This window comes from Acaryochloris sp. 'Moss Beach' (genome assembly GCF_021497025.1).
Taxonomy (GTDB): domain Bacteria; phylum Cyanobacteriota; class Cyanobacteriia; order Thermosynechococcales; family Thermosynechococcaceae; genus Acaryochloris; species Acaryochloris marina_A.
In genome coordinates this window covers 1-57,671 of record NZ_CP071718.1, presented here as the reverse complement: position 1 = coordinate 57,671, position 57,671 = coordinate 1, and the positions used below count along the sequence as shown (strand labels likewise).

Below are 57,671 nucleotides of genomic sequence, written 5' to 3'. Positions count from 1 at the left end.
AGATAGAAGAGTCTGTCATACAGACAATTTCCATACTCAAAATTGACAACACAGTCTTTAATGTTGATCTCCGATTTGATGGTAATCAGACGACGATTATTGAAGTAAACCCACGTCTTGGTGGCGCAACAATACGACAGACTATTTTGGAGTTAACGGGGCTAGATGCAGTTGAACTACATGTTCAGCTAGCTCTAGGTGAACATGTAAATTGGCCAGTAAGTAATTCGTCAAAAACAAATTGCCTCTATAGGATACCAATAACTAAGTCTGGTTTAGTGTCAAATATTGGGGGGATTGATATCAGTAAGAAGGATCTTGATGTCTGCGGATTTGTTCTCAACTACCAAGTGGGGGATTATATAAAGTTTGATAAAAAGAAAGCTGACAATCATTTTGGATATGCACATGTAGTAAGTGATACACCTCAGCATGCACTTCAAGCTATGAAAAATCTCATAACAAACTTAAAGATAGAAATTTCTGGCAACTGATTTCAGATTCTATCTCATGGGCAAACTTGTCTGAAACTATTTCCCTACATAGTATTTTATCGATACAAACTAAAATGGCTCCAGTTATTAAGTGCGACTTTGAAATTTGGAGTTTTATGGGATATAGCTGTCGTCTCTTCATCCCTTTAATTTATTGTTTTACGAAGTGTTGTCGTATCACTAGTGATATCTAAATAAGATGAAGACAGAAGCTAAGTTGTAAATCCTATAGTATGAGGGGCCAGCTCAAGACTAGGGGAATAAATTATAACTTAGTTTCTGTCTGAAGATGTTTATCTTCACTGTTATCTATTACCAAGAACTCAATGAAAACATCTACAATTTAAGGTTCCCAACTATCCAAGAAATTTAACTCACTTAAAAAAAATCATGGGAAAATAATTATTTGATCTTTCAAAGTTTTTATAGGGATGTCAATAAGCTGATTATGTGGATGGCACATGAGATGGTGAATGTGTGCGGTGAAAATTTTATGAATCTGTATATGATTCACTATTATGGGGGCGACAATTGGGGATCATGCCGAGATAGAGCAAATTTTTCTCGCAGGATCGGCAGAAAGCATATATGGCAAGGCTTTTGGCAACTCAAAACACTGAATATATACTTTGCAACAACACGATCCTAAATATAATTACGCTGAAAGCTTTTCGCAGTAATACTTCCAGGCCATAAGCCAACCAAAGTTGCGCTTAAAAATTGCTTTTCTTGAGTACATATACTTGCTTAAAAAATATCAATCCTCAGTTTACTGACCCAGAGTATTCGCTATACTCTAAGGCTTACCCAATTACGTTACTACAGCTAGCAAAATATCTATATATAATTAATGCACAAAATAGTGATTTAGGTAATATGCAAAAAGCACTATTTGCTAAACTATTTAGCAATACTTTACTGAGCCTATATATAATTAAATTGCTACAAGTTAATTATAATTTTACCCTAAGTTCACTTAGACATATAGTGCTAAAAGCTATATAATATAGCCTTTTTAGGACTGACTCATGAGAATGAATGAGACAGTCGTTCAAATAGTAATTCATGAATCCTTGGGTCAAAAAATACCTAAAGACTAGATAAAAAATAGTTGAGTAAGAAAGCATACTAGAATTACTTTTAAACGCTTTATAGTAAGCATATTAAAAAAATAAAGTATATTCTATACAGCAGCATATAAACTATACTTTTAAGCATATTATTTTGGTGTAATTTCGCTCCAATACCTGTTGAATGCTAGAAATGTAATCTTCAATAACTATGGATGGCGCGTGATTGAAGAATTTCGAGTCTTGAAATGCCAAAATCATTGCTATATATAGCCTTTAGCGATTCTGTGAGAAAAATTTGCTCTATCTCGGCATGATCCCTGATTGTCTCGAAACCCATTTTTAAAGTGAATTCGGAGATAGGGTGAATCACTGAATTCAGTATCCCCTAAGGTATATATGACTTGCCCTCATATGTGGATCTTTGCAATAAGCTCTATAACACCCCCTTCGCTGTAAGCCCGAAGTACGCATATAGATACACACAAATCAAAACTTCAAAGCAGCGGGCTTAGAAATTGAGTACCCTTGAATATAATCCACACCTATATTTTGAAGCTTCTCTCGTATCGGTACACTGCTTACATATTCAGCAATAGTTTGCATTCCCATAACATGTCCAATGTGGTTAATAGATTCCACAATTGCCTGAGTAGCGGGGTCGTTAACCATATCTTCAATGAAATGACCATCTATTTTTAAGTAGTCTACTGGCAAGGTCTTGAGATAGGCAAAGGATGACATCCCTGTACCAAAGTCATCTAATGCAAACTGACAGCCCAGCCGCTTAATGTCTTGCATGAAACAAACTGCCTGGCTCAGATTCGAGATTGCAGCTGTTTCGGTAATCTCAAAACAAATCTGCTTGGCAGAGTTTGGATGTTTCTTCAATTGTGTCTTTAAGAATTGCAGAAACTGTTCATCACCCACGCTCCCCCCAGAAAGATTAATCATAAATTGAGGAGGGCTATTGACCTGCTCCTCAGAAGGTTGAAACTTTGTGCGATTCTCTCTGAGAAATTTGCGTATCACCCATCGGTCAATATCTGTATTCAAGTGATAGTGCTCAGCAGCTGGAATAAATTCAGATGCCGAAATCACTTCACCCTGTTCATTAACCATCCGTAGCAAAATTTCGCAAGCTGTCGTCTTATGTTCAGAGGAGCTAATAGTCGGGATAATGGTTTGACCATATAAACAGAACCGATCTTCTTCTATGGCCTGTTTAATGCGAACACTCCACCACTGTTCTCCACGTTGCTGGAGCAATACTGAATCATTCGGTTCATAGACTTGGATCCGATTACGACCTCTTGCCTTGGCCGTGTAACAAGCAGCATCAGCAGCCCCTAAAATATCTTCTATATCTGAATCTTGACTGTTTATTTGGGCTAGACCGATGCTGACACCAATGCCAAAAACTTTGTTCTCCCACTGAAAACGGAACGTTTGAATTGTTCGCCTGAGTTGTTCTGCAATAATCTTGGCCCGGTCTAGAGGGCACTGATGTAATAAAATGCCAAATTCATCACCACCCAAACGAGCAAGGGTATCAGCAGCTCGAATCGGCTTTTGCATTAACTTTGCAACTTGGCACAATAACTCATCACCAGCAGCATGACCGCAAGTATCATTAATAACTTTAAACTGATCTAGATCAAGGAAACACAGAACATGTTGAGCCCCACTTGATAAGCTATCATCGAGCGCTTCATGTAGAACCTGATCAAATTTTCGGCGGTTGACGAGATTCGTTAAAGGATCATGGCTGGCCTGCCATGATAGTTGATGAGTAAGATTGCGTGATTGTGTTACATCATGAAAAACTAAGACGGTTCCAATCACATGACCCTGACGATCTCGGATCGGTGCGGCTGAATCCTCAATTGCATACTCAGTTCCATCACGGGAAATCAAAATTATGTGATTTTCTAAACCCACAATTCGTCCTTCTTGCAAAGCTCGATGGACTGGATTCGGGGCAGGGTTGCGAGTATCTTCATGGATAATTTGGAAAACTTCAGTTAAGAAACGTCCTTTTGCTTCAATCGGACTCCAGCCAGTCAGGTGTTCCGCGATCACATTGAATTTATTGATATTGCCATGTATGTCTGTGGTGATCACGGCATCCCCAATAGACTGCAAAGTCACCTGTGCAAGTTCTTTTTCCTGAAATAAAGCTTTTTCTGCACGCCTACGCTCTGTGATGTCCTGGATTTGAGAAATGAAATAAAGAGGCTGATTCTGTTTGTCTCGCACTAAAGAAACGCTCAACAAGACCCAGACAGAATATCCTTTTTTGTGAATATATCGTTTTTCTAGCTGACAGGTATCAGTTTCTCCAGACAACATTTGTTGTACATAACTGAGATCCTGCTCTAAGGTGTCGGGATGAGTAATCGTTTGAAAATCCATCTTGAGTAGCTCTGATTTAGAGTAGCCAACAATATTACATATTGCTCGGTTGACTCTTAGCCACCGGCCATCAGGAGCTATTAGAGCCATGCCAATAGCAGCTTCTTCAAAGGCAAGACGAAATCGATTCTCACTCGATTGCAAGGCAGTTGTGCTATGAACGACACGACTTTCTAAGTCTTGATTGAGGTTTAAGAGAGCGGCTTCTACTCGTTTGCGTTCACTAATATCCTCAAGTACCACAATTAAATAGTCAGATTCTCCTGATGATAAATACGCCAAAGAGACTGTGAAACTACCCCATAAAATAGAACCTGCTCCACGAGCATATCGATTCTCTTGCGTAAATGAAGATATTTCACCGTGAATCAACCGTTGAATCTGCCTCTCGTCAAGTTCGCGGTTCTCCGAGTGGTTAATATCAAAAAATGTTTTTCCCTTCAGTTCAGATTCAGAATAGCCCACCAAATCGCAAAAGCGTTGATTGACACAGAGAAACTGACCTTGCAGATCAACATGGGCCATGCCAACAGCAGCTTGCTCAAAGGTCGATTGAAATCGTTCTTTATAAGTTTGAATCGCCACAGCATCTGCTTGAACTTGATGTTCTAGATTCGCATTGAGCGTTTCCAGTAAGTTGATTTTTTCCGATTGCAGCCGCTCAACTTGCTGCTGAAGAATCTCAACAGTGCTGTACATTTCAGATGAATTCAGCACTGCCAGCATATTTATTTGGGTCAGAATACCAGCTAATTTCCCTTGGGCATCAGCTATCACCAAGCGTCTTACGTGAAGCTGCTGCATGGTTTGATACGCTTTCAGTAGTGGATCTTCTGGGGCTAGGCACACCAGCGGACTACTCATCACTGATTGGGCCTGAAGTGATGTCAAATCCAGTTCAAGGGTTTGAAATTGTACTATATCCCGTTCTGTAATGATGCCAATGGGAGACAACATTGATGGAGAGAGTTGACCCTCGGATTGCACAATCACCACACAACTAATTTGATGAGTCGTCATGAGCTGTGCAACTTCGACAATAGAACTATTGGGAGATGCTGTAATGGCATCTGCACTCATCACCTCATTAATTGAGCGCATCTTTAGCAAACTGCTTGGGTCTAAAGCCTCTCGTATACTTTCAGCGGTGATTACACCCACCACTTCTGAATGAGCATCAAGAATAGGTAAGTGACGAATATGATATTGGCGAAATAAATCTAGAACTGTAAAGGTATCCTGAAATTCAGATTCGTTCAGGGTAATCAACTGCCGTGTCATGACATCGGCAATTTTAACTTCGGCAAAGTCCACGCCTTGAGCACTCAACCTCACCACATCCCGCTCAGTAAAAATCCCTAACAATTGCTGATGAGCCATCACGAGTGCATAGTCAACTCGCGGATTAGAGATATTAATTTGCTCTGAGTGTGGAGATGCAACAGCACAATGGTTTGTGCCTTGATTCATCTGCAAAATAACGGCTCTAAGTGGTGTCTCAGGACCAACAACTAGAGAATGATTATCGATAATGTGTTGGAGAGTACCTGCCCCGGATAGAAGTGATGAGAAATTCCCTAAATGGTGGAGTTCAGTGCCAGAAAAATTCATCATCACCGGCCTAACCTTACAGTGTATTATTTTCAGCTTTGATCTGCTCTCATACCGCTATGAGGTCTGAATAATCGGTGGAATTCTCATTGGATTAACTCGTAACGTACCCAACTCATATTTATATTATGACAAGCAATTTATAGAACTTAATGCTTTGAGTATTATCCAAATTTGAAGGAAAAATGCCTAACAGGGATATTTATGCACCATGATTGACATCCTCTCCCACTGACCTTTCAGGTACAGAGGGAGATTCCCCGGATCGCTCCGAAGATTTCCTGCTTCAGTGCCAGTTGACTAGAATTCATGACTGAACTCCCCGTCACCTCGACTCCACAGGCATTTTCTATTCTCCGTTGCCCATGGGTACAAATCACTTGAGCTGCAGCAATATCTCTGGGCTTGATTGACCCACATTCCTCGTTCTTTCAGATTTTGTGAAGCGGCCTGAAAGTCATTGCCTGTAACCATTCATTGATCCTACAATCAGGAGATTCTGCAGCCAGTTGTCGTGGTATTGAAACCCATTGAGATCTTTGAAGGGAGAATACCGCTCTGGATCTTTTGATGTCGTTCTCTTTCCGTAGGGATGGAAATTCCAGATCAATGCCATGGACCCTTAGTGGTGCAGAAAACTTCAAGTGAGCTGCAAGCGTTAGAAGACAGTTACCTTAGCGAATTCAATACGAGTAATCATGGCCTCTTGTTTTTTTCGGGAGGCATAAGCAGGCGGCGGATTACTACGTGGCAACATAGCTAAAGGTGGCAAGGGTAACCTTTGGTAGCAAAGCTGATTAATCTGACGTAGCCCTATTTGCAGAAAGCTTACCCCTCTCTGAGTATGCCAATCAATTGTTTTGAGTTCATCTTGAGCAATCACCTGAATCGCAATAGAGATAGCAATGAGGGTGGCAGCAGCGAGTAACATCAACAGCCGTCCCAAGGCTTCAGCATCTCTGATTCAAGAGCGAGGTATCTCAAACGCCGCAGACTTATAATCCTTGAAATGGGGTTCAATTCCCCCAAAGCGTTGGCCATAGACCGCAAAGGTTTGCAACGAAGGAGGTATATCCGTAATCACAGCCCAAGCCTCTTGTGCAGCAGAGACTTTAGCTGTGGCCAAGTGACATTGAATGTTCTCAAGAATCGTGACATCCCGAAAGAGTGACGCTTGTTCACAATCGGGTAGCAGCTTTGATACTGCTCTGTTTCGACCACTGCCCAAGGTAATCTTCAAATCTGATTTTGCTCGAATAGCCCAAGACCATTGACATGCCTGTAGCCACCGAATCAACTCACCATGCTCAAAACCTCGATCTGCTAAGAGCGTGATGTGACAATGAGCTGGCAAAACAGTCTGAACCATGGATAATACAGGGCAATAGTCTACAAAAGCGACAGTGGCACTGCCATGTTCCATCACCTTCTGAGCCAAAGGAAAAGAACGTCCTCCCCAAGCCAAACAGACCTCTATCAAGCAATACTCATCCCACAACATGCTGGTATCCAGAGTCAGTATCATAGACTCTCCTTCCCATGCTTTGAGGAACTGTTGGAGTACGGGAATGTAGAACGTTTCTGCGGTGATTCTGGAATTATGAACAAAATAGCTTAGACGTTCCATCTGGCTACGGGCATGACAAGAACGATGACTCAAGTACGTTATCCAGTGGCTTAAACAGCCACTTTGTGATTGAAGAATGGCAGCAATATTTTCAGAAAACACAGTCAGATGGCGTTGATCTTTTGGGGTGATCCATTGACTCAGTTGAGTTTGCAGTTGTTCCTATGATGAGTTTGGTCTAGGGGAGAGACAATACTCGTAAACGTGAAAATAGCCATAGGGACTATTATTATGAAAAATTCATCTGCAGATAATCAATACGTTGGGAAGAAAGTTTTTATCGGTATTGATGTTCATAAGAGAACCTATTCTGTTGTGAGCGTAATGGAAGGAGTAGTTATAAAAAAATGGCAGACTTCAGCTTCTCCTGAGAAACTAGCAACCCAACTCAAATCTTACTATTTAGGAGCTGAAATTTATACTGCTTACGAAGCAGGCTTCTCCGGATTTGTCCTCCATAGAACATTAGAATTGGCGGGTATAAACAGTATTGTCGTTAATCCAGGCAGTATTGAAGTCGCAGTGCATAACCGAGTAAAAACAGATAAGCGAGATGCTTTAAAAATTGCAACCCTTCTTGAAGCAAAACGTTTGCGAGCAATTCGTATTCCATCTGAGGAAAATGAACAAGAAAGAATATTATCTAGAACCCGAGAGCAACTCATCGGTGAACGAAGTACGATGCAAAATATGATTCGGATGAAAGGTCATCAATTTGGCTTAATAGCACCAGAAGACCGCAGAACCATGAGTCATCTGTTTGTTGCAGAATTGATTGAAGCTTCACCCAGTCCTGAATTTAGCTTGGCGATTAATGCTTACTGGAAAATTTGGAAGAGTCTTGATGCAGAAATCAAAATTATTGAACAAGAATTGAAGAAACAGGCAAAGAGTGATCCAAACGAAAAAATTTATCGCTCAGCACCAGGAATTGGTCCTATTTCAGCAAGAGTCCTCTCTAACGAATTAGGAGATATGAGTCAGTTTGCTAATGAGCGACAATTATTTAGCTATACAGGTTTAACGCCTTCCGAACATTCAAGCGGGGATAACATTCGCAGAGGACATATTACACGACAAGGAAATAGACGAGTGAGAAGGATCTTGTGTGAATCTGCATGGACAGCAATTAAAAAGGATAAAGAGTTAAGGGAATTTTTTGAAAGACTCTGTTCTAGAACTGGAAAGAAAAAAGCAATCGTAGCAGTAGCCCATAAGTTAATAGGTCGAATACGTGCTGCTTTCCGTCAGGGATCTATTTACCAAATGAATATTATTAGCTAATTTAGAAAGTATAAATCAAGAAAAGATTGAGAGAAAATAGAAAGATTTATCAACAAATTCTGGCTTTGTAACCACGGTGTACCGTCGGTGCGTATTGAATAAATATCCACGTGTATGTTGTTTGCGGTGCAAAGTATTAGGGCGAATAAGGAAAGGGTGGCACAGCTAAGGCAGTGACTACGGATGACTGACTGTTGCAAATCTTGCGACTAATCTCTCAGTACTTAGAGTTCAGTAAAGGCTACGCCAATAAAAAAAGGAGGAAACCTTTCCGGGAAATTTATTATGACTCTCCTGAGAAGTTAAAGGAGAAAAATTCTGCTGGAGACTCTTGACAACTCATCATGACTGACGGTACAGCAGAGGAGTTGACATGTGCTTGAAGGGAAGTAAGGTATGTAAGCCTCACATTGTACGTTTCACTCCATTCCTCAAACAGATTAGTAATCCTTGCCTAGCGAGGTTTTTACGACTTTTCTGCATCAATAAGGCCATGGACCTCAAGTACAATCGAGCCACATCTGTAGCCCCGTGAAAGTACTGCATAGTTCTGAGTAGGCGGTCTTGATAATTCATTAATCTGTCAACCATGTTGCTGGTTCTAGCTGCATCCGGATAATCGTAAGCAACCTGAAACTGCTTTGATTTGACCTTCATACCTGCCAGTCGTTTGTGGATACTTTCCTGTTTGGTATGGCGTTTGGCCCATTCCCGTAATCGACGCAATCGTTGAGCAAAGTGGCGTTTCGTTGGACTTTTGTAGGTGTGCCAAAGTCTTCCTGTGAGCTTCTTCTTTCTACAGCGTTTCTGAATATCCAAAACCGAATGCAGATAGCACAGAATAATTGCAACACCTGAAAAGATGATCTTCCAAGCACAATGGGACTGCTCCCAGCCATCCAAAGTCACTGTTTCAGGCTGATAGCCTGGATTCAAGTTGAGGGCTTCATCTCTAAAAGTGCCGTATCCTTTCACCAAGTCAGGGGTTTCAGCACTCTCGACAATATCCACTCCTAGAAAGCAGCCAGTGCCTACTGTCGTCGGGATGTAGACGCGATCACCTAACAGCCAGCTGTGTTTTTCATCTGCCGTTAAGTTGATGGGAATGGCTTCTGGATCTTTAACGGTAGTCCCCACAAGGGAGAAACGGCCAAGCCCTTGGTGGAGTCGATACCAGAAGTTCGGATCGTGACCGAAGACATAGGCCAGTGCTTCAAAGGGAACGCCAAAGCGTCTGAGGTACATGGCCTTTTCAACCTCATCCGTCATGCCCACCATGTAGGGCAACACAAAAGCGGGACGGATTTGATACACTGCTTGGTTGGCGACCAATTTAATTCTACGAGTGGTGATGTCAAGCTTCTTGGAATGGATAGAATCATGAAGCCAATAGCCTTCAGAAATGCTGGAGGGAAAGAGTTCAGGGTGTTTAGCAATCAGTTCGTCTAGTTTTGCCCGGAAAGGACTTCCCTTGGTGATCAGTTTCCGGTATTCCGCTTCAGATTGAAAGGGAAGGCAAATGGTTTTGTGTCCGGGACTGGTGATTTCCATGATGACCAAGAGTGAGGGCATCATGGATGCTATATCCTACAGAACATTGTTGGGAAAAGGGATTGAGCAGTTCACTCCACAAAATCCGAAAGAACGAGAAACAGACTGAAAAATCGAAATGGCTTCTGAAATCTTACTTTTGGCAGATACGAACTGCAACAACAGCCTTGTAAACTAAAAAACTCTTTCTTAAAAAGAGTTTCATTAGAACAAAAATAATTACTTCAAGGTGATTCAGAAGGAGATGAAAGAGAAAGTTCTCAACATTTTGTTGGTAGAAGACGATGAAGTTGACGTGATGAACGTCAAGCGAGCATTCAAGAAAGGCAACATCTTGAACCCCCTATATATTGCCCAAAATGGCCTAGAAGCCCTAGCTCTTTTGCGAGGAGAATCTAATAGCTCTCCATCTATACCAGCCTATAGGCGTTTGATCTTGCTTGATTTGAATATGCCTAGAATGAACGGCTTGGAATTCTTAGAAGCTCTGCGAAATGACCCAGACTTGAAAAGCATTCCTGTGGTGGTATTAACTACTTCAGACGAAGATCGAGATCGTGTTGAAGCCTATAACTACAATGTGGCGGGCTATATCCTCAAACCCGTGAACTTCTCCAAATTCAAGGAGACAATGATCACTCTCAATCATTATTGGACTCTCAGTGAAATATTGTGATGCTGGCATACAGCCGAACTCTGGCAAAACTGTCAATACATTCTTCAAATTTTCTTAAGAAATAAAAATATTTCATTCCCTTTTACGACATTTTGGGGTATCTCTCTAGCAACGATGTTTGCAAGGTGCAGTGATGGTCACTCATACGGACAGCACGGGTACTTATCTTAAAGAAATCGGTCGCTATCCTCTCCTTTCCCATGAAGAAGAAATCCAATTAGCACGACAAGCTAAAGCAGGTAGTCTTCGGGCTAAGCAACGGATGATCGAGTGCAACCTGCGCCTGGTCGTCTCCATTGCTAAAAAACACCAGAATCGGGGCTTGCCATTCATAGACTTGATCCAGGAAGGCAGCATCGGATTGAGTAGAGCCGTTGATAAGTTTGAGCCAGAGCAGGGGTATCGATTCAGTACCTATGCCTATTGGTGGATTCGACAGGGAATTACCCGGTCCATACAGAGTAATAGCCGTGTGATTCGTCTACCTGCATGCCACTGGCAGACAGGCAACAAAATCAAACAGACTCGACGACAACTCTCTCAGGAATTTGGTCGTGAACCGACACTTGTAGAAATTGCTAAGGCAATGGAAATTGACCTCGACAAACTGAAGAAGAACATGCATCATCTTCAAGATGTTCTCTCTTTAGATATGTGGGTCGGGCATCAACAAGACACAACATTGGGGGAGCTGATTGAAGCAGAACATTCGACACCAACCTATCTTGAACTGCTCAATCAGAGCGATGAGGTATCGAGCTATTTATCACTGCTTGATGAACGGCAACGCTATGTGATTATCCAGCGGTATGGATTAGAAGATGGTGAACCTAAGACAATGAATGAGATTGGTCAACAGCTTGGCGTCAGCCGGGAACGGATTCGACAAATCATCAACAAAGCCATGAAGAAATTACAGAAAAACTGTGACCAAGCTACAAAGGCCAAGACTGCTTAGCTATTGCCAGAACCAAACCAACAGAGAACCTCCTAAAGCACGGCTTCTCCAGGAGGTATATAATCCAGTCATCAATTACATTCTGCAATAGAGACTTCAAACGAGCCTCTACCCAAAATCTATCAATCAAACCTGATGAAATTTGGGGGGCACGGAATCTCGATTATCGCTCCCACAAATGGAAAAGCAAACCTCAAAGGGTCACTCTGATATACCCCCTAAGCGAGTTAACTAAAGCATAGTTTTAGGGCATTTTTATCAACTTAAGATATTCAAGTGATTACAGTGAGAGGACTTGGAGACTCCGAAACCTCATATAGGGCCAAAAGAAACCCCTCAAAGCATAGCGGTATCTTCAAGGGGCAACCCTGTATTTATGGATATCAACAGGGTTCTGAGGGAATGACACTCAAAACCTACCAAGGAAATCTGGGGGCACGGACTCATCTTTACAGCTAGGATTCCTCTAAAGACTCGCCCTCTAGAAGAATCCTAGGCTCAGCCTTCCCCAAAGGCCCAACTTTTTAGGGGTTCTGGCTGAAAATCTATCCTTGACTCAATTCAGATCTACCAATCAAATCTGACGAAAACATGAGGGTATACTTCTAGTATCACACCTGTAATAATTCAAGGTTGACTCCCACCAAAACCTTCTACAACGGCACCCCCCATCGCCTCTCCCTCAAATCAACTGACGAAGGAACAGAAGCTGGATCTGCTGGACTGGCATCCGATTTTCACAGGACGATGCCCCAACTGCGAGAGGCCGATCAGGGAGACAGTGCCACCGAGAGGTCACTAGGATTGTGGGGAGTGTGGGTGGGCTATTTGGGGTTAAGCCGACATACGCCTAATTTTTTCTCACAGGATCGCCAAAAGCCAATATTAAAGAGAGTTTCAAGACTTCAAATTTTCAATAAACTGACAATCCGTTTACCTGGATAAATGATCACAAATCAGACTGTCATGGTCTCCATAATCATTATGGGGAGTGAGAGTGCCAGCTCCAATGGTTGTGGAATATCGTTTACATCGACAACATAATCGCCATAGAGCCTAAGATGGCGGGTGATGTAGGGACTTATGGTTGCCAGATCTTCTTGTTTGATCACATAACCTTCATCATCCAACTTCCAGACTGCAATGGAAAGGAAGCGTACAATCTCTCAAAAGTGCGTGTATTGATATCTCAACCAGAAATAAGATTTTGATAGCTATCAAAATCCCCGGTCTGTATAGTTTCTCCCATCTTTAATTACTCTCCTATTACAAGTTGCTACGTAGCTGCTCTGCCAAAGTAATAAAGGTCTGCTGACTCTCTATATTGATTCCATTTGTCATACGGTATAAAACTCGATTCTCGACAGAATTCATGGATTTCAGAGCAATTTCGCCTTTGTCAGACAAGTGCAATAGTTGACTGCGTTTGTCAGCCGGATTCTGCTTTCTCTCAATCATCCCTTGTGCCACAAGTTCTTGAACAACCCTGTTCACCTGTGCTTTGTCTCTATTGATGGATTGGGCGATTCGCTGCGCCGTGCACTCATCCATTGCGGCAATCATTTTTAATGTCTTCATATGCATTGGGGCAATACTCAAGCCCTCCGCTTCTAATTCGGCTGACAGGCAAGATTTAAATGAACGCATAAGCCGAAACATTGATGCGATCAGAGGTGACGTAGTCAATTCTTAAAGCCTCCAAATATATAGTTGACACTATCATCTAGTGTCAACTATAGTTAAGTCAACAAGATAGATGATACTATCATCCATTTCTGATTCAACAAAAGCAACCAAGGACTAATTTTCATGAAACCCAAATTAAGGCTGACACAGGTTCACGCAGTCCAGGATTTAGGCCCACATATGCGACGTATTGTACTCAGAGGTAACGACCTACAAGATTTTCCAGTTGGTCAGGAGAGTGCTCACGTTAAAGTTATCGTTCCACAGCCCGGTGAGACAAAGCCCAAATTGGAGTTTAACTCTGGAGCTAAAAAGTGGATTCGTTCTTACACAGTGCGTGCATTTGATACCGAACAACATCGACTAACGATTGATTTTTCGGTCAACAACCACAGCGGCATTGTCGCCGATTGGGCAGTGCAAGCAAGACCCGGTGACTATCTTGGCATCGGTGGCCCTGGCCCGGTGAAACACACGGATTTTTCAGCAGATTGGCATCTGATCGTTGGCGACTTCTCTGCTCTACCCGCCCTGGCCGCGACGGTCGAAAAACTGCCAACTAGTTCTAAAGGCTATGTATTGGCGCAAGTACCTACCGTCCAAGACCAACAACATATAGACGTCCCACCTAATATGAATTTTCAGTGGATTGTGAACCCGGATGTATCGTGTAACGAACTGCTGAAGCATATTCAGAAAATCGATTGGATGGACGGGCAACCCGCCATATTTATTGCTGGTGAGGAATCGCAGATGAAAGCAATGCACGGTTATGTAAAGACACAGCCTGGCTATACAAAAACCAAGACCTATGCCTCTGGCTATTGGAAGGCATGATGCCGAAAAATACCTTCTCTACACTGCATTCGTACACATCGTATCAAAGGAAAATTACTATGTACAAAATCGTAGATGCTACAGTATTGAACACGCTAGATTTGCTCTATGAGGACGCGTCTTCAGATAAGCGTAGACTGCTCACTGCCTTTCCTAAACTAATATTTAGGGACCTTAAACCCAGCGATGTCCGGAAAGCCTATTTGCCTATTAATCGGGACCAAGGTGAGTTTATCTATGATCTGTTAATTTCAGAAGGCTCAAAACACATTGTTGAATTTGGGACATCATTCGGTATCTCTACCCTGTTTCTAGCGGCTGCGGCTCGTCAAACAGGGGGACATATCGTAACCAGTGAACTTTTACCCGAGAAGTGCGCGATCGCACAGAAAAACTTTGAATGCGCTGGCATCGCAGACTTAGTGGATCTGCGCGAAGGAAACGCAATGGACACGCTTGCCAGTATCGATGACGGTATCGACTTTTTACTGCTCGACGGATGGAATGATCTCTACCTACCAGTGCTACAAATGGTGGAACACAAACTCAACAAAGGTGCGTATATCTACACTGATAATGCATCATTCCCAGGGACGGAGCCATTGCTATCCTATTTGCGAGAAAATTCGAGAAAATTCGAATCTGAACACATGAAAACGGGAAAGGGAGGAATCGAATTAACAAAGTATTTGGGTAGAGCGTGAAAAATCTGTGAGAACCCAACTCGTTTCCAATAGAAAGCGTAAATAATCTATAGATTATCTCGCTGCCCAGTCAAAGCTGATTGATCCTGGCTATGAAAGTTGCCCTCAGTGTGGCCAGAAGCTTAATAAACGAGGATTTTCTAAATCTGCATTTCATACCGTCTTTATGGACCATAAAGTCGACATCCAAAAACACAAGTGTCGTAACCCAGAGTATCCTTGGCAAAGTGGGCCGACAACGACCTCCCTAGTGGTCATAAGTCGGTGTAAAGATCAGCCTATCTCAAGCAGCTTCTTCAAACGGTTCAAGCTTCCAGTCGGGAAGAGTTCTGGTTTTTCTTCATGCCTCAAGATCTCCATTTCGACTCAGAGCTTCCAAAGAAGCTAAGGCAGCCACCCCTTGAGCAGTCCACTTCATACCTTTGTGTTTCCAATGCCATCAAATATTGCCAAGACGACGTTCCCACCGTGCGAATTTGGGCCACTGAGACTGATGAGATGTGGACTATTTTTGTTCAAGATAATGGTATTGGTATCGACCCTCAATTTGCAGATCGCATTTTTGAGATTTTTCAACGATTACATAATCGGGATCTCTATTCTGGTACAGGGATTGGTTTGGCTATCTGCAAGAAAATTGTGGAACGTCACGGGGGACAGATTTGGGTGGGCTCTCAAGAGGGGCAAGGAGCAACTTTTTCATTCACGCTACCTAATCGCTGTGATACTATACCCCAAGCTGCTTCTTAAGGTTAACTGGATTGAGAGACAATAACCCGATCAACCACCGAAAGTAGCTCTTGGAGGTCTATGGGTTTTTGGAGATATTCATCAGCTCCTACACTCTTGGCGACTTCCAATACAGAGAGACTCGAATCATGGGAGCGACCGCTAACGGCAATCAGCCAGGGTTTTTGCGCTAAGCCGAGCATGTAGATTTTGGAAATGAGCATCAACCCACCTTGGGGAATCAGCCGATTGTCCTGTTGAATAAAAATATCAATGAGGGCAATATCGACACTGCCTGCATAGATCTTTTCCATAGCTGCTTCTAGATTGGTAGTGTACTCGACCTGATGACCATAGGCTTCAAGTACCTCTTGCCAGGATGTAGCTAGGGTAAAATTGTCTTCAAAGATGAGGATATTAGCCAAAGATACAGTTCCGATTACGCTAAAAGTACTTGAATAGCAACGTTTAATTGCTCCTTTTCAATAGGCTTCTTAAGCATCGGCACCTGAGACAAATGCTCTGGCATTACGAATTTAGAATCATAACCCGTTGCAAATAAAAACGGGATTTGCCGATCTAGGAGTTGTTCAGCAACGATAAAACTATTCTCTTCCTTGAGGTTAACGTCTAATACCCCTAAGATGTAATCTTTCTGGTGTAAGAGTTTGATCGCTTGCCTTACCCGAGGAGCAGTATCTATCTGAACAAAGCCCAAAGACTCCAAAGTATTTTCCATCTCAAGGGCAAGTAACAGATTGTCTTCAACAATCAGGACACGACCGGAGACTGGGTCTGAATTCTCTTTCTCTTGAGGGGGGAGACTTGAGGGGGTAGATAGATCGTGCTCACCTGTCTGGAGAAGGATGAGCTGCTCAGGTAACCAGAAATAGACTTGAACCCCTGAGATAGGGAAACGGATGCTGGCTTCCCCTTCAAATTCAAAGGGAATGGCACGTTCGATCAAGGTTCTACCAAATCCTCTACGTTTGGGAGGAAAGACCCCAGGCCCACCAGATTCTCGCCAATAGAATGCCAGCCCCCCATCCTGTTCCATCCAGCGAATATCAACTTTGCCTGTGGAGGCGGATAAAGCACCATACTTGGCTGAGTTGGTCACCAGTTCATGAATGACCAGAGCAAACATGGGCACAAAATTGGCTTTAAGACCCACTTCTTTACCAACCAGGCTGACCTGCTGTTCCTTTTCTGCGAGGTAAGGCCGAAACTCTATGCTAAGTAAGGTGTTAAGACTGGGCCATTCTAAGCCTTCTCCCGCCACTAGATCATGGGCATAGGCTAAAGCCGCAATTCTCCGATCCAAAAGTACCGTGTATTCTTCAATCGTAGCGGCGGACTCGCGGGTTTGACGCGAGATGGAACGGATTAAGGCCAGAATATTTTTGACACGGTGATTGAGTTCTGCAATGAGCAAATCCTGCTGTCGCTGTTGTTTCAACCAATCGTGTTGCTGGACTGCTCCTTGACGAATGGCCAACTGCATCAAACTCATCCTTAGTTCTAAGGCAACTTCTGAATCTGCGGAAGACCAAGGTTGACACTGACCGACAATCGTTTCTCGATACTCAGCAAAGGAAGCACGAGGCTGCAATCGAGGTCCATAGGCACCTTCCACAATCTCTTTTTTTGGCGAACCTGCCCAACACACGTCATAGATTATTTCATTGCGAAAAAAGATGACAAAGACCTGATCTGTTGGTGAAATCCCGAGCACTAGCGCCCCTGCTGACTTACCCAATTGAGCAAAATTAATCTGGTCCAACTGTCTCAGATTCTCAAAAGGGACTAAATCGGGGGTAGGAGTGGATAGTACTTGTTTGACCAGCTCCAATATAATTTTCGGCGAAGGGACCTCTTGGTAAGTTTCAACACTTTGCTGAGAGACGACTGCCATCCCCTGAGCAGAGAGCATGGTACAAAGTTTGCTACCAAGTGCCATAACCGTTTGAGCAAAACTGCTGCTAGTTTCAAGCTCATTGGCAACTTGGGCAAGGGCAGAACTGGTTCGCTTACGGGTATTGAACCGCTCTTCCTCTAAAACCTGTTGCAGCTTCAGGGAAAATAGCTGACCAAAAAGCTCGCAAGTGGTCCGATAATCTGGAGAAAGAAGCTTGGAGCTGTTGTGGTGGAAAGCGAACAGTCCCCAAAGTTGCCTGCGGACAATAATGGCAAGATTCATCGCGGATTGAACCCCCATATTGGCTAGATATTCCACGTGAATAGGGGAAACTGCTCGGACATGGGTCAGAGATAAATCTAGCGGTTCGCTATTAGGATCAGCGGTTAATAGGTCGGCGGGCTGATCCTGGATGTCTGCAATCGCCCGAATCGGCATTTTCAGCGCAATCGCCCGCACTTGCTCAGGAATATCAGAGGCAGGATATCTTAGACCCAGATAAGGATCCAGATCATCATCTTTAGCTTCAGCCACAACTTCTCCAGGCCCATCCGGTAAGAACTGATAAGCCATGACCCGATCGAATCCCGTCACCCGTTGCAAATCTTTGACGGCTAATTGGAGAAGTGACGAAGTCCCGGTCGTTTCCTGAAGACGAGCCAACAGCAATCTAGTCTGAACAAATGCCGATTGGTTTTGAGTATTTTCAGCAAGGATTGGCTCCAGTTCAATCAGATAGTGGTTGTCGCTGCGGTGAAGACTGACATCAAAATTTCTGTTACCAATGACATAAGATCCGATGCGTTCCCGTTGTGAAGTAATGGTAGGGTGCCCCGCTGCATTTCTGAGATTATGAGTGGCCTGCTCATTGAGAATGGCAGGCACAGCTTGTCCCAGAGCATCTTGACCGGATATCCCCAAGAAGGCTTCTAAATTATTGGAAGCATAGGTAATGTACTCAAGCTTCTGGTCGGTAGCAATGAGTGCTCCAAAGAGTTGGATACAACCTGGAATGTGGATCGGTTCGCGATTGCAATTAGAAATCGCCAGTTCTCTAGTATCCATAGCCGACCGTTATAAGCCACTTAAAAGAAGGAAATAGCAATGCTTATGCCCTACCCAAAGTGGGCTAACTGTAAAGTGCCCTATTTACCTATGATTACACAAGTCGTTTCTGAGCTAGTTTTCTCCAGAGAGTATAGACTCAAATCGTTTTCGGCCATGTGTTAGTGTCGCTGTACCTGGAGATCTTTGAAGCTGGATAAAGATGATCTGCTATTTTCTCGATGTTCAATGATGTGGGACTGGATGAGTGAATCTGGCTTTAGTACTCTTCTCATCTAAGCTGTATTAATTGTGCCTTAAATTGACCAGTAGAGATATAAGCTGAAAGTATCTGCGAAGAAATTTATCATGCTCAAGCTAGCTCTATTTTTCTTCTTTGGAGACTTATAATGATTGAAATTCTCTTAGTCGAAGATGATGCAGCCGACATTGAGCTAACCCAAGAAGCAATCGCACGTCTCAATCTCGAACTCAAGCTAAATGTGGTGCGTGATGGAACTCGTTCTAACGGATTCTGGGGTCTCTCAAAAATCACCTTCTCTACGCCCATTCATAGACATGCTGATGGACAAGTTGTGAAGCCAGTTTTCGTGATAACTGAACCCATTGAAATCATGAAATGGGGAGAAACGTCCTGTTTCCTCATCTCTCGTTTTGGTTCCATAGGGATGGAAATTCCATACCAAGGCCATTGAGCGCATCGATTGACAGGCTGAGTCCATTGTCCCGTGGAAGTTCTGCATAGAGTAAAGCATTCGATTTTGATGATTCATCAACCGATCTACAGCGTTACTGGTGCGATAGGATTCCGGAAAAGCATAGGCCAAATTTAGGAGCATTGCGACAGACCTTAAACACCTTCTGGCGTAGCTCTGGTGAAGTGACATTCTTTTTGGTCCACTTGCGTAACTTCCGTAAACTCTTCTGAAAGCGGGTCTTATTCGGTTGCTTGTAAGCAGCCCAAAGCATCCCTGTAAGGTTTTTCAAGATCTCTGGAGTACGACGACAACTTTTCTGAATCTTCAAGACAGCATGCAAAAAGCACAGAATTAAATTGACGGTGGGAAACAAAACTTTCATCGCTATCTGTATTGCCAGCCAACCATCATGGTTGGCAGTAATTGGCGCATAGCTTGGGTCGAGCTGTAGCGCTTCTTGTTGAAATGTTTGGTAGCCTTCTCTGAGGGCTTCTGGACTCGCTGAATCTGTGACGCTGACACCCAAGATACAGCCGTTGGCTACTGTCGTAGGAAGATAGACTCGCTTCCCCTTCAACCAACTATGCTTCAATGTCACTGACTTAAGAAAGCAGAAAAGGGCTGCAAGTCTTGATAGATATAGAATCAAGACTTGCAATCCATCAATAATCTGCCTTCTACTATGTCTCAGTCAGCCGAAATTCTCAAGCATCAGTTTTCCCAAAGCCTGGGATTGCCCTGGACGGATATTCTTCCCGCTTCAAGGCTGACCGACATCCTAGCAGAGGAATCAATCTCCTATCGCAACCGTGTGTATACGCCCATCGTTACGTTGTGGGCCATGCTCTACCAAGCATTATCTGCAGACAAAAGCTTGCGCAACACAGTCAAATGCATCACCACCTGGCTCACTGCCGCAGGACTCCAACCCCCATCATCAGATACAGGAGCCTACAGTAAAGCCCGAGGAAGATTACCTGAGTCCCTGCTGCAACGGTTAATTCCCGAAACTGCTAATCACATAGAGCAAAGCATTCCCCAAGAACACCACTGGTGTAATCGAACAGTGAAAGTCTATGACGGCACGACAGTGCTGATGGCTGATAGTGCGGCGAACCAAGGGGAGTATCCTCAACATGGCAATCAGGCTCCTGGCTGTGGATTCCCCATTGCCCGTTTAGTGGTGTTTTTTTTGCTTAATCACAGGGGGCAGTGGTCTCAGCCTGCATTGCCCCCCTGGAGCATGAGTGAAATCGTCATCAGTCGGCTGCTTTATGAGGATCTGGAGGTTGATGATGTGGCCATAGCAGATCAAGCCTATGGCAGCTATGTTGCTCTAGCCCTGATTCAACAACAAGGAGCCGATGGGGTTTTACGTAAACATCATGCCCGTCATACAGACTTCCGTAAAGGACGTAAGAACGGGATAGGAGACCACCAAGTTCAATGGCAAAAGCCCACACGGTGTCCCGCCCACATGAGTGCAATGGAGTTTGCAGAGATTCCCAAAACGTTGACAGTCAGGGAGGTATCGCTACGTCTATCGCGTCGAGGCTTTCGAGACCAGTTCATTATCGTCGTCACAACCTTACTGGATGCTCAGCGCTATAGTGCTAAACAATTGACTCGCTTGTACGGATGGCGATGGCAGGCGGCTGAAGTCAATTTGAGACACCTCAAAACCACCTTAAAGATGGAAATGCTCACGGCAAAGACACCTGAAATGGTGCGCAAGGATATTTGGTCTCATTTGCTAGGCTACAACTTATTGAGAAGTCTCATGGAACAGGCTGCCCCATGGGCAGAATATGACCGCTCTCGACTCTCTTTACAAGGGGCTCGACAACACTTTAATCAGATGCTGGTTTTGTTAGCCACGGCCACACAAGCGATACGTCAACGGTTGTATGCTCATCTGCTTGAAAATATTGCTACTGACCTTCTGCCTGTTCGACCCCATCGGCTCGAACCCAGGGTCGTTAAACGAAGACCTAAGCCCTTCCCCAGAATGCGACAACCGCGCTGTGTCCTCAAAGCCAATCTGGCTGCTTGATTAAGCTTATCTCAGTGCCATTGAACTATGCTTTTCATCCACCACTAGATGCTTTGGCAATAGTTGAGGATCTTTGATAGTTGTTCCAACGATAGAAGCTCGACTCAGTGAAGCATAGGCCCAATACCAGTACATTGCATTTCGACCAAACACATAAGCAATAGCATCGAAGGGGACAGCAAAACGGCATAGGTAAAGAGCTTTCTCCATCTCATGAGTCTTGCCCACCATATACGTTAGTGTCCCGATTTATTCGCCATGGTTTTTGAGCCGATCATGCTTGGCATGATCCCTGCGTGAGACGAGGAAGAAAATCGCTAAACAGCTCTCCTCATTGGGGAAAGCACCAATTTCATCAGCTTTGGTTCGGAATTCCCGGAACAGCCTTTCTAGGGCATTGGAAGTACGAATCAGCGAATGAAGGGATTCATCAAAATCATAGAAACTCAAGGTCAGGGCAAAATCTTTGATAAAGGGGTCCGACAACGATTCGTGTAAAAACTGATCATAGGGCTGAAAGGTAATAGCAGTAGATATCCTGGCCTATGCTTATACCAAACTCAGAATATTGCGAGGTCAAAATAATATAAAAATGAGGTCTGATGAGGGCAAATCTTTCATTTTTGGGTTTTTAGAAAATTTTGGCCTTATCGTCATCCCTGTTGCTTTTGTAAATGCTCAGAAAGCCCCAAATCACTAGCTGGCCTACCTTTCAGTAAATCTAATATGTGCTTTATATTGATTAGGCTTACCTTGACCTAAAGTTCCAAAATGCAAATATTAGAGCAATTATGACTTCTCATGTGTGATCCCAAGAAAATTCTCTTTACTACAACGATTGCCTAGTAAAGATTTAAGGTCTTATGACTACTTTTTACACGAATCGTTGCCATACCCCTAATAGACTTCCTGAAGTCTATTATCTAAGCACTTCTACACGAAAAAGGTGTCACATCCTCTCGTGTGCAGAACTTAAATATGTTGATGTTCTTGTACAGTGAGAAGTTTCTCAAGACAAGTCATTCCTATCCATGAGAGACAAAGCTAATAACGTAGAATAATCCTTAGAACCTTTTACCTAAAGCTTATACAGCGTCTGGCTCTTGACAGTATCACCTGCTGAGCAGATGGTGAGTAGTGTTGATACCTAGCTTTCTGGGTACTGATGAGGTAGCTTATTTGGTCGAAGAATATCTTTGCTGTCATAGCACTATAGGTCGATTCTGTACTTAAAATATGTGACCCAAGAGATTGTAAAAATATACCTTGATAATGTTGCTTACTAAGACGCTATGGTAGTTAGGTGAGATTATCTCAGCCCCTCTAGCTAAGGGAGGCTCGAAAAAGGTATTGCTGAAGGGAGTTATTGAGCCAAGATACTCCCATGGAAGAGAAAAAAAGGCCATTACTTTCAGAGCTAGCTTGCGTGAACTCTAACTGTGAAAGCTATGGTCAAGCGGGCCTTGAGAATTTAACAGTACGTAAAGTATACGGACAAGATCGAATACGGTATCTGCGCTGTCATAGCTGTGGAGCAGAGTTCAGTGAACGCAAGAACACTGCCTTTTGGAATACAAAAATCCCTGAATCTCGAGCAATAGAAGTAGGTCGTCAAATTGCAGAAGGAACGTCTATCAAAGGAACATCACGTCTGACCTACACCCATCCGGATACGGTGAAACGTTTGACCCTCAAGTTTGGTCAGCATGCCCAGGACTTTCATGAGCAGGAAGCTCAGCAACTGGATATCGACATACTAGAGATGGACGAACGTCATGGATACGTCGCCAGCAAAAAGCAGCAGTGTTGGGATGCGGTATCCATTGATGCCGCCAGTAAATTCATTGTCCACGTGGCAATTGGTCCCCGTAACACAGACCTGATAGAAAGGCTGATGCAAGGCAGTCACAGACGACTAGCTCATCCCCAAGACCTGGTGCTGATGACCGATGGAGAAGCGAGTTATCGCACTCTCTTTCCGGTCATCTTCGGGGTGTCTTACCTCCCCCCCGTCAAAGCACGATGGGTCGACCTCCCAACTCCAAGTATCGGATTCCTCGAACCCTTGCCCACGTCCAAGTCATCAAGCATCGTCAGGGACAAAAGTTAGAAGCTGTAGAGGTGAGCAAAGCTCATGGGAGCTGGCAACGGATCAATCAAGCGCTAGATGAAATAGGGTACAACATTCCCAACACCTCAACTGTGGAGCGTTTCAATGGCACTGCACGACGGATGAATGCTCATCAAGTCAGACGCTCACTTGCTTTCGCTCATCGCAGTAATACTCGTCAGGCCGTTGCTTGGTGGAGTGCTACAGTTTACAACTGGGTGAGAGTGCATCGCAGTTTACGAACTCCTCTAGAAGTAACCGAGGGTAAAAAGCGCTTTCAACAGAGAACTCCTGCCATGGCAGTTGGATTAACTGAACACATTTGGACCGAAGCTCAGATCCTCAGAGCACCGGTTTATATAGCTTCTCAAGAATAGGGGGCTGAGATAATCTCACCTAACTACCGACGCTATCTATAGCGAAGAAAGTCGGAACTTCTATGAATCACCATTTGAATCCCCTACAGAGAGGTTAGCTGCATTTTAGATAAAAGGTTACTGCCCAGGCTGAAGCATTGGTACCTCAGGAGTTCCAACAAAAATACTTCTAAGTGAATCAAGTACAGGGATATCTTGCTTTCTCAAAGTCGAAATATAACCGCGAATACGGCAGAACTGCTGGGCACCCGCCAACGAGCGGAAGCAACCTGAGATCTTCTGCTTCAATTTCATCATGCGAATATCCCGTTCAGCCTGATTGTTATCAAAGGGAACCTGGAAATCATACATAAAGGCCAGGACAGCAGATTGGTACTTCTCAAATCGGTCGAGAAGGTTTTTCGGTGTACTTTGTTTTTTCTTGCCTCGTTTCTTAGGTGCGTTTTCATCAACTGGCAGGCTTGGATTACTCTTGAATCCATCGGCTAATACTTTTCGGTAACGCTGCTCAAACATCTCGATTTGTTCTGTGCTGAGAGCTTTTAAGCCTTCAGCATGAGCACTCTCTACCTGAGTTTTGATGTCCACCAACAACGTCATCATCTCTTCAGCCCAAGGTTGCTGATAGTGCTCAACGATAAAGCGTAACTCCCGCAAATGATGAGCATTGCAGAGACCATGAGCACAATCATAGGTGGCGTAACTCTGCCAACCATCATGAATGCTGGTGCCCGTAAAGTTCGGCAGAATATCCATTTCGTCCATCGCTGCTTTTCCGCGTTTGGCATGAACAAAGTAGTAGGTCAACCCACTCGTACAGGCGACATGTAGCCACCATAGCTTGCTGTTCACCCGCAGGCCTGTCTCGTCAAAATGCCCTATTGCTGCTTGCTCAATACCGTCTTTGATCTGTACCTCAATCGGTTCTAATTTCTGAGCACAGGTTGTACGGGCATTGCAGAGGGTTCCTTCAGAAACCTGGCAGCCAAAAACTTCTTTCAACAGCTCACTCGTTCGTTCAAACGGCAACAGTTGAGCGTCCATCAAGTACACCATCAAGCCTTTAAGGCTGCTGCCATACTGAACTACATTGGTGACATCTGCAGGGAATACACCCCGACTCAAGGTTTGACAGTGCTCACAATATTTGACTTCTGCTTGATGCTCAATCACCTGTAATGACAAAGGGGGGTAATTCATGAACCTGCCTAAGGTCATAGTTGTGGGCTGCTACTTCGGTTAAAGAGGCACCACATTCTTGACACTGAGTCACCGGATGTAACACCACGGCATCGATGGTATCACGCCATTCCAATGTGCGACCAGGATGACCTTTTTGCCCGCCACTTTTGCGTTTACTCTTACCCCGTAGACTTTTTGTCCGCTTCCCAAAGCCATCGCCTGAGGGTGGTTTACTACTGTTACGACTATCCTTGTCAAGACGTTCTTCTAGTCGCTCTATCCGCTCGATAAGACGGGTGACTAGCTCAACAACCGCATCCTCACCTTGATGGTAGATTGCTCGAATATCAGATTCACTAATTGTCTGATCAGAGACTTTCTTGTTCAACGGAAGATCATGGATTGACTGCTGTTGTGCTTAAAACATAGCGCCAGAGAGAGTGATAACTTCATTCTCAACACAATGATTTAAGCCTGGGCAGTAACGATAAAAGATGGGAATCGTATGTCTGAAAATCAATGATTGCAAGGCTTTCAGGTATATTCAGGTTAAAAACCAAAACTTGTAAAACCTTGAAATACTTATGTGGGAACGGTTCTGGCGATTCTTGTCTTAGAAGAAACACAACTTTTAGGAGCTGTAAGCCTTGCTGTAAATGTATTTCAGCCTTAGAGTTGTTTTCTGTCCAAATAGACCCTCAACCCCGATCTCAACGCATTGAGCAGTTCCTCATCCTGAAAAATTTACAGGTGGCCCGAGGTTCATTGCCTTGGTTTAAAGGGATCAAGAAGGGGGCAGTTCATTCACATTTACGGGGAAACCGAATTTTGAGATGATGTCGCGATTAGTTTTTGAGTGTCGGCAATGAGTCGATCGCCCCATCCATTTTTACGTTGATAGTCAGCTTGAGCCAATTTAGGGTCGATGCGAAGTGCAGCTTTAGCAAGTTGAGTGGCTTGAGCTTGATTCCCCTGCTTGGCATAAGCTGTGGCTAATGCAAGCTGTGGTTCTGCCAAAGTGCTGTCGAGACTGATGGCTTGCTTCAATTGGGTGATGGCCGCCTCAATATTATTCTGTTCATAGTACAGTAGCCCCAGATTGTTGAGGACCGGTATAACCTTGGGATTAACGTTAATGACTTTTCGGTAGTCGGCGATTGCCCGGGGATATTGCTTCAACAGATGGTAAGACATCCCTCGATAGACGTAGGCTGACGTGAACTTAGAATCGATGGCAATGGCTTTGTTATAATCTGCGATCGCCGAATCATACTGCGTCAAAGAATGATTAGCGATTCCCCGATACACGTAAACTTGTGCTAAATCAGCTTCAATCCGACGGACTTTATGGAAATTCTTGAGTTCTTTGTCGAGAGCTTGTCTACCATCAGGATCATCAATATTGAGCCACTTACGTCCGGCCTCAAGGAGCAACTTAGCTGCATCCGCCGATTTTCCGGTTTGGATAGCTTCTGTAATATTAGGAGCATATTCTGCTACCCGTTCTTGACTGGCTTTAGTGCTTGCTTTCTTGACCTTGTTTCCTTCTTCAAGGGCTTTTTGGTACCGCACGATTGCCTGATCATAGTCCGCGATTGCTTGAGGAAACTGTTGTGCTGCTAGGTGTGAAGTCCCTCGACTATTGTAGGCATAGGTATAATCAGGGTTGAGTGCAATGGCTCGATCAAAATCTGAGATCGCCTGGGGATACTGCTTTAGCGCAGCGTAGGCATTCCCCCGATTAAAATAGGCTTCTGCATAATCAGGATTAAGTGCAATGGCTTGATCAAAATCCGAGATCGCAGCTTGATAATTACCTTTTTGAATTTTGTCGCCTGCTTGTAAAAACCAATCATCTGCCGTCAATGCCGTACTTGTCGGCTCCACCTTCTCCCCAGTGAACCCTAACTCAGGACTCACGGTAGCCGCCAATCCCAAGAAGGTATGAATCGGAATCCCCAAATTGAAGCCCGTCTTCACGTAGACCGTTTCAGTTTTTTGCTCCTGTTGTTGAGCATCGGCACGGCCATGGATGCCAATGAGCTTCCCCTCACTATTGAGTACTGCGCCGCCACTCATTCCTGGCAAGGTATTGTTGCTGTAGACCAACGCATAGCCATCAGCTAACGGGCGTTTTGAATTGGCCGTAATCTCACCTTTAGAAAATGTCCAGATTGATTCGGTAATTGCGGCAGTAGGCAGAGGGAAGCCAGACACATAGATCGAAGCCCCGACTTTTGCAGAGTTAGAGTCCCCTAATTTCGCGACGGGATATTTTTTTGAGCTGGTAAACTCCACGAGGGCTAAATCCACATTCGGCAATTTCTTCACATCGCTGTAGTTCAATGGATGCTGCTGCTGGTCAGCGGTGATGATGCCATATTCATCTGGAGTTGCCACCACATGAGCCGCAGTCAACACAGTGTAAATGTTCCCTCGCTGCTTGATAATCACCCCAGACCCTGAATTTTGGCCCTCGATCTGAACAGTGACGGCTTCCGCGATCTCGCTCACTTCAGTAGAGTTCAAAGCTTGAGCTGTTTGAAATGGTGCTGCCACAATTGCGGCTACACCTAATGGAAGCAAATACGAGGGAGTTATCATGAGCGTTTATACCTATATTAATTATTAATTGTGATTTAGAGCAAAGAGATAGAATCTATTGCAGTAGGGGTTGAGCCGAGGTACGAGTAAAAAGATGCAATATGCTTCCAGAACCTAGATATAGCAGTACTTTCAGCTATTCTCAACAACAGTAGAATAGTGGATACTTATCTACATAGATAGCGCTTGGATTCTATGTGTAACATGGCTTTCATCAACTTTTTTAATGAACTGTACTCGTTGTTGATGCGATCCCAAGATAGCTTTTGATTGCCTCTATTATCGTTAACGTGCTCAGATTGAATCTTATAAGTGGTAGGATGTCACCTACATCAAAATCGCTGAAGTTCCCTCAAAGTAAATCTTTCACTAATTCCAGTAGTGATCAGGGTGTACGAGTTTTGATGATTTACCTACACGAAATGCTGTATATCTATTTCGTCTGAAAACCCTGTAACTACGTTGCGATTGTCCTGGTTGAGAATAGATGAACATATTTGAATATATAGGTTCTGGAACCATTTTTCATCTTTTTACTCGTACCTCGGCTCAACCCCTTCAGGGTTAATTTGAAAAGCCATACATTGTAGATAAAAATCTACGGCATAGAGGGCTAATTTTTTCCGAAATTCTTGCTGAGTATGTTCTGTATCCAATTGCGGATGGATATGTTTTTGAACGCTTACCCAAGTTTTAGAGGTCAAGGGCACTGGGAAACTAAAGGTGGGAATTGTAGATTTCATAGGATACAGAGGGAATAAATTACAAGTAGGTTGAGAGAAGATGAGTGACTCTAAAGATATCGTCTGAAATAGGGTAATAATTTTCTTAATTTCAGTTGAAAGAAACAGGAAAGATTTCGAATTGTGATCCCTGTTTGAGTTGATAATTCTGTCCAAGTTTTACCCTGAATATGGTGAGCAATCGCTAGGTATTGAAAGGTGATTTCGGGGTAGTTATTTATAGAATAGGTAGAGAGTAATTGCTCAGGGTCGTTCTCTAGAAACAACCGCAGATTTTCATAATCTTCAGTCTGTGAAGTTTCAATACCTATATTAGGAGCTATATATTCTAAAACTTGTGGGTCATAGTAGAGTGTGAGCTGCAAATTTTGCTCATTGATCACTTCTAGAAATTTAAAGCGAAGTATAGAATTTGCCCAAGCCATCACTGTTCTATTAGGTCGATACAATTCAAGCTTTTTACAGATATAAATCCAGGTTTTCTGTTTGACTTCGTTGTATAAGTCTTCAAACATAGGAGGTGAATAGTAGTGAGCATATCTCCTCAAGCGAGAAAATCGCTCTGATTGCTCGATTAGCATGATTAACCGAGTCAGTCTCTCCTGTTTAGCTACTGATTTTGAAGGATGTGTACGAGCCTTCAAGACTAGTTCTAGTAACTGCCGTTCTAGGACATCTTCATGACTTCGCCCTGTTAATTGTAAAAGTTGGGCGAAGGCTTGCTGTTGAGGTATCGATCCTTGCAAATGGCTGTGAGCTTGCAACAGTAATTCCAGCAGTGCTTGATCCATTGGGATAGTGGTTTTCAGATTTTAATTAGAGGCTTGAGCACGATACTTATGCAATGGGGCTGAGCTAGATTTCATCTGCATATAGATTCTGTCCAAATGCTGTTCACTTAGGCTGCAACAATTGGTATTAAAGGGATTAGAGGCATCACCTTCTTTCTTGATTTCTGTCTAGGTTTCATCTTTTTAGAGGGGTACTTTGAACGCTGTTTCTTCACAACTCGTGGATAATATCGGTTGGCTCTTTCCGGTAACTCTTCATCAAGTAGTTCACTCATCAGCCATGCAACTTCATGTTCAAACTGCTCATTCAACAGTCCCTGAAACTTGCGGACAGCTCTACAAATCACTTTGACACTGGCTGTGAATCCTATCTTCAAAGGTGAAATTTCAGCTTCAGCTGCTGCCTGTGACATTAATTGACGCACAACCCAATGCCCGATCAGTAAACCGTAGACTTCCTGGATCACATCTCGGGGATTTTCAGAACGCACTTCGACTTTTCGTTCTACCAGATGAGTTTTGAATTCATCGATGGTCACCTCTTCTTCCCAACGCTGATGAACATCCCTAGCTAACAAGGTTGCAGGAAATGACACATCATCAAATAGGTCAGTGATCAGCCGATAATTTTTGGGCTTCTTCGTCGAAAATGTCAGTACTGAGTATCCAAGATGTTAATTGAGAATTTTAGGAAAATTAAGTTCTTGAAATAGTCAATTTCTCAGAAAAATCTTATTCAATAGTCAATAATACTAAGAATATCGATCTTAGATACTCAGTCCTGACACGTTTCATCATCTAATTGATCATGAGATGCCCCCCTTGAGGATATGACTCTGATTCAATTTCAGACAACAGAGATTCAGAGGGAGATTCGAGGGAAGTCATTGTTGCCAGCATCTGTTGTATGTCCATGCCAGTAGATTGCTGAAATTGTTCTAGAAAAGCGGCCAGTTTAGTAGCAGTGGCACCTCTCTGGGCATCAATCACAGTAATATTCTGGACATTAACCTCTGGCACACTCTCCGCCATCAGCTTAGTCAAAATATGGAGCTGCTGAAACATGAAAATGTCTTGTGCCGCCGCTCCTGCTGCTTGCCAAGATTGCCCTAATTGGCGAGTGCCAATCGCTTGGGCTTTGCCTTCTTCAATAATCTGAGCTGCTTTACCTTTAGCAGTTGCGATCGCAACCTCACAATCCGCCTCTGCTGGCGCAATTACATCGGCCTGGAGCTGCTGTTTTACTTGGTGAATTCGCTCCGTTTCTACCGCTGCCTCTGCTTCGACGCGGGCCACCTGGATGCCTACCACAGACTCAACCTCCTCAATCGCTGCCACCCGCTTGCTTAAAGCATCACGCACTCGCTTTTGGGCATCAGCTTTAGCAATTTCTTCATCTCGTTGCAGCTGCCGTAAGGCAGTACGGCGCAGATTTGCAGAATCAAGAACTTGAGACTCTGCCGTGGCCTTTGCTTCGGCAATCCGCGCATCTCGAATCAGTTCTGCCTGTTGCTGGCGGCCTAAAGAATCTAGATAGCTGACCTCATCGGCAATGGTTTGGATCTGTAAACTATCGAGTAATAATCCCAACTTTTCTAGATCCGCTTCAGCTTCTTCTAATAGGCTCTTTGCAAAGGCAATCTGGTCAGAGTTTGCCTGCTCAGGGGTTAGGCTCGCTACGACTCCACGTAAATTCCCTTCCAGGGTTTCTTTGGCAAGCTGCTCAATCTCTTGGCGTTTTTTGCCCAAAAGGCGCTCAATAGCGTTATGAATGGTGGGTTCTGTTCCAGCAATTTTAATATTGGCGACTCCAGTCACAGTCAATGGAATGCCGCCCTTAGAATAAGCCCCGGTCACCTGGAGGTCGATGATCATATTAGTTAGGTCCATGCGGAAACTCTGCTCTAACAGAGGCATCTGCAAACTGCTGCCCCCTTTCACTAAGCGATAGCCCTTTCTTTGACCATTGGCGAGCTGAGTATGAGGCCCCGCAAAGATTAACACTTCGCTGGGTTGACAAATGCAGTAGAAATTCTTGGTGACACTCCAGCCTGCAGCCAAGCTAAGGCTGCTCAGACCAAGCAAGAAGGTGATCAGTTCCATAATTATGCTCCTTGTTGAGGCAAAGGGTGGGTAAGAGACTGCGGCCCATGGGTCTGGGTCAAGGTACCTACGATGTCAATGCCCAAAGTCTGGTGTAGGCTATCAAGAAATTGGTGGACCACTTGGGGGTAAACCCTCAGCAAGCTAGCCACGGCCTCACCATCGCCGTTATCCACCACCTTGACCTGGTGCAGATGAAGTCGTTCAGGAATTTGGACTGCTTCCCGCAACACAGTTTCAATTTGCTGGATCAAAAACACTTGAGAGGCATCGGTACCAATGTCTTGCCACACTTCAGCAAGCATGTCATTGACCCGGGCTGCCGCTCGGGCATTTTCTGCCAAAATCGCTGCATCACCTTGTTCCCGTAGTTCGGCTGCTTGCTGCTGGGCTTGAGCCGGTAGGACTTGGTCAGCCTGCAACCGCAGCCGCTCTACGTCAGCCCGCAGTTTCTGCAAAATTTGCTCTACTTTAGCCCGCCGCTCATTGGTTGCGGCCACAGTAATTTCTTCTTCAGATCGGGCCTGGCGCTCCAATTTAGCTTTAATTTTGCGGAGTTGATTTTCTTGCTCTAAAACTACGGTTCGATCTTGGGTTTGGGCAACTGCCGCCTGTTCTTGGCATTCCGCCTCTATCTGTTCTGCGGTCGTGAGTGCATCGGATTCTGCCACCTCAGCATCCCGCAAGATCATGGCAATCCGCTGTCGCCCCAGCGAACTGAGATAGTCCACATCATCGGCCACGCTTTGAATTTTGAGAATATCGAGATGTAGACCCAACGTTCTCAGTTCTCGACTGACATCCGAGGCGATGCGTTCAGCAAACTGGAGGCGATCCTCATTCACCTGTTCAGGGGTCAAGGTTGCCACCACGCCCCGCAGATATCCGGCTAGGGTTTCCTGAGCCACCCTAATAATTTCAGTGCGTTTGTGACCTAGAAAGCGTTCAATGGCGTTGCCAACCACCCGCGAATCGCTCGAAATTTTGATATTGGCGATCGCTTGAATATGCAGGGGAATACCGCCCTTAGAATAGGCGTTATGGACTTCCACCGGTACTGCCATCGTCGTTACATCCATCCGCTTAACAGTTTCTACAATCGGAATTCGAATGGCTCGGCCCCCTGTCAATACCCGATACCCTAGCTTTTGACCATTGGGGGTCTTCCACTTGCGTCCTGAGAGAATAACCACTTCATTCGGTTTGCAAATGACCAAAAAAGCTTTTAAGAACCAGATGCCGACCAAGCTGCCTAAGACAGTTACGGTCAGGGGCAAGCCAACACTCCATAGGTTAGGAGACGAAGGTCCTTTAACAGAGGACTCAATCTCTTGGGAGGAAGTCGTCTTTTCTGTTGACTGGGCCAAGATGGCATCCAATCTTTGGGACAAGATGAGTTGCTGATTCATCGCAAAATACCTCTATCGAAAATGCTGATTGCTGTAGAAATGAGTGGGGAGCGTACTATATGTAATCTCTTAGAAGCGGGTCAATACCAAGACCCATACATTCTTGTTGGGCCAAGATATACAAACTATCCTCAGAGATGACCAGGACATAATTGTCTTCAACAGCTACAACGAGAACCGAATTGCCCCGTTCAAAATCCTCCGAATCGTAGGCAAAGGCCCGCAGATTGAGGACAGAATCACCGATATTGATTCGTACCTTTCCTGGGTGGCCATGTCCAAACGGAATGTTAACCACTCCGTACAAGCCGATTAGCTGCTCCGATGGCATGAAACTGTCAACAGCTTGATTGCCTCGATGACACCAAATCAAGCCGATAATCCCTCCCCCGCAACTAATACCAATCGCAATCGCAAGACAGATCATTACAAACATGCGCATTTACCTTGAATTCTAGGAAAGAAGGGTATTCAAAAATATCCATGGGATAGTTGATTTTGCCCAGGTCGAGCTAAATCCTCTAGATGTTCAGGACCTCCTCCGCTACGAGACCTTTGAGGTTCTACCTTTAATCGTTTAGATTCAGATTGATAGGCATCAACTGTGTTGACTTGAGGCTGGCCTTTAAGTGGTGAAAAGAGTGCAATGCAACTCATACCAAGAAGTAACAAGCATGGGAAATATAGATGCCTCACAGTTAAACCTCAGGTCATTTTCTATAAACTTGCCAGAGCATTCAGAAAGCTGTGATTTCAATTGATCTCTGCTGGTAGTATCACAGGTGAAGAAGTAAGCCATCTGGATTAATTTGAAACAAAAAGGTATCGGGTAGATAGCTAGGATGCTTGATAATTTTGGGATGTGTTTCATGAGCTACCTCCTAAAATTTTTCCTGTTTTGAAAGCAGCGACACATGTTTCAGGGTCAGTTGCCTTGCTATGAGAGCAAATTAAGACCATCACTCTCAGAAGTAGTAGATTGAGTAGATCACTTCTGCGATGAACGTCAGGGCAAACACCGAAATCGCCTGTGGTTCAGTAAGATAGAAGTCAGCCTACAGATGTCATCAATAAATCGACATAATACGATTCATAATGCTTATTATTTGTATTCTTGATGATATTATTTGCGTAACTTCTTCATAAAATCATCATAATATCCACAAGTCAAGCCTAAAATATCATCATGGCATCATCCAATCGAGGCAAACCCGCTCTGCAAGCATCTGCAAAAGGAGTAGAGCAAGCCCAGCAAATCTTCAAACGGAAGGGCTTGACCCGACAGGGTATGGCCCAAACCTTGGGAATTGATCGCTCTGTGGTCGGCAAATTTTTGAGGGGGGAAAAGATCTGGTCCCAGAAGTTTGAAGAGATCTGTGATTTTTTAGAGATTCCTTGGCAAGATATTGCTGAGGGTATGGCTCCTACACCTCAGTTTTCTCAGGGGTCACCGGAAGTACGAAAAGCCCGCCAACAACTACAAGATTATATTGAGCAACGCTGTGGTGCTATACGCATTCTCGGCATGGATAAGGCTCAGCCTGTAGAAGCAATCTATACCCAATTGCGGGTTTTACAGGGAGATAGTATCTATCCCTTGGCGGGGAATGATACCCAAACCATCACAAAGTTGACAGAAAGTCTTAATGGCAAAGAGGCCATTGAAAAATACTCCCATCTTCATATTTTAGGACTGCCTGGATCGGGTAAAACTACATTTCTGAAATACCTGGCTCTGCAATGCGTTCAGGGAAAACTGATGCCGGAAGTAGTGCCTATTTTTGTGGCTTTGCGAGACATTGCCCAACCCTTGAAACAGCAGGATCTTTTGACTTGTATCAGTGAGGTTTATGGGAAAACTTGTGGCCTAGATCCGGCTCTGCTCCGGCAGCTTTTTGATCAGGGGGCCGTTTTATTGTTACTGGATGGCGAAGACGAAATTCCTGTGGCTCAGGCTCAGACCCTGGCTTTAACCGAGTTTGACCTGTTTTACAAAAATCGAGTTGTGATTACCTGTCGAACAGCAGCTAGTCGTCAGGTTTATGAACAATTTACCCAAGCCACGATTCAGCAATTTACGGACAACCAGATTGAAGAATTTGCCCAGCATTGGTTTCGGGCTACTCCTGATCAGGCGACCTCTTTCATGGCTTGGCTAAACACAAACAAGGCTGACTTCAGAGATAGCTTCGATTTAGCCAGTACCCCCTTGTTATTGACCCTTCTATGTATTGCTTTTGAATCCGCTCGCGAAAAACCGCAAAAGCGGCATCAAATTTACGAGATGGCGTTTGAACATATTCTTGGAGATTTGAACTATGGCCATATGCTGCCTGCAGCCACGGTCATCCCTGCCCAGACCTATCAAGAGAAAATGACGTTATTGAAGACTATAGCTAGAGCAGCCTTTGACTATGATGACAAAGTTTTTCCGGCTTCGCGAGCATTTCTAAGCCATGCGAGTATCGATCTTGAGATACAGGGCGGTTTATCACCCACTGAGTTTTTGCGGGAGTTGGAGGCGAGCTACGGCATCATCACTCAGGATTCATGGAATCACTATCGATTTTCGCATCTGTCGTTTCATGAATATTTTGTGGCTTTAGCCCTCCTTGATGAAATCAACACAGATACCGAGGCTGCATTCTCAGTCCTTTTCAATGAAACCCATCTGTTTAATTCTGCTTGGTATGAAGTGTTTTGGTTTATTGCTCAAATGCTTCCCCTTCAAAAAGCAGAAGGTTTTTTGGAGACGTTCAAAACTAGACTTAGCGACTATTTACAGGGTCAGGATCCACAAGCCTTGGAGCAGGTTCAGGAGGGAGGTGAGATCGCAACCCGTATCATCCATCTTTTCAAAACTCACAGGTCCAGCCCAACCTCAGCCCGCCAAAGTTTAGATACCCATCCTATTCAATCTGCCATCACCATCCGTGCCTTTTGCTCAGACTATTATTATCGATTTGACCCGGCACGTCGGATCAGTCGAGTCTTTGATGTGGGCTATCAATTCAGCCATGACTTAGTGTTAGCTCACTGCTTCAAGTGCAATCTTGGGCCAGTGCCAAAACGCAGTCTCAAGGCTGGCAAAAATTTTGATTTTGCCGATGCTCTAGTACATGTCTGGCATCAACAAGAACTGCAACAACAAAATCAGACGCTTGAGACCATCGATGAGGTCCGAGCCTTATTCTTTGACTATGTGCTCCAACATCCAGACCAATTTTCTCCAGTCTGTAGGCAGTACTTTTCAGGGGAGGTCCGTCGACTTGAAGAGCTGGCAAAACTCTCTAAGCGCCAAGAAATTATTGAAAAAAGCAAATTAGTGGCTGATATTTCTAACCCGGATCAAGAAGAACATCCCTTTCTCGGATCTAAAAAATTTCGGTTTCCTACCCTCGCCTACGATCATCCTGAAGCCGTCATCACCCTGAGTAACTATTACTACGGTTGTACCTTATTGTGTGATTGTTTTTCTGCTGAGCAAGCCTTGCCTCTTCAGCAGAAAATCTTACAAGGGTTGTTCTGATGGTGATGTTTCGTAGTCACCATACGTTGTAAGACATAGACTAGAGAAGATCCAAAGATGCGCACAGGAAGCGTAATATATTTACAATAAATCTCACAAAACACTAATGGTTTCTAGAATCAGTGATTTTAAAGGCTAAATCGTTCGCAATTTAGTTCAGTCAAGGACATACAGCATTAATGGCTAAAAAAACAGCAGCCGCAAAGAAAAAGACAGCCGCAAAGAAACAAGATATTCAACCCTTGGTCGGGAAAGAACTACTCAGTAAGCTCAAGGACTTATCTCACCTATCAAAGCGGGAAAAAGCGAAAGAGTGTGGCTATGTAGTCGGCAAGCAAGTTAACCTGAGTGGTTTTATGAATGCCATTTTGGAAGCCAAGGGCATTTCACTAGATGGTGATGCCAATAGCGACGGTAGAGGTCGAGAGGCAACCTATCGGATCAAAGTTCATCAGAATGGGCAGATGGTTATCGGGTCTACCTACACCGAAAGGATGGGTTTACAGACTGGCGATGAGTTTGAAATCAAGCTCGGTTATAAGCACATTCATTTAACTCAATTAACGGATGATGAGTAGAACAGTATTGCTAAAAACCGTGACTCAATTTCACTATAGGCACTAATTTTTCATATTAAGATTTGGATGTTTCAGAACAGTGGAACGAATTAGCTACGTGTAGATAAGGACCATTGACGTACCCTTAAATCACTCTTGCCTCATTCTCAATAAGCCCGATCTCCATGCCCCCTCCACCCAAATTCCACGAGTTTCCAGTACTTTCACCCCTTTAAGGGGTTAAGCCGACATACGCCTAATTTTTCTCACAGGATCGCCGAAAGCCAATATTGAAGAGAGTTTTAAGACTTCAAGCTATCAAGTATTTACACTCTTCAAACTAGGGTAACACTTTTGCTGAAAAGAAAAAGATTAGAAGTACTACTATGCAAGGGGCTTATGGATTTTTGAATTATACAAGAGCGTTATCCTGGCATACTAGAACTTGAACCATACCCACTCTAATTACATCCTTTCTCTTTTGAGTGTTGTGTGAATTGTGTTGGGTTATAAACAGCATGGATATTGCAAAATGCATCTCAGCTTTTATTCTTCTATGGGTATTTGTTCTACTATGCAAAAACTTAAAAAAGTTTGTTGAAGGATATGATTTGGGCGAATCTGCATTGCAGGATAGCTTTCTGACCTTAGTACAAATATTATTTGTTGTAAGCCTAAGTCAGGCTCTCTGGGAATTAGCGTGATAGCCGCTAGATATAGTGTTTAGGTCAAGGCAAAAGTCTGATACCCATTGAGGTCAAGCGAAATCCTTTGGAAGAGCCTTTCAATATCGAAAATACCGTAGCATCGTCTTTTTAGGACCTTAACTCGGTTGTTAAATCCTTCGACAAAGCCACTGGTCCATCCCTCCAGAAAATAGTTGGTCATCTCATCCATCCAATTGTTGACAGTGGTCAGGAAACTCTCAAAATCCTTGATGTCACTTTTGAGGACTCGTTTACACCAAGCCCGGATGGCACATTTAGCTCCGTTTTTGGTGTACCTACCCTCAAATATCTGTGTCAATTCCTCTCGGAGTTTGTAGGCCTGCTTCATCTCAGGAGAATAAGCAAACACTCGCTCAAGCAACTGTTGTTCTGACTCCTGGAGATTCTCAGGCCGTTTTCGAAAGGCCCACATCGCACCTTTGATACTGTCATAGTCTTGCTTAGGGAGTTCTTGGCGTAGACGTTTGACCTCCCGTTTACGAACTGTATCGGCACAATTACGATAGGCTTTGGCCATATGAAAGCGGTCAATGACAATTTTTGTTTGAGGGAGTTGTTCACGGACTGCACTGACAAATCCTTGATATATATCAGTACAAACCCGCTCAATGGTTTGGCGTAAATGAAGGGGAATCGATTGAAGAAAATTTGCAACGGTCTGTTGTTTGCGGTCGGCCAGAACTGCCAATATGTCTACTCCGCCTGTGGTAGGAATCGTGATCAAAACTACAAAATCACGGTGGCCTCTTTTCAGCGAAATCTCGTCAATCCCGATAACCTTGAGGTCTAAATATTCGCTCCAGTCAACTTGACAGGCAATCCAGCGATCAATAATGCCACTGACGACACCTTCACTAACGCCTAGTTTTCTAGCAACATCTGAGACCGTTGAGTTGATCAGGATACGCAGAAGCCAATGCTCATAAGCTTTTGTATTGGGACTGCGAGGTTCATGCCATTCTAAGCGTTGAGTTGTTGTGGGATGGTCATCGCAATACCCGCATCGATAGCGCTTGGGCCGAATTTCTAAATACACTGGTACTTCGAACAATGGCAAGTGACGAATTCGAAGAGCCTGATCATGGCAGTGAAGGTCAGTAATCTCATGTCCACATTTGTGGCAGGTTGTTCCTTGCAGAGTACTCTCAATTTTGATCAGCCAATCCCCTCGTTCCGTCTTCGATAGCTCTAGAACTTGAACATCGGGAAGGTTGAGGGGAATGCGAATTGAGTTATCCATGACACTCTCGTTCTGAAGTACCTCCTCAGATCATTCCATAGGGATGACTAAGGAATAAACACTATATGTAGGGTGTCACCACGCTAATTACCGGAGAGCCAAAAAACTACGACCATCTTGATCGAAGAATCCAAAGCTGAAAATTGGCTTTGAAGCAAAGTGAGGGGCTAAATTTAATCGTTTGAGTATTTGCGTGGGTAATATATCCAATCTAATCGCGCTTAACTCAACATGGGTTCAGGTAAATTGGAGCCTTACGAGATGGATAAGTAAGGGCAGCAATCAGTAATATCGACAGGTCAAATAGCACTTGTAGGGAAAAAGCTACCAGATTCTTCAGCATCACAAAGAAACCCATCAACAATATTTTCAGTAGATGGCACCCCGCTTGTGCTGCTAATGGAGACTTAAACCGAATCAGCTTCCCTGGTAAGAACAAAAACAATGATAACGCCATCGCATTGACCAGCAATAAGCCTAACAGTAAGTAACCCCCAATACCCGCTAGCAATGATCCTTTTTGGATAGAGGGTAGCAACTTGATAAATGCAGCCAACAGACCCAACATACTTAAAGGGGCCAACCAATTGGGAAGTTCAATCCCCAAAACGAAGTGCTCTAGCATCTGAAAGGCTTTGTTCAAGACTGCCTGAAACAGTTCCTCTTTGCGATCAAACATGGCCCACACCTGATGACGTTGCAGCCATGATAGTCACACTTTTAGTTTTGTCAATTGTTTTGCTGTATCTACCTAATAGACCTCTGACACCATGAGTAAGAGAGGGTAGGTACGTTCAGGCTTTTGGGTTAGTGAACAATCCCTGAAATGAACACATTTGCAACTATTTCTAGTTGCAAATGTTGAGAAACCTTTAGATAATGAGAATAGCGCTGGTACTGAGCATGACCCGGAAAGAAAAGCTCATCAAACGTTTCCTCACACGCCCTAAAGACTTTACCTGGGATGAGTTGGTTGTTCTATTGTCCATCTTTCAATTTTCTGAAGTCTCCACCGGTAAAACTGGCGGGTCTAGGAGACGTTTCATTAATTCAGATGGCCTTGTCATCAGTCTTCATAAACCTCATCCGCGCAACCTATTGAAGAAATATCAAATTGAACAAGTCATCGACATTTTAGAGGAGGAAAGGCTGATATGAAAAATATGATCGAATATCAAGGTTATTTTGGATCTGTCCATTTCAGCAACGAAGATGAAGTGTTTTATGGCAAGGTTGAGTTCATCCGCAGCCTGATTAGCTATGAAGGGACTGATGTTCAATCACTCAAATCAGCTTTTCAAGAAGCCATTGATGAGTATCTAACCGATTGTGCTGAAAACGCAATAGAGCCTGAGCACTCCTTCAAGGGGAGCTTCAATATCCGACCTGGAACTCAGCTCCATAGACAAGCTGCGATCGCAGCTCAGCAGCGGGGAATCAATCTCAATGCTCTTGTAACTGAAGCGCTAGAGAACTATCTACAGCCATCGAAGTAGCTCCCACCGATCACCCCCAACACTTCGCCACCCGCTCCCGATCCAACCACACTCCGACCATTTCCTCAATCCACTCAATTGCTTCATTTAGCTGCAGCTCAACCACCTGTAAGATATTAAGCGTGTCTTCCAGCTCTGGACTTTTAAACAAAATTTTGATGAGCGACTTTTTTCCCTCAACTGTGATCCAGAATTGCCTAATACATTAGTCTACTATCAGAGCCTTTGAAACAATTGCACTCTCATGCCCATAACCTACACCAACCGGAAGCAGAAAACGTTTTATTTGCATCAGGGCAAGACTAAAACAGGTAAACCCAAATGCCACTTCTCAATGAAGGCTGAGGGAGTATTAGCCGAGGCCATCCCAGAAGGATTTGAAATCTATGAAAATCCTAATGCCCAAGTTTTCTTGAGGAAGATTCCGCCAAAGCTGATCACCGATCAGGAATTATGCCTTGTTAAGGATGGAATGGAGAAATATTCCCATGCGGATAAATACATAGTTGATGTCAAGAAAGAGACCATAAGTATTTTCACCCCAACTCAGAATGTTGCTGCCCTTTCAGAGTTTCTCGTTCCAACAGCTCAGGCTCTAGGAAAAACTCAAGAGGACTTACAAAAACTCCTCCAACAGGTGCTGTCCTATTCCTGTGATTTTAGGTTCATTTTGGTGAACAAACAGCAGCGACTCTTTCAAGCCCAGAGATATTGCTATCTAGGTTCCATTGACGATTGGATAGAGATTGGCTCCACCGATCAGCTCGAAATCCTGGTCAAAAAAATATACCAAACATATTGACCAGGACTCCATGTATGAATTGCTATGAGAGTAAATTTATACTAAGAAAATATAATCTTTTCCGGGTGACTTTGCAGTAAGACAGGAATGATAGTAGTTTCACGGTAGCCTCTCAGATATACAATTCTGTTGGAGTTAAAATGTTCAAAGTTAAGTCATATGTTTCTAGGCTTCTGCTAATTTTTTCTCTCTTTATCACTGCATGTGAAACAAACTTACAGCGGGAAACCTCAAAGCAAGTTCGCTTAGAACCATTAGCAACTGGTGATTCTAAGACAAAATTGGTTAGAGACGTTGTTTTAGAAATAGGAGTCGCTCAACAATATGACCTACATCTGAATAACACAACTGATGCACTAATCCCATCATCTTCGAGCAACAAGAAATGGAGGATATGGTTGCAAGAAATTGTGGAAAAAGAAGCTGGTTGGAGGAATATCGAAGACCAATACATTGCACATTTAGAAGCTAATTTCTCAGAAGCTGAGTTAAATAAATTATTGAATCTAGCCAAACAACCCGTTATGAAAAAATGGTTGCAGGCTAACATGAAAGCCTATTCAAATGTGGCTCCAACAAGGCAAAAAATTGCTGGAAAAAAGTGTGGTTTGACTACAATTCAGGAAAAATAACACCCCCCGGATGGTGTGAAACCTGGATCTTGAAGAATTAATCCTAGGAAGATGACATTAGTATTCCATGATTATCTGATCACACCCTGACCCGAGCCACCCGCTCCCGAGCCAGGTACACTCCGATCATCTCCCCAATCCGCTCCATCGTCTTCGGCAACCTCAGTCTCGATGACCTCCGGTCGGCCTTCGGCCATCACCTGCAAAATCGCAAAGTTCTTCTCAAGTTCGACGGCGCACTCCCAGCAGAAACCTGGTGTAGCAAACGGTTTCCTCACAAACGGCTTCCCCGCCCCCCACCACCGTTATCCAGTATTGTCTTAGGCTATTCTGGGATGCCGTCAGATGTTCTAGCTGGCCTCATGTTCTACCAATCTGTGTAATTGATCGTATTTCAACGCATAGCCGACTCCACGAACCGTCTGAAAAAGCTCGGATTCCTCTAGATCTGCCTTGAGTTTTTTTACGTAGACGAGACATATGAACATCAACAACCCGTGTGTCAACTATAGACTCTTTGCTATATCCCCATACCTTCTCTAACAGCTCTTGACGAGGAACTGCTTCTCCAGGGCGACTAGCCAATAGTTCCAATAAACTATATTCCACATAGGTGAGGGAGATCCGTTCTTCATCTAGGCACACTTGCCGCTTATTGGTATCAATATGTAGTGAACCCATCTCAATCACACCTGTAAGTCGATAATTAGAGGGTTTCAGCACATCCAGTCTGCGTAGAATACTCCGAACACGAGATTCTAATTCCTTGGGTGAAAAGGGCTTGACCATGTAATCATCAGCACCCATTTCCAAGCCTGTAATACGGTCTCTTACATCTGAGAGAGCGGTCAACATAATAATCGGAACTCTTGATATTTTGCGGACTGCTTGGCAGACACCATAACCATCCAGTTTGGGCATCATCACATCTAAGACAATCAAGTCGGGATTTTGATGCTCAAAAACCTCTAACGCTTCTATGCCATCAGCAGCGGTGAAGACTTGATAGCCCACCATCGTTAGTCGAGCCGATAAAATTCGTCGAATAGAAGCTTCATCGTCAACTATTAGAATGGAATGCTGATCATTACTCGGATTATTCATGGAGACAGACGTCATTAGTCATATTTCAATCCAGAGTAGCATTGTTGTTTAGACAATAATACTTGAAACACTTGATAGACAAGCTTTTTATAGTTAGTCAATTTGTGCGAGAGCATAACTCTTGCATCACCTACCCCTAATCCACCCCACTCTCACCTTCGCCTCTGCCTTGAATCACCCTATATAGATAGGAGGGAATCAATCTTCTTGGTTGGTCAAATTCTGAGGTTGGCTGAATTCTACTCCCGGAAACCACTCACCCCAATGCTGCGGTGCCAGCTCCCGCACTTGTTCCAGTACCTCTTTAGCAGCCAGACTCTTAGCCAATTTTTTCTTCTTCGCTACCCCGCTACCTTCAATTCGTTCACCCAGAATATACAACTCACACTTACAGATAAACCAATCATCTGAGCTGTCCATTTCGTACTCTGGATTCTCCCATCTCAATCTCTGGCAGACATCCATCAACATCCCAACAAAATTCTGACCACCACTGAGTGGTTTCACCAACGCAGCATGAATGGCTTTGGACAGCGATACCTTGCTAGAGGATGAAGATTTGGACGACAATTGAGGCTCTGGCACCGGAGGCTGTACCCGCTCTTTTGGATGGAATAAGCTGCTCCCAAGATAGGCTTCCAGCCATAATAAACAAGCCTGATGACGTGCATATTGCTTACGGGAATGGACTGCTGGATGAACCGTTGTGAGTGATTCTCCAGATTGTTTGACCTCTAACCAGACTGTGAATGGTGTGCTATCCCCCACCTCAATATATTCGAACTCTTCCCAATCCTTTTCCTGGCTTGAGGCAACGCTGATCACACTCGCTGCATCCTGAACATGATGAGTAAGATGCTGGATAACTTGCTGCTGTAATTCACTGTCACTTCCTTGAAACATCAACAAGTACAAGTCTTGAACTGTTAATTTCTCTGATTCCAAGCGACTGACTAACTCACTGTGGAGTCGCTCAAAATCCTGGTTCTCAGCAGCATACTTCACCAAACGAGTGAATTCTTTACTGGAAAGACGACCCAGCTCTTCAGGTGTCTGGAGTTGATCTTGGTAGACCTTCTGATGCACAGCCTTAAAGTACTCTGAGGTCTCTTTTTCATCCTCACGCCTGACTTGGGCAATATGCTGTCCCAATTGTTCAAGATCAGGCACGGTATAGGGTACCTCTTCCTGCTTGAGTACAGCTTTAACAATGCGATGGTTGATCAAGTCAGCCAGTCTCCGTATCGGACTGGTGAAGTGACAATAAGCAGGCAGGTTTAGGGCAAAGTGTCCGATTAACGCTGGACCATACTCAGCACGGTTCATCCAACTGTATAACCGTTGGCGAATAGCAGCGTTAGATCCTAACGTCAACAATGTCTGATTCATTGTTTCCCGATCTGGGGCAATTGCCCTGGCCGTGTGATTGCGATACAGGGCCGGGATATCTTGAGCTGCCAACCACTGGGCTACAGCCCGGTTCGCCAGGATCATAAATTCTTGAATCAGGATATGGCTACGATGGCGTTCACCCTGGACCAAGCTGCCCTCTTCTGTAAGCCACTGGCCTTGGGCTGTCTGGGTTGCACCAATCGCGCCAGAGGTCAGCCGATTCCGGTACAAATGCAATGCCCACTGATGGGCCATCTCTAAGGTCTTTTGAAAAGCAGGGTGTGCATCGGGCTGGGATGCTTCAGCGTAGGTAAATCGTTTCTGGCTCGTCAGCCAAGACTCAAAGATTTCCATATCCATAATCTGAGCCTTCGCATCGAGGGTGACCTGGATCGTCAGGGTGGGACGCTTTTGGCACTCTAGGAGACTCAGCTTATCTTCTGAGAGCGGCCTCGGCAGCATGGGAGCATTCCCCTTACTGAAATAGCGTGTGGTTGTGCGCTCAATTGCCACTTGATCCAAACTCGAATCAATCTCGATGAGTTCAGAGACGTCAGCAATATGGATAGAGAAAACAGCACCTGAATCAGTGGGTTCAATCCAGATGGCATCATCTAAGTCCCGCGAAGTTGGACCATCAATGGTGATGCCGTGGACTCGGGGACGTTGCCAGAGTTCATCAGAGAGGACAAGGCGCTTGGCTGCTGCAAATGCTTGAGGGGGGAAACGGTTATTGCTTTTGGGAGTCGCTTTGGTCTTTGCTGGTGGCTTATCCTCAGTCGGCGATTTAGATTGCTCATCTTGAACAGATACCTTAGCCTGTTCTATGGGCTGGTCCTGAGCTAGCGGTATAGGCTTCTTATCTTGAGGTACGGCTTCAGACTTTGACTCCAACGTTTTCAATGAAGGGGGTTTGAGAGTTGTTCTTTCTTGGTGCAGCGCTTTCTGTTTGGCCTGCTTCTGGGATTTCCTAAGTGCTGACTTCCGCTGATCTATCTTGGATGCTTTGGTCTGGACCTGGACTGAGTTGAGCTGGGATTCAAGCTTTGTAATAGCACTCTTGAGCAGCTTGGCGGCGGTGGGGTTGGTGCATTCTTGAAGCTGTTGGCGAAGTTGGGAGAGCTTTTCTGAAGTGGAAATAGGCATGAGAGCTTCACGGGGAGCGGACTTGCAGTCATTTTAATGTGGGAAAAGGGGATTTGGGCGGAATTTAGGTTCATTCTCAGGAGCAGTCTACTCTAAACCGGACTGACACACACCAAGAAGCTGGCGATTCTCGTTAGCCCCAAGAATGCGATCAGCATGGCCGTCAGGCAGATCAAAGATAGGCAACGATACACCTTGCTTGAGCGGCGCTTGGGTGGTGTTCCCAAAACTGACGAATCACTAGCTTCCACAATTTTTTAACGGGTCGTTAACACAGTCATCGATAATCTGGGTTGTTTAACTAGCTCATGAAATCCCCATATTGTTGCGTTATTTTGCAGAGATGATGGCTCTTTAAGATCGAGAGTGAAACTTTACTTTAGTATGGGCAGACTTTAGGTATAGAAAGCTTCTCAGTTATTTTTTTAGCAGTAACCTCACACTCCAAATTTAGTGTGTCATGGTTGCCCTTTAATACACCATGTCATCTAGTGCCACTTCTCCTCGAGACTTCTCCTCTAGATCAACCTCCACCCTCTTTTTAAGGGGGATAGGCAATGCTACCTTGACCACCATATTGACCTTGACCCTCCTGGGAAGTGCTGGTTTAGCAGGAGGACTGATGGGGGTAGCGATTAGTTATCGCGATCTGCCTGATGTGACTTCATTAACCCGCTTTTCACCCAATGAAACAACTTACATCTATGACATCAACGGTAAGTTACTCACGGGCTTGCATGAGGAAGAGAATCGCCAGGTTGTCCCACTGGCTAAAATCTCTCCCCACTTGAAACTGTCCGTACTCGCCATCGAAGATAGCAACTTTTACCAACATGACGGCATTAATCCAGTCGGTATCCTGCGGGCAGCCATCACCAATTACCAGGCAGGTCAGACGGTACAAGGGGCATCAACCTTGAGTATGCAGCTGGCTAAAAATCTCTATCTGACCCCAGAAAGAGCCTTTAGTCGCAAGCTCGCAGAAGCAGTGCTAGCACTGAGAATCGAACAACTGCTCAGTAAAGATGAAATTTTAGAGTTGTACCTCAATCAAGTGTATTGGGGACATAATACCTATGGCATAGAAACAGCCGCCCAGAGTTATTTCAATAAATCTGCTGAAGATCTGACCCTAGCTGAATCTGCCATGATGGCTGGGATTATCAAAGCACCAGAAGGGTATAGTCCCTTTGTAGATTTAGACCTTGCTAAAGAACAACAGGACATCGTTCTGGGGCGTTTGGAGGAACTGAAATGGATTACATCTGCTGAGGCTGAAGCAGCTCGGACAGAGAAAATCACTTTAGGAGAAATTACCTCCTATCAACGGAGCCAAGCCCCTGATGTCACCAACACCGTCATTCAGGAATTGACTGAAAGATTTGGTCGAGAGGCACTCGTTAGAGGAGGATTCCGAGTTCAAACGACTCTTGATTGGAAGATGCAGGAAATTGCGGAGAAGACCGTTCGCAGGAATCATCAACACTATGCCTATGCTGCGGACCAGATGGCATTAGTCGCGGTCGATCCGAGAACGCACTTCATCAAGGCCATCGTTGGTGGAGTGGATAACAAAAAAAGTGAATTCAATCGGGCGACTCAGGCTTATCGACAACCCGGTTCTGCTTTCAAACCCTTTGTGTATTACACCGCCTTTGCGACGGGGAAGTACACCCCAGATTCAATGATTAACGACTCTCCCGTGAGCTTCAATGATGGTGGTATAGAGCGGTATAAACCTCAAAACTATGACCGCAGTTTTCAAGGCTCAATGTCCATTCGCCAAGCCTTATCTCAATCACGGAATGTACCCGCGATTGTCATGGGGGCAAAAAGGTGGGTATCAAGAACGTCATCGACGTGTGCCGAAAATTAGGGATTATGAGCCCGATTCCCAATGTAATTTCACTTCCCTTAGGGGCGGTAGATTTAACTCCAGTTGAGATGGCCTCAGCTTATGCCACCTTTGCCAATAACGGTTGGCAGTCCAAAACAACAGCCATTTTGCAAGTCACAGATCCTGCGGGCAAAGTGTTGATTGACAATACCCCACAACCCAAGCAGGTACTCAATCCTTGGGCTGCTGCCTCCGTCAATAGTACGTTGCAAACCGTCGTGCAATCCGGGACGGGGGTAGCGGCCCAGATTGGTCGCCCCGCAGCGGGGAAGACGGGGACCACTTCGTCCGAGCGGGATGTTTGGTTTGTGGGCTATGTGCCTCAACTATCTGTGGCCGTGTGGGCTGGTAATGACAATTACTCCCGGATTGGGTCTGGGGCAACGGGGGGAGGGTGGATGGCCCCTGTTTGGCGAGAGTTTATGAGTGAGGTATTGAAGGATACGCCTGTTCAGTATTTTGAGCCACCTTCCAAGTTTCCCAAGCCCAAGGGTTGAGATTATTCACCTACCTGATCGTACCTCTGTAGTTTCAGATCTAGAGCGGTGCGCACATCTAAAACTGATTCCGGGTCATCCTCAGGGGTGATCGCCTCGACTTGGTTAAGCATTTCCCGCAACGATTCCGCTTCATCACCCTCCATGGATTCTAAGAGTCGATGGGCGTGATCGATTAACTCCGTCTGAGTAGGCATGGAGTCATCAGCATCGATTTCAATGCCTGCACCTTGGGCGAACAATGATTCAATTTCAGCTCTAGATTGAGTGAGCTCATGACTAGACAGACGGCTCGTCCCTGCATCATCAACAATCAATGTACTCTGCTGACCCTTCCCTTTCTCCGTTGCCGTCACGGTCAAAATACCATTGTGGTCAAAATCAAAATGCACTTCAACTTGGACACCCCCTGCAGGTCGAGGCGGCAGCCCCTCCACCCGAAATGACCCAAGCGGGACATTCTCTCTTGCTACTGCATTCTCTCCTTGGAAAACCTCAATCTCCACCGTTTCCTGGCCATTTGAGAGGGTGGAATAGACTTCTGAACGGGAGATGGGAATGACACTGTTGCGAGCAATGATCCTGCTAAACATCCCTGGCATGGTGCCAAATGCGGTACTCATCGCTGCGGCAATACCCAAGGAATGGGGAATAACATCCACCAAAATAGCGTCGACGGAGGCACCCGATAGTACGCCCGCTTGAATGCCAGCCCCTAAGCTCACACATAAGTCGGGCTGGATACCGTCAATGGGAGCTTGTTCTAGATGGGCTGTAATCATCTTTTGGACTAACGGAATACGAGTAGAGCCTCCCACCAGAATCACCCGATCCAAATCTTGCTTGTCCAGCTTTGCATCCGCTAAAGCTCGGTCTATCGCCTCCAATGTTTCTTCAATCAGGGGTTGAATGAGGTCTTCAAAGGACTCCCGTGCTAATTCCACTTCCAGGTGCAGTGCGGTCTTCCCCTGGCTGACTAAATAGGGTTCACGCGCTGTCGCAAAGGCATGTTCACTCAAGTCAATCTTGACTTTTTCCGCAGCCCGGAGCAATCGGGCGTGGACGGTGGGATCTGCAGGAACCTCTGTGTCATGACTTTGCCGAAACTGCTCTGTGAGGTACAGCTGCAACCGTCGGTCAAAGTCATCCCCCACCAAGACGATTGTTCCCATGGCTGGCCAAGACTTCGGTCACATCTCCGGTAATCTCGACGATTGAAACATCGAATGTGCCGCCGCCAAGGTCATAAACTAGCACCTGCTCTGTTTCCTCACTGCGAAAATCATAGGTTAAAGCAGCAGCCGTGGGTTCATTGAGCACTTGCAGTACTTCTAAGCCAGCAATTTCTCCAGCCTCCTTCGTGGCTTGTCGTTGAGCATCTGTAAAGAAGGCGGGCACGGTAATGACTGCTTGGGTAACTGCTTCACCAAAGGCATCTTCCGCTCGTTGCTTCAAGGTACGGAGGAGAATAGCAGAGATTTCTTGGGGTGAATAGGTTTTCTCTCCCAGTACCGTCTTATGATCCGTTCCCATCTGCCGTTTGATAGATTTCACGGTCTGTTCAGGAGCAGCTGCATATTGCCTAAGCGCTTCTCTGCCTATGAGGAGTTTGCCCTTTGTTGTGATTCCCACACATGACGGCAACAGGGTTTCCCCATTCTCGTCTGGGATGGCCCAAGGTTGGCCATTATCAATGGCAGCCACAACCGAATTCGTCGTTCCTAGATCAATCCCGACTGCTGTACCCATATCGTCTATCCTTTGTAAGTTCTTGAACTATCGCTCGTCTGGATCTGAGGGTTTAGAAGCCACCATCACTTGAGCTTCACGCAAGATCCGATTCTGCCATAAGTACCCCTTAACCACTTCTTGAATAACGGTATTCTCTTCTACTTCTGCACTTTCTTGCCGACCTAGTGCATACATCTGTTCTGGATCAAAGGGTTGACCGTTCACTTCAATGGGTACGACCTGTCGCTGCTGGAGGATATCGAGCATTGAACGTCGGATGAGTTCAACCCCTTCTTTCGCACTACTGATGATCTCACGGGTGCCATCCGTCTCTAATTCTGATGTCTCAGGGCTGACGGAGGCAGGAGATTCCTTTTGCCAAAACATCAACCACTGCTGACATTTTTGGAAAAAAGAGGATGAGGAAGCAGCAGAGGATACTTGGGATTGAGAAAGAGGTGTTGCTAAGGTCTGCAAATGGTCTTGTTCCGCTTGATGCCAATGCTCACATGCATGATCTAAGCCATCTAAAATACCCAGCAAATCTTGCAGGAAACGTTCTTGGTCTCGTCGATGTTTGGCAGTTTGGGTAGCTAGCTCTCGGGGGGGGATTGGGTCATGATGTTCTAGGGTCCATCTCCTGGTCACTTTAGAATGTTAGCCGCACTAATTCTGTTAAGGTCACTTGCGCTTGAGCGGTAGCTCGTGCTCGCAGCTGGGTGACGACTGGCGCATCCAACTCCTGCTGACACGGTTGGAGTTCAAAGAAATCTTGTTCAGGTTGCTGTTCTCCCTGGCGCAGGGCTTCATAGGCTGCCCGAATTGCTTTGAATTCTTGAGGCTGTTTATGGGCGGGAAATTCCCGTAATTTGGAATGATAGGCGGACTTGATCTCAGTTGGGGTTGCCCCAACTGCCAAGCCTAAGAGGTCATAGTGGTCTTGCATCGTTGGTTATCCTCGCCAAGTTCTTAGAATTGAAATCCACGTTTTGTTTTTTTCGGCTTGCTCTTGGAGCGCGACCGACCAAAGGGTAAGCCTGCATTCAGGGGATCTGGCTCAAAGAAGTAATCATCATCTTCATCCCCAAAATCAGGGAGATCATCCATCATCCGATCTACTAATTCTGGCAACATCCTTTCCAAGAGTTCGGGTGGAATTTCTGAGCCAAACATTTGCTGCGCCATCTTACGCATCATATCTGTCAGGTCTATTTCGCCGGATTCACTGAAATTGGTCAAGTCGGGAAAGACGGCTTGGGCCATCATCCCTGACTGAAAAGCTTCTTCGGCACGATAGGCTTGCAGTGCCGGAGCATCTTGTAACCGTCGAGCCAGTTCAAACCCTTGCTCATGCCAGTTTTGGTAAGCTTGACTCTCAATGTCAAAGGTCGTCGCTTTCGCTAGGAGTAATTGAGGATTCTGGGCGTCTTGGCTGAGGGCCGTGTCAATCAGAGGACGGAGGACGTCTGTTTGGGTATAGTACCGAGCTTGCAGCTGGATACGGGCTAAGGCTGTTCCAGGTTGGGGGGGGGGACTGATTTAGATAGAGTTGAAGGGCCATATGTAAGCGTTCTGCAGCTAATCCTTTGACAACTAGGAGAACAAGATGAGCCTCTTGTACTTCTGGATACTGCTCGCCTAGGGCAAAGTGTTGCTGCAAATACTGGCTCTCCAAGGCAGCAATCCCTTTGAGTCGCTTGGCAAAGAGCTTAAGACTAAGAAAAATCGCTTGCAGGGGCTGAATCTGCTCTTGAGGGGATGATGTTTTTAACAAACGAGCCCATTTTGGGGTAGCGGATGATTGGACTAATGTGACCCGACCCGCAGCGTTGGGTTCGTCCTCAACGGATTCCACAAAAATCTGGCAGGCTTGCAATGCGGGGTCTTGACTGGCTTCTCTGGACATCACGAGCTGGGCAAAGACCCGATAATTTTGGGTGGACAGGGCTTCTTGCCACCAGGGAATGCCTAGCTCTGGCTCGATCTCTAGATCCCCAAAGGGTTTACCAAACTGTTGACGGGCTTCGCGAATGGCTTGGGCTTCTCCTTGTTCTTCGAGGGATTCAATCAGGGCAAAATAGACATCGCCATAGGTACATCCCTCACTTAAGGCTTTCGTTAGCAAAGGAATAGCTTGGTCGAGTTGATTCTTCGCAAATGCCATTAAGCCTTGGCGACCCATGACCTCTGCAGATGTGGGAGACATCTGTTCAGCTTGTTTCAGCGTTCGTATCCCCTGTTTGGAATTCCCCATCTCCATCCATAAATCCGTCTGCCAGCAATAAAGTTTCGCCAGTATGGGTTGAGTACGAGTTTCGGGCCAAGCTTGGGAGTCTGCTCGGGCAGTGGTCTTAACCCAATCTAAGAGGCGACTGAGTAGACGCTGACGTTGAGGGAAGCGTTCAGTCTCTTGATAGACCAGATGGAGCTTTAGGGCTAATTTGGGGTCAAAGGGGTCTGATTCAATCAGATCTTCCCAAAAGGTGATCGTACATTGGGGTTGACGATTCTGGAGGGCTTGTTCCCCTGCTAGCAGCAATAGTGGTCGTCTAAGAATATCGACATCAGGATAGTCTAAGCAGGGTTGTGGCAATCGCTGAATTAGATGGGCAGCTTCATGGTAGTCAGATTGGTCAATCAGATAGAGGGCTTCAAGGACAATGGCTAAGGACCGATCCGAATGAAGGTTACCATCTCGCTCAATTAAAGGGAGAAGGGATTGTTGTTGATCTAACGCTTGCCTGATGGCAAGTCGTTCAAGGGCGGGGTGCTGAGGAGTTATACCTGAATTGAATCGTAGGGCACTGAAGGGAGAATACGGCTTCAGTCCTAAGATACTCTCTGAGATTTCCCAGTGACCTAACTGCTGCTGGGTGTAGGCAATCCAAACGGACTGATTATCTCCCGGAGTTACGGCTCTGCGATCCATTTTCTTGAAAGAGGTGATCGCTTTTTGAGGATCTTCAGCAGCTAAGGCTAACACCCCTCTGGCCCAATGCAATTGAGCAGCATAGAACCGTTTGGATTGATGGGTGATCAGGTCTTGAATTGCTTCAATATCCTCATTGAGGAATAAGAGTTTCAAATAGCACCCTGCATAGTTTTTAGGTAATACTTTCTCCTCAAAGGCTTTCTGAATAAGGGCTAATGCAGCCTCTATCTGATCTGAGGCTAAAAGGCATTTGGCTAGCCAATAATGTCCCTCACCAGCATGACCAAGAGTGAGTGCCTTCCGCAAAGAAACTTCAGCTTGAGAATAGTCGCCTTGGTCATATTCCTGCTGACCCTGCAGCAGCCATAGTTGGGATTCTGACTGACTAATCTGTGCTTCGGGATAGGAACGGTGAATTTGCTTCAGCTTGTCTAAGGCTTGGCGATAGTTTTGACGTTGAACTTGCGTTTGCAGCTGCCTCTCTAGCTTCTCAAATTTGGAAGATGGGCTCGTTGACGCTGACCTTTGACGTTGCTTGGTTTTTCGTTTGGCCACAATCCTGCCCTCAGTTCAACAATGAAACCCCCCAACCAACTTCTATCAGGATAATTGTGAACTCAATACAGTAGATACTTATTGGCCTTTTCTTAATATTGGATATCAAAGCGGCCCGAGAGGGGCAAAACGCTCCAAAAATCGCCAAGATAGTCTCATTAATGATTAGATCAAGTGAATCATACTCTGGGAATGCTAACTCATAGCATTCTTACACTTTGCTGAAACTATACTGATCTCCGACAACCTATGGCCACTGACAACAAATATTCTGAAGTACTTCTTGAGTTAAAGACCCACTACCAACAAACACTGGCTGAACTTGAAGCTCAAACAAATCAACTCAAGACCAAAATCACGTCTCTAGATACGTTGATTGAAGATCCATCGTTAGGCTCAGATATCCTTTCAATCCTGCAAGGTGAAGCAGGCTCAATGCCACCAGAAGCGTCAAACTCAAAAGCTGCTGACACAGTAGAGCCTAAAGCTGAATCTAAACCCAAGAAAACTGCTCCAAAAGCTGCTTCAAAGAAGAAATCTGCAACTCCTAAGAAACCAGCGTCAACTCCAAGGACAAAGGGAAAAGTAGAATCTAAAGCTGAAGCTACTCCAAAGAAAGTTGCCCCAAAAGCTTCACCCTCATCTGGGAAAAGAAAATCTCCAGCATCTAAGAGAACAGCATCAGCTCCAAAAGATACTAAAAAGGTAGAACCCAAAGCTGAAGAAAAGCCCAAGATAGTTGCTCCAAAAGCTTCACCCTCATCCGGGAAGAGAAAATCTCCCACATCTAAGAAAACAGCATCTCAGGAAAAGACCAAGAAACCTCAGAAACAAACAGGCCGTTCTTCATCCAGTTCTCGGAAGATGAACAAGCCCTATGACCAGATGAGTAAATTTGATGCAATCATACGGATCATGAAAGAGCAAACTGAAAATTTGGTTCACATGGATGATGTGATATTGAAGCTATATGGTGAACTGAGTGGCGATGCACTCAAAATGGAACGTAAAAGGATGCACAACACTATGTATCAGGGTACCAAGAAAAATCTATGGATTAAATCCCCTAATGTACCCATGAGTTATATCCTTGAAGAAAATTCACAGACTAAATCTGAGGAATCCAAAAAAACTAAGGCCAAAAAGTCTCAGAAAAAGACCTAACGAAAGAATACTAGATGGTCGGGTTCAGCCAAGTATAATCACCCGACTCAAGCATGAGCCATCATTCTTGTAATCGAGAATGATGGTGGGGCGAGCAGGAAGACGCCTTTGCCAATCTCGGTAGACTCACCTGACAACGAAAAAGTACTTCCAGCCAAATAATCTATCAGCCCTGCCAGCTTGGATTCCAAAGGTACAACTATTCCACAATCCTTTGATGCTCCTCAATCGTGGAATCTCCACCACCAAACCAAAATTCTTTAACAATCACAATACAGTTCAGACCGTTTGATCAATTGCTGTAGTTCATCGCATTCCATCCCTTGAATAGCCAGTGCCAGACCTGTATGCACTAGTGCTAACCTTTGTCTTGCTTCAGGGCTCAAGTCTTCAGAAGCTTCTTCTGCACATTCCAAAATGTTTGCTGTCATGTTCAAGTTATCAAAGGTGACTGCTAATGCTTCGGCTAACAAACTTGTCAACATGGCTTATGTGCTTTGCTCCTGAGGTCTTCTATATCATCAGGCAAAGTATTCGGGAGTAAAACAGCGTAACTACCGATTTATAGCGATAGATAAACACTAATCTCTAGTGATTTTCCCTGATAGCAATATTACGTAGTTTTAGGCAAACCATAGAAATGTAATGGGAACGATTCTAGCTATGACCTCCTACTCCTTTCAATAATTCCCTCGCAGCCCTCACCTTCGCCTGCTTCTTGGACCGCCCCTCACCAACTCCCTCTAGACCCATCGCTCGTACTGAGCAGCGAAATCCTTCCGATATCACCTCAAACTCGTACCTGGGCATAGAGATTTGCTGACGCTGGCATAATTCCTGTAACTCACTGATTGGATTTTCTTCCGAAGCGTCAACTTGACCAACATGTGCCTCCTGGTCTTCCTTCTGATCCTCAGCTTCTTCCTGGCCTGGGCGCAAGACCCTCACCTGTTGCTCAGCTCTGAGAATAGCTCGGTTTCTAGCGCTTTCGAGGAGTTTGATCAGGGCATCTTCCGGGTCTTCATTGGGGTAAAGGTAAGCGAGGAATCCAAGCGTGCGATTCGTTCCTACACGAAAGGCTAAAAAGCTAATAAGGTAGGGCTTCTGAGAGATAACCCCTTCTGGGTTGAGTTCGCACTTTAATCTCTCTCAGATGATAACTTGATGTACTTGTAGGTGATGCCTATGAATCTAAGAAACAGAAGCTAGTCCTACCCACCCGGTATAAGGTGTGAAAGCATAACCCCCATCTCAACGGTTTAGTGCCAATGGGATGAAGCGGGGATAAATGTCGGTATCTGGAAGCCTAATCTGGAAACCCGGCTAGCACGTGTGCATGAGTAAAGCTCAATGAGCCTGAATGTATGACTGAACCATCGTGATCCTCAACCAGTGAAAAGGCTGAAATGATTATCCAGCAATGCTTGACAATCACAACACTGGAAACAAAAGTTACTGATTTCTCGAACCTTCTCATGCTTGGAAAGAAGGTTTTATACCCATAACGAAATCCGGTGGAAAGTACAACTCTAAACACACAAACAAAGAACATCAGGAACGAAGTAACCTGACCAGTTTTTCACTCTAGAAGGTCGAATATCTAGAGCAGGTACTAAACCGAATGGACTGGCAGGAGGGATGGTCTAAGAAGCCAATGCCTGGGGGTAATGCCCAGGATACGCAGACGTAGACCCGATAGTACGGAATGAAGAGCCTTTAGTCAGAGTAAAGACGATGACACACTCAATTATGGGTAGTGATGAATGGACAGACATCAACTGGAAACAAGTCCAGAAGAATGTCTATCGACTCCAAACCAGAATCTTCAAAGCCAAACATCGTGGTGATACTAAGCAGGTTCACAGACTCCAGAAACTATTGATGAAGTCCAGATCTGCCAAGCTTCTAGCAGTCAGACGGATCACGCAGGATAATCAAGGCAAGAAAACAGCAGGAGTGGATGGGATAAAATCCCTAACACCAAAACAACGGCTTGACCTCACGAATAACCTGTTCCTAACTGGAAAATCTAAACCAACACGCCGGGTGATGATACCAAAACCCGGAACAACGGAGGAAAGACCACTAGGAATCCCCTGCATGATTGAAAGAGCAAGGCAAATGCTAGTGAAACTAGCACTTGAAGCCGAATGGGAAGCGGTTTTTGAAACCAACACCCACGGCTTTAGAACTGGACGGGGTGCTCATGATGCAATCGAGACAATTTTCAACGGTATCAAGTCCAAAGAAAAATATGTTTTGGACGCTGATATTTCGAAATGTTTCGACAGGATAAACCAGAAAAAGCTATTGACTAAGCTGAACACCTTTCCCAGCTTAAACAGGCAAATTAAAGCCTGGTTGAAGTCGGGAGTGGTACTAGATGGCCAACTCTTTCCAACCAATGAAGGGGTACCCCAAGGACGATTTCCCCATTATTAGCTTTAGTAGCCCTTTATGGATTGGAAACAGCGATTAGAGAATGCATACATCCAAGTAAGACGGCACAACAGGAATTATGTGTCTGTTTTTATGCCGATGACTTCGTCATTCTCCATAAATCGCTAGATGTCATTTTACGGTGTAAATCAGTAGTGGAAGCCTGGTTAAAGGAGATGTCTCTAGAATTGAAACCTAGCAAAACCTGTATTTCCCATACACTTATTCCGTATGAAGGAAAGGTTGGATTCGATTTTCTCGGCTTCAATATCCGTCAGTATCCGGTTGGGAAACACCAATCTGGTAAAAGCCCACACGGTAAAAACTAGGTTTCAAAACAATCATCAAGCCCAGCAAAAAGAAGGTAGCCCTGCATATTCAGAAACTTAGAGATACCATCGATGCTTATAAAACAGCGTCCCAAGCGGCACTGATTAACAAGCTCAACCCGATAGTTAGGGGATGGTGTAACTACTACTCACGGGTATGCAGTAAACAAACCTTCGCAAGTTGTGACAAAGTTCTGTTTTCACAACTAAGAGCATGGGCAAGGTACAGAACCGGAAAAATTTAATCCCAAAACCCTGCTCAAATACTGGCATTACATTGAGGATAGGCTTACTTTCTCAACGCAGAAAGGAATGAAATTAATCTCTCATTCTTCTATCCCAATCGTGCGCCATATAAAAGTAAAGGGGAACAGGAGCTTCTTTGATGGGGATGTACTGTACTGGAGTACAAGAAGAGGCAAACACCCTGAATTACCTAACCAAGTAGCCTTACTACTTAAAAGGTACAAAGGGAAATGCCCAGCATGTGGACTACTGTTTATGGAAGGCGATTTAGTTGAGGTTGACCACAAAATTCCGAAATTGGATGGTGGGACAGATAGATTCGACAATCTGCAACCGCTTCATCGCCATTGCCACGATGTAAAAAACCGCCCGTGATAACGCTAACCGTAAGGCTTTGGTACAGGAAACTGAATTAGAGTCAATCGAAAGCGTCATCAAAATATAGGGCAAATGGTACTGATGACAACAGCCGTATTGTTGAGGAGCGGTGTGAGTTCGAAAGTCTCATGCACCGTTCTGAATGGGAGGGTGACAGGGTGACCTGTCACTCGACCCTAACT

Annotated in this window: 50 protein-coding genes and 6 pseudogenes (1 of these 56 running past the window's edge); 23 read left to right on the top strand and 33 right to left on the bottom strand. The window is 44.8% G+C overall.

All coding sequences use genetic code 11. The annotated features are described in order from the left end of the window. On the top strand, window positions 1-494 hold the end of the coding sequence (locus HRE53_RS26850) for an ATP-grasp domain-containing protein (RefSeq protein ID WP_315876741.1). It extends 523 nt beyond the left edge of the window; the window shows 494 of its 1,017 coding nt (coding positions 524-1,017); the start codon falls outside the window, past its left edge; the stop codon is at window positions 492-494. A 1,559-nt stretch (window positions 495-2,053) separates the two neighbouring features. Here the strand turns inward: HRE53_RS26850 and HRE53_RS26845 are convergent. Together HRE53_RS26845 and HRE53_RS26840 are read right to left on the bottom strand one after the other, a co-directional pair. Next, the gene (locus tag HRE53_RS26845; RefSeq protein ID WP_235111582.1) at window positions 2,054-5,593 is read right to left on the bottom strand and encodes a PAS domain S-box protein; all 3,540 of its coding nucleotides are present in this window, start codon (window positions 5,591-5,593) and stop codon (window positions 2,054-2,056) included. Between the two features lie 655 nt (window positions 5,594-6,248). Then, window positions 6,249-7,373: pseudogene (locus HRE53_RS26840) on the bottom strand (transposase). A gap of 75 nt (window positions 7,374-7,448) precedes the next feature. Between HRE53_RS26840 and HRE53_RS26835 the strand changes: the two are divergent. Further along, window positions 7,449-8,501: an IS110 family transposase gene (locus tag HRE53_RS26835; RefSeq protein ID WP_235111580.1), complete on the top strand. Its 1,053-nt coding sequence runs from the start codon at window positions 7,449-7,451 to the stop codon at window positions 8,499-8,501. A 405-nt stretch (window positions 8,502-8,906) separates the two neighbouring features. On the opposite strand, the gene HRE53_RS26830 is transcribed toward HRE53_RS26835, so the two are convergent. Next, the gene (locus HRE53_RS26830) at window positions 8,907-10,076 is read right to left on the bottom strand and encodes a hypothetical protein (protein ID WP_235111578.1); all 1,170 of its coding nucleotides are present in this window, start codon (window positions 10,074-10,076) and stop codon (window positions 8,907-8,909) included. A 220-nt stretch (window positions 10,077-10,296) separates the two neighbouring features. On the opposite strand from HRE53_RS26830, the gene HRE53_RS26825 reads away from it, so the two are divergent. The 3 genes from HRE53_RS26825 (at window position 10,297) to HRE53_RS26815 (ending at window position 12,631) form a co-directional block, all read left to right on the top strand. Then, window positions 10,297-10,728 carry a response regulator gene (locus HRE53_RS26825; protein WP_235111575.1) on the top strand — a complete coding sequence of 144 codons (432 nt, stop codon included), beginning with the start codon at window positions 10,297-10,299 and terminating at the stop codon, window positions 10,726-10,728. A gap of 133 nt (window positions 10,729-10,861) precedes the next feature. Beyond that, window positions 10,862-11,686 (top strand): RNA polymerase sigma factor RpoD/SigA, encoded by an 825-nt coding sequence (locus HRE53_RS26820; RefSeq protein WP_235111573.1) that lies wholly within the window; start codon window positions 10,862-10,864, stop codon window positions 11,684-11,686. 633 nt (window positions 11,687-12,319) lie between these two features. Further along, the gene (locus tag HRE53_RS26815) at window positions 12,320-12,631 is read left to right on the top strand and encodes a hypothetical protein (protein WP_235111572.1); all 312 of its coding nucleotides are present in this window, start codon (window positions 12,320-12,322) and stop codon (window positions 12,629-12,631) included. An 11-nt stretch (window positions 12,632-12,642) separates the two neighbouring features. Here HRE53_RS26815 and HRE53_RS26810 read toward each other — a convergent pair whose 3' ends face one another. Both HRE53_RS26810 and HRE53_RS26805 read right to left on the bottom strand, forming a co-directional pair. Continuing rightward, window positions 12,643-12,816, bottom strand: a complete 174-nt coding sequence (locus tag HRE53_RS26810; RefSeq protein WP_235111571.1) for a transposase — start codon at window positions 12,814-12,816, stop codon at window positions 12,643-12,645. A 136-nt stretch (window positions 12,817-12,952) separates the two neighbouring features. After that, a complete protein-coding gene (locus HRE53_RS26805; protein ID WP_235111570.1) occupies window positions 12,953-13,372 on the bottom strand; it encodes a MarR family winged helix-turn-helix transcriptional regulator in 420 nt (139 codons plus the stop codon). Window positions 13,373-13,495: 123 nt separating this feature from the next. On the opposite strand from HRE53_RS26805, the gene HRE53_RS26800 reads away from it, so the two are divergent. From HRE53_RS26800 to HRE53_RS26790, 3 genes are all read left to right on the top strand, one after another. Then, entirely contained in the window at window positions 13,496-14,209 is a 714-nt protein-coding gene (locus HRE53_RS26800) for a siderophore-interacting protein (RefSeq protein WP_255801521.1), read from the top strand. A gap of 86 nt (window positions 14,210-14,295) precedes the next feature. Beyond that, window positions 14,296-14,913, top strand: coding sequence for an O-methyltransferase (locus tag HRE53_RS26795; protein WP_235111568.1), 618 nt, complete (start codon window positions 14,296-14,298; stop codon window positions 14,911-14,913). Window positions 14,914-15,255: 342 nt separating this feature from the next. After that, window positions 15,256-15,663 (top strand): ATP-binding protein, encoded by a 408-nt coding sequence (locus HRE53_RS26790; RefSeq protein ID WP_396133487.1) that lies wholly within the window; start codon window positions 15,256-15,258, stop codon window positions 15,661-15,663. Between the two features lie 2 nt (window positions 15,664-15,665). On the opposite strand, the gene HRE53_RS26785 is transcribed toward HRE53_RS26790, so the two are convergent. Together HRE53_RS26785 and HRE53_RS26780 are read right to left on the bottom strand one after the other, a co-directional pair. After that, the gene (locus tag HRE53_RS26785; RefSeq protein ID WP_235111567.1) at window positions 15,666-16,067 is read right to left on the bottom strand and encodes a response regulator; all 402 of its coding nucleotides are present in this window, start codon (window positions 16,065-16,067) and stop codon (window positions 15,666-15,668) included. Window positions 16,068-16,081: 14 nt separating this feature from the next. Further along, window positions 16,082-18,625, bottom strand: a complete 2,544-nt coding sequence (locus HRE53_RS26780) for an HWE histidine kinase domain-containing protein (RefSeq protein ID WP_235111565.1) — start codon at window positions 18,623-18,625, stop codon at window positions 16,082-16,084. 389 nt (window positions 18,626-19,014) lie between these two features. Here HRE53_RS26780 and HRE53_RS26775 point away from each other — a divergent pair, with 389 nt between their 5' ends. Beyond that, window positions 19,015-19,320: a hypothetical protein gene (locus tag HRE53_RS26775; protein ID WP_235111556.1), complete on the top strand. Its 306-nt coding sequence runs from the start codon at window positions 19,015-19,017 to the stop codon at window positions 19,318-19,320. 94 nt (window positions 19,321-19,414) lie between these two features. Here the strand turns inward: HRE53_RS26775 and HRE53_RS26770 are convergent, their stop codons facing one another. Beyond that, window positions 19,415-19,921 (bottom strand): hypothetical protein, encoded by a 507-nt coding sequence (locus HRE53_RS26770; RefSeq protein WP_235111555.1) that lies wholly within the window; start codon window positions 19,919-19,921, stop codon window positions 19,415-19,417. A gap of 84 nt (window positions 19,922-20,005) precedes the next feature. Between HRE53_RS26770 and HRE53_RS26765 the strand changes: the two genes are divergently transcribed. Then, on the top strand, window positions 20,006-21,376 hold the full coding sequence (locus HRE53_RS26765; protein ID WP_396133486.1) for an IS4 family transposase: 1,371 nt from the start codon (window positions 20,006-20,008) through the stop codon (window positions 21,374-21,376). A gap of 6 nt (window positions 21,377-21,382) precedes the next feature. Here the strand turns inward: HRE53_RS26765 and HRE53_RS26760 are convergent, their stop codons facing one another. After that, the gene (locus HRE53_RS26760) at window positions 21,383-21,607 is read right to left on the bottom strand and encodes a hypothetical protein (protein ID WP_235111553.1); all 225 of its coding nucleotides are present in this window, start codon (window positions 21,605-21,607) and stop codon (window positions 21,383-21,385) included. 18 nt (window positions 21,608-21,625) lie between these two features. Further along, window positions 21,626-21,862, bottom strand: a complete 237-nt coding sequence (locus tag HRE53_RS26755; RefSeq protein WP_235111551.1) for a transposase — start codon at window positions 21,860-21,862, stop codon at window positions 21,626-21,628. A gap of 898 nt (window positions 21,863-22,760) precedes the next feature. On the opposite strand from HRE53_RS26755, the gene HRE53_RS26750 reads away from it, so the two are divergent. Both HRE53_RS26750 and HRE53_RS26745 read left to right on the top strand, forming a co-directional pair. After that, window positions 22,761-23,486: an IS1 family transposase gene (locus HRE53_RS26750; protein WP_235108109.1), complete on the top strand. Its 726-nt coding sequence runs from the start codon at window positions 22,761-22,763 to the stop codon at window positions 23,484-23,486. After that, window positions 23,399-23,863, top strand: coding sequence for a hypothetical protein (locus HRE53_RS26745; RefSeq protein WP_235108108.1), 465 nt, complete (start codon window positions 23,399-23,401; stop codon window positions 23,861-23,863). The genes HRE53_RS26750 and HRE53_RS26745 overlap by 88 nt, the downstream gene beginning before the upstream one ends. Window positions 23,864-23,980: 117 nt before the next feature. On the opposite strand, the pseudogene tnpC reads toward HRE53_RS26745, so the two are convergent. The 9 genes and pseudogenes from tnpC to HRE53_RS26700 all read right to left on the bottom strand — a co-directional run bounded on the left by tnpC (window position 23,981) and on the right by HRE53_RS26700 (window position 33,352). Beyond that, a pseudogene (gene tnpC, locus HRE53_RS26740) lies at window positions 23,981-25,433 on the bottom strand (IS66 family transposase). Window positions 25,434-25,855: 422 nt separating this feature from the next. Further along, on the bottom strand, window positions 25,856-27,604 hold the full coding sequence (locus HRE53_RS26735) for a serine protease (protein WP_235111549.1): 1,749 nt from the start codon (window positions 27,602-27,604) through the stop codon (window positions 25,856-25,858). A gap of 578 nt (window positions 27,605-28,182) precedes the next feature. Continuing rightward, window positions 28,183-28,392 (bottom strand): hypothetical protein, encoded by a 210-nt coding sequence (locus tag HRE53_RS26730; protein ID WP_212661595.1) that lies wholly within the window; start codon window positions 28,390-28,392, stop codon window positions 28,183-28,185. 50 nt (window positions 28,393-28,442) lie between these two features. Further along, entirely contained in the window at window positions 28,443-29,183 is a 741-nt protein-coding gene (locus tag HRE53_RS26725; protein ID WP_212661596.1) for a sigma-70 family RNA polymerase sigma factor, read from the bottom strand. 107 nt (window positions 29,184-29,290) lie between these two features. Continuing rightward, window positions 29,291-29,722 carry a hypothetical protein gene (locus HRE53_RS26720; RefSeq protein ID WP_235111547.1) on the bottom strand — a complete coding sequence of 144 codons (432 nt, stop codon included), beginning with the start codon at window positions 29,720-29,722 and terminating at the stop codon, window positions 29,291-29,293. A 259-nt stretch (window positions 29,723-29,981) separates the two neighbouring features. After that, window positions 29,982-31,286, bottom strand: coding sequence for a flotillin family protein (locus tag HRE53_RS26715; RefSeq protein ID WP_235111545.1), 1,305 nt, complete (start codon window positions 31,284-31,286; stop codon window positions 29,982-29,984). Between the two features lie 2 nt (window positions 31,287-31,288). Beyond that, a complete protein-coding gene (locus HRE53_RS26710) occupies window positions 31,289-32,695 on the bottom strand; it encodes a flotillin family protein (protein WP_212661599.1) in 1,407 nt (468 codons plus the stop codon). A gap of 55 nt (window positions 32,696-32,750) precedes the next feature. After that, window positions 32,751-33,131, bottom strand: coding sequence for a hypothetical protein (locus HRE53_RS26705; protein ID WP_212661600.1), 381 nt, complete (start codon window positions 33,129-33,131; stop codon window positions 32,751-32,753). Between the two features lie 35 nt (window positions 33,132-33,166). Beyond that, on the bottom strand, window positions 33,167-33,352 hold the full coding sequence (locus HRE53_RS26700; RefSeq protein WP_235111543.1) for a hypothetical protein: 186 nt from the start codon (window positions 33,350-33,352) through the stop codon (window positions 33,167-33,169). 529 nt (window positions 33,353-33,881) lie between these two features. On the opposite strand from HRE53_RS26700, the gene HRE53_RS26695 reads away from it, so the two are divergent. Beyond that, the gene (locus tag HRE53_RS26695; RefSeq protein ID WP_235111542.1) at window positions 33,882-36,224 is read left to right on the top strand and encodes a helix-turn-helix domain-containing protein; all 2,343 of its coding nucleotides are present in this window, start codon (window positions 33,882-33,884) and stop codon (window positions 36,222-36,224) included. A 179-nt stretch (window positions 36,225-36,403) separates the two neighbouring features. Next, on the top strand, window positions 36,404-36,802 hold the full coding sequence (locus HRE53_RS26690; protein WP_212661602.1) for an AbrB family transcriptional regulator: 399 nt from the start codon (window positions 36,404-36,406) through the stop codon (window positions 36,800-36,802). Between the two features lie 702 nt (window positions 36,803-37,504). Here the strand turns inward: HRE53_RS26690 and HRE53_RS26685 are convergent. Both HRE53_RS26685 and HRE53_RS26680 read right to left on the bottom strand, forming a co-directional pair. Beyond that, window positions 37,505-38,749, bottom strand: a complete 1,245-nt coding sequence (locus HRE53_RS26685) for an ISL3 family transposase (RefSeq protein WP_235111541.1) — start codon at window positions 38,747-38,749, stop codon at window positions 37,505-37,507. Between the two features lie 226 nt (window positions 38,750-38,975). Continuing rightward, window positions 38,976-39,428 (bottom strand): hypothetical protein, encoded by a 453-nt coding sequence (locus HRE53_RS26680; RefSeq protein ID WP_212661604.1) that lies wholly within the window; start codon window positions 39,426-39,428, stop codon window positions 38,976-38,978. 224 nt (window positions 39,429-39,652) lie between these two features. On the opposite strand from HRE53_RS26680, the gene HRE53_RS26675 reads away from it, so the two are divergent. Both HRE53_RS26675 and HRE53_RS26670 read left to right on the top strand, forming a co-directional pair. Continuing rightward, a complete protein-coding gene (locus HRE53_RS26675) occupies window positions 39,653-39,907 on the top strand; it encodes a type II toxin-antitoxin system HicA family toxin (protein WP_212661605.1) in 255 nt (84 codons plus the stop codon). Further along, a complete protein-coding gene (locus tag HRE53_RS26670; protein ID WP_235111540.1) occupies window positions 39,904-40,245 on the top strand; it encodes a type II toxin-antitoxin system HicB family antitoxin in 342 nt (113 codons plus the stop codon). The genes HRE53_RS26675 and HRE53_RS26670 overlap by 4 nt, the downstream gene beginning before the upstream one ends. Window positions 40,246-40,255: 10 nt before the next feature. Here the strand turns inward: HRE53_RS26670 and HRE53_RS26665 are convergent, their stop codons facing one another. Continuing rightward, window positions 40,256-40,396 carry a hypothetical protein gene (locus HRE53_RS26665; RefSeq protein ID WP_235111538.1) on the bottom strand — a complete coding sequence of 47 codons (141 nt, stop codon included), beginning with the start codon at window positions 40,394-40,396 and terminating at the stop codon, window positions 40,256-40,258. Window positions 40,397-40,489: 93 nt separating this feature from the next. On the opposite strand from HRE53_RS26665, the gene HRE53_RS26660 reads away from it, so the two are divergent. Together HRE53_RS26660 and HRE53_RS26655 are read left to right on the top strand one after the other, a co-directional pair. Continuing rightward, a complete protein-coding gene (locus tag HRE53_RS26660; RefSeq protein WP_235111536.1) occupies window positions 40,490-41,047 on the top strand; it encodes a hypothetical protein in 558 nt (185 codons plus the stop codon). Between the two features lie 140 nt (window positions 41,048-41,187). Beyond that, window positions 41,188-41,679 (top strand): DUF2059 domain-containing protein, encoded by a 492-nt coding sequence (locus HRE53_RS26655; RefSeq protein WP_235111534.1) that lies wholly within the window; start codon window positions 41,188-41,190, stop codon window positions 41,677-41,679. Between the two features lie 71 nt (window positions 41,680-41,750). Here the strand turns inward: HRE53_RS26655 and HRE53_RS26650 are convergent, their stop codons facing one another. The 3 genes and pseudogenes from HRE53_RS26650 to HRE53_RS26640 all read right to left on the bottom strand — a co-directional run bounded on the left by HRE53_RS26650 (window position 41,751) and on the right by HRE53_RS26640 (window position 45,321). After that, entirely contained in the window at window positions 41,751-41,957 is a 207-nt protein-coding gene (locus HRE53_RS26650; RefSeq protein WP_235111533.1) for a hypothetical protein, read from the bottom strand. Between the two features lie 72 nt (window positions 41,958-42,029). Next, window positions 42,030-42,783, bottom strand: a pseudogene (gene rpaB / locus HRE53_RS26645) (response regulator transcription factor RpaB). A gap of 198 nt (window positions 42,784-42,981) precedes the next feature. Beyond that, complete coding sequence (locus tag HRE53_RS26640) at window positions 42,982-45,321, bottom strand: RNB domain-containing ribonuclease (RefSeq protein WP_235111531.1); 2,340 nt, start codon at window positions 45,319-45,321, stop codon at window positions 42,982-42,984. A gap of 481 nt (window positions 45,322-45,802) precedes the next feature. On the opposite strand from HRE53_RS26640, the pseudogene HRE53_RS26635 reads away from it, so the two are divergent. Beyond that, a pseudogene (locus HRE53_RS26635) lies at window positions 45,803-47,715 on the top strand (transglycosylase domain-containing protein). Window positions 47,716-47,717: 2 nt separating this feature from the next. Here HRE53_RS26635 and HRE53_RS26630 read toward each other — a convergent pair. The 5 genes and pseudogenes from HRE53_RS26630 to HRE53_RS26610 all read right to left on the bottom strand — a co-directional run bounded on the left by HRE53_RS26630 (window position 47,718) and on the right by HRE53_RS26610 (window position 52,933). Then, a pseudogene (locus HRE53_RS26630) lies at window positions 47,718-49,464 on the bottom strand (Hsp70 family protein). Window positions 49,465-49,491: 27 nt separating this feature from the next. Next, a complete protein-coding gene (locus HRE53_RS26625) occupies window positions 49,492-50,094 on the bottom strand; it encodes a nucleotide exchange factor GrpE (protein WP_235111530.1) in 603 nt (200 codons plus the stop codon). A 1-nt stretch (window position 50,095) separates the two neighbouring features. Then, on the bottom strand, window positions 50,096-50,392 hold the full coding sequence (locus tag HRE53_RS26620) for a DnaJ domain-containing protein (protein ID WP_235111529.1): 297 nt from the start codon (window positions 50,390-50,392) through the stop codon (window positions 50,096-50,098). Between the two features lie 23 nt (window positions 50,393-50,415). Continuing rightward, on the bottom strand, window positions 50,416-50,712 hold the full coding sequence (locus tag HRE53_RS26615; RefSeq protein ID WP_235111528.1) for a hypothetical protein: 297 nt from the start codon (window positions 50,710-50,712) through the stop codon (window positions 50,416-50,418). 178 nt (window positions 50,713-50,890) lie between these two features. Further along, window positions 50,891-52,933: a tetratricopeptide repeat protein gene (locus HRE53_RS26610; protein WP_235111527.1), complete on the bottom strand. Its 2,043-nt coding sequence runs from the start codon at window positions 52,931-52,933 to the stop codon at window positions 50,891-50,893. A gap of 249 nt (window positions 52,934-53,182) precedes the next feature. On the opposite strand from HRE53_RS26610, the gene HRE53_RS26605 reads away from it, so the two are divergent. Continuing rightward, complete coding sequence (locus HRE53_RS26605) at window positions 53,183-54,097, top strand: hypothetical protein (RefSeq protein ID WP_235111526.1); 915 nt, start codon at window positions 53,183-53,185, stop codon at window positions 54,095-54,097. A gap of 47 nt (window positions 54,098-54,144) precedes the next feature. On the opposite strand, the gene sepF is transcribed toward HRE53_RS26605, so the two are convergent. The 3 genes from sepF to HRE53_RS35000 form a co-directional block, all read right to left on the bottom strand. Continuing rightward, on the bottom strand, window positions 54,145-54,288 hold the full coding sequence (gene sepF / locus HRE53_RS35305; RefSeq protein ID WP_255801519.1) for a cell division protein SepF: 144 nt from the start codon (window positions 54,286-54,288) through the stop codon (window positions 54,145-54,147). A 69-nt stretch (window positions 54,289-54,357) separates the two neighbouring features. Continuing rightward, entirely contained in the window at window positions 54,358-54,582 is a 225-nt protein-coding gene (locus HRE53_RS26595) for a hypothetical protein (protein ID WP_235111525.1), read from the bottom strand. Window positions 54,583-54,754: 172 nt separating this feature from the next. Further along, on the bottom strand, window positions 54,755-55,036 hold the full coding sequence (locus tag HRE53_RS35000) for a putative dsRNA-binding protein (protein ID WP_315876730.1): 282 nt from the start codon (window positions 55,034-55,036) through the stop codon (window positions 54,755-54,757). A gap of 795 nt (window positions 55,037-55,831) precedes the next feature. On the opposite strand from HRE53_RS35000, the pseudogene HRE53_RS26585 reads away from it, so the two are divergent. The 3 genes and pseudogenes from HRE53_RS26585 to HRE53_RS34990 all read left to right on the top strand — a co-directional run bounded on the left by HRE53_RS26585 (window position 55,832) and on the right by HRE53_RS34990 (window position 57,486). Continuing rightward, window positions 55,832-56,865 (top strand): annotated as a pseudogene (locus tag HRE53_RS26585) (reverse transcriptase domain-containing protein). 11 nt (window positions 56,866-56,876) lie between these two features. After that, the gene (locus HRE53_RS34995) at window positions 56,877-57,110 is read left to right on the top strand and encodes a group II intron maturase-specific domain-containing protein (protein WP_315876778.1); all 234 of its coding nucleotides are present in this window, start codon (window positions 56,877-56,879) and stop codon (window positions 57,108-57,110) included. Between the two features lie 67 nt (window positions 57,111-57,177). Then, the gene (locus tag HRE53_RS34990) at window positions 57,178-57,486 is read left to right on the top strand and encodes an HNH endonuclease signature motif containing protein (RefSeq protein WP_315876728.1); all 309 of its coding nucleotides are present in this window, start codon (window positions 57,178-57,180) and stop codon (window positions 57,484-57,486) included. Window positions 57,487-57,671 lie beyond the last annotated feature (185 nt).

Bases quoted from the DNA above. Each gene is read 5' to 3' on its own strand.
- HRE53_RS26845 (WP_235111582.1), bottom strand. From the start codon at position 5,593: ATGATGAATTTTTCTGGCACTGAACTCCACCATTTAGGGAATTTCTCA.
- HRE53_RS26835 (WP_235111580.1), top strand. From the start codon at position 7,449: ATGAAAAATTCATCTGCAGATAATCAATACGTTGGGAAGAAAGTTTTT.
- HRE53_RS26830 (WP_235111578.1), bottom strand. From the start codon at position 10,076: ATGATGCCCTCACTCTTGGTCATCATGGAAATCACCAGTCCCGGACAC.
- HRE53_RS26825 (WP_235111575.1), top strand. From the start codon at position 10,297: ATGAAAGAGAAAGTTCTCAACATTTTGTTGGTAGAAGACGATGAAGTT.
- HRE53_RS26820 (WP_235111573.1), top strand. From the start codon at position 10,862: ATGGTCACTCATACGGACAGCACGGGTACTTATCTTAAAGAAATCGGT.
- HRE53_RS26800 (WP_255801521.1), top strand. From the start codon at position 13,496: ATGAAACCCAAATTAAGGCTGACACAGGTTCACGCAGTCCAGGATTTA.
- HRE53_RS26790 (WP_396133487.1), top strand. From the start codon at position 15,256: ATGCCTCAAGATCTCCATTTCGACTCAGAGCTTCCAAAGAAGCTAAGG.
- HRE53_RS26780 (WP_235111565.1), bottom strand. From the start codon at position 18,625: ATGGATACTAGAGAACTGGCGATTTCTAATTGCAATCGCGAACCGATC.
- HRE53_RS26775 (WP_235111556.1), top strand. From the start codon at position 19,015: ATGATTGAAATTCTCTTAGTCGAAGATGATGCAGCCGACATTGAGCTA.
- HRE53_RS26765 (WP_396133486.1), top strand. From the start codon at position 20,006: ATGTCTCAGTCAGCCGAAATTCTCAAGCATCAGTTTTCCCAAAGCCTG.
- HRE53_RS26760 (WP_235111553.1), bottom strand. From the start codon at position 21,607: ATGGTGGGCAAGACTCATGAGATGGAGAAAGCTCTTTACCTATGCCGT.
- HRE53_RS26750 (WP_235108109.1), top strand. From the start codon at position 22,761: ATGGAAGAGAAAAAAAGGCCATTACTTTCAGAGCTAGCTTGCGTGAAC.
- HRE53_RS26745 (WP_235108108.1), top strand. From the start codon at position 23,399: ATGGGTCGACCTCCCAACTCCAAGTATCGGATTCCTCGAACCCTTGCC.
- HRE53_RS26730 (WP_212661595.1), bottom strand. From the start codon at position 28,392: ATGAAATCTACAATTCCCACCTTTAGTTTCCCAGTGCCCTTGACCTCT.
- HRE53_RS26725 (WP_212661596.1), bottom strand. From the start codon at position 29,183: ATGGATCAAGCACTGCTGGAATTACTGTTGCAAGCTCACAGCCATTTG.
- HRE53_RS26715 (WP_235111545.1), bottom strand. From the start codon at position 31,286: ATGGAACTGATCACCTTCTTGCTTGGTCTGAGCAGCCTTAGCTTGGCT.
- HRE53_RS26710 (WP_212661599.1), bottom strand. From the start codon at position 32,695: ATGAATCAGCAACTCATCTTGTCCCAAAGATTGGATGCCATCTTGGCC.
- HRE53_RS26705 (WP_212661600.1), bottom strand. From the start codon at position 33,131: ATGTTTGTAATGATCTGTCTTGCGATTGCGATTGGTATTAGTTGCGGG.
- HRE53_RS26700 (WP_235111543.1), bottom strand. From the start codon at position 33,352: ATGAGTTGCATTGCACTCTTTTCACCACTTAAAGGCCAGCCTCAAGTC.
- HRE53_RS26695 (WP_235111542.1), top strand. From the start codon at position 33,882: ATGGCATCATCCAATCGAGGCAAACCCGCTCTGCAAGCATCTGCAAAA.
- HRE53_RS26690 (WP_212661602.1), top strand. From the start codon at position 36,404: ATGGCTAAAAAAACAGCAGCCGCAAAGAAAAAGACAGCCGCAAAGAAA.
- HRE53_RS26685 (WP_235111541.1), bottom strand. From the start codon at position 38,749: ATGGATAACTCAATTCGCATTCCCCTCAACCTTCCCGATGTTCAAGTT.
- HRE53_RS26680 (WP_212661604.1), bottom strand. From the start codon at position 39,428: ATGTTTGATCGCAAAGAGGAACTGTTTCAGGCAGTCTTGAACAAAGCC.
- HRE53_RS26675 (WP_212661605.1), top strand. From the start codon at position 39,653: ATGACCCGGAAAGAAAAGCTCATCAAACGTTTCCTCACACGCCCTAAA.
- HRE53_RS26670 (WP_235111540.1), top strand. From the start codon at position 39,904: ATGAAAAATATGATCGAATATCAAGGTTATTTTGGATCTGTCCATTTC.
- HRE53_RS26660 (WP_235111536.1), top strand. From the start codon at position 40,490: ATGCCCATAACCTACACCAACCGGAAGCAGAAAACGTTTTATTTGCAT.
- HRE53_RS26655 (WP_235111534.1), top strand. From the start codon at position 41,188: ATGTTCAAAGTTAAGTCATATGTTTCTAGGCTTCTGCTAATTTTTTCT.
- HRE53_RS26640 (WP_235111531.1), bottom strand. From the start codon at position 45,321: ATGCCTATTTCCACTTCAGAAAAGCTCTCCCAACTTCGCCAACAGCTT.
- HRE53_RS26620 (WP_235111529.1), bottom strand. From the start codon at position 50,392: ATGCAAGACCACTATGACCTCTTAGGCTTGGCAGTTGGGGCAACCCCA.
- HRE53_RS26615 (WP_235111528.1), bottom strand. From the start codon at position 50,712: ATGATGGCCCAAGCCGTCTTTCCCGACTTGACCAATTTCAGTGAATCC.
- HRE53_RS26605 (WP_235111526.1), top strand. From the start codon at position 53,183: ATGGCCACTGACAACAAATATTCTGAAGTACTTCTTGAGTTAAAGACC.
- HRE53_RS26595 (WP_235111525.1), bottom strand. From the start codon at position 54,582: ATGTTGACAAGTTTGTTAGCCGAAGCATTAGCAGTCACCTTTGATAAC.
- HRE53_RS34990 (WP_315876728.1), top strand. From the start codon at position 57,178: ATGAAATTAATCTCTCATTCTTCTATCCCAATCGTGCGCCATATAAAA.